This is a genomic window from Paenibacillus glycanilyticus, from assembly GCF_023715145.1.
Classification (GTDB): Bacteria; Bacillota; Bacilli; order Paenibacillales; family Paenibacillaceae; genus Pristimantibacillus; species Pristimantibacillus glycanilyticus_A.
This window is the reverse complement of the sequence record NZ_JAMBNP010000004.1, coordinates 400988-458658: the sequence shown is the minus strand read 5'-3', so window position 1 is coordinate 458658 and position 57671 is coordinate 400988. Positions and strand designations below refer to the sequence as shown.

Annotated in this window: 44 protein-coding genes, 2 pseudogenes and 3 riboswitches (1 of these 49 cut by a window edge); of the genes and pseudogenes, 35 read left to right on the top strand and 11 right to left on the bottom strand. The window is 51.3% G+C overall.

Translation table 11 applies throughout. The features are described 5' to 3' along the window. Positions 1–240 precede the first annotated feature (240 nt). A riboswitch (guanidine-I (ykkC/yxkD leader) is annotated at positions 241–345 on the top strand. Between the two features lie 60 nt (positions 346–405). From M3194_RS14540 to M3194_RS14510, 7 genes are all read left to right on the top strand, one after another. Continuing rightward, positions 406–1758: an APC family permease gene (locus tag M3194_RS14540; RefSeq protein WP_251654790.1), complete on the top strand. Its 1353-nt coding sequence runs from the start codon at positions 406–408 to the stop codon at positions 1756–1758. Positions 1759–1868: 110 nt separating this feature from the next. After that, positions 1869–1991: riboswitch (guanidine-I (ykkC/yxkD leader) on the top strand. 58 nt (positions 1992–2049) lie between these two features. Continuing rightward, positions 2050–2769, top strand: coding sequence for an urea amidolyase associated protein UAAP1 (locus M3194_RS14535; RefSeq protein ID WP_251654789.1), 720 nt, complete (start codon positions 2050–2052; stop codon positions 2767–2769). 188 nt (positions 2770–2957) lie between these two features. Next, positions 2958–3608, top strand: a complete 651-nt coding sequence (locus M3194_RS14530) for an urea amidolyase associated protein UAAP2 (RefSeq protein WP_251654788.1) — start codon at positions 2958–2960, stop codon at positions 3606–3608. 28 nt (positions 3609–3636) lie between these two features. Then, positions 3637–7284 (top strand): urea carboxylase, encoded by a 3648-nt coding sequence (gene uca / locus M3194_RS14525; RefSeq protein ID WP_251654787.1) that lies wholly within the window; start codon positions 3637–3639, stop codon positions 7282–7284. Then, positions 7281–9047, top strand: coding sequence for an allophanate hydrolase (gene atzF, locus M3194_RS14520; protein ID WP_251654786.1), 1767 nt, complete (start codon positions 7281–7283; stop codon positions 9045–9047). The genes uca and atzF overlap by 4 nt, the downstream gene beginning before the upstream one ends. Before the next feature lie 232 nt (positions 9048–9279). Next, complete coding sequence (locus tag M3194_RS14515) at positions 9280–9795, top strand: DinB family protein (RefSeq protein ID WP_251654785.1); 516 nt, start codon at positions 9280–9282, stop codon at positions 9793–9795. Positions 9796–9802: 7 nt separating this feature from the next. Further along, positions 9803–10264 carry a putative immunity protein gene (locus tag M3194_RS14510; RefSeq protein WP_251654784.1) on the top strand — a complete coding sequence of 154 codons (462 nt, stop codon included), beginning with the start codon at positions 9803–9805 and terminating at the stop codon, positions 10262–10264. On the opposite strand, the gene M3194_RS14505 is transcribed toward M3194_RS14510, so the two are convergent. Together M3194_RS14505 and M3194_RS14500 are read right to left on the bottom strand one after the other, a co-directional pair. Continuing rightward, positions 10253–10618: a VOC family protein gene (locus M3194_RS14505; protein ID WP_251654783.1), complete on the bottom strand. Its 366-nt coding sequence runs from the start codon at positions 10616–10618 to the stop codon at positions 10253–10255. The two genes, M3194_RS14510 and M3194_RS14505, sit on opposite strands and share 12 nt — an antisense overlap. A 16-nt stretch (positions 10619–10634) precedes the next feature. Continuing rightward, a complete protein-coding gene (locus M3194_RS14500; RefSeq protein ID WP_251654782.1) occupies positions 10635–11618 on the bottom strand; it encodes a zinc-binding dehydrogenase in 984 nt (327 codons plus the stop codon). 133 nt (positions 11619–11751) lie between these two features. Here M3194_RS14500 and M3194_RS14495 point away from each other — a divergent pair, with 133 nt between their 5' ends. The 5 genes from M3194_RS14495 (at position 11752) to M3194_RS14475 (ending at position 16741) form a co-directional block, all read left to right on the top strand. Continuing rightward, positions 11752–12477, top strand: coding sequence for an MOSC domain-containing protein (locus tag M3194_RS14495; RefSeq protein ID WP_251654781.1), 726 nt, complete (start codon positions 11752–11754; stop codon positions 12475–12477). Between the two features lie 157 nt (positions 12478–12634). Beyond that, entirely contained in the window at positions 12635–13489 is an 855-nt protein-coding gene (locus M3194_RS14490) for a manganese catalase family protein (protein ID WP_251654780.1), read from the top strand. 79 nt (positions 13490–13568) lie between these two features. Next, positions 13569–15581, top strand: a complete 2013-nt coding sequence (locus tag M3194_RS14485; protein ID WP_251654779.1) for a Na+/H+ antiporter — start codon at positions 13569–13571, stop codon at positions 15579–15581. A gap of 59 nt (positions 15582–15640) precedes the next feature. After that, on the top strand, positions 15641–16198 hold the full coding sequence (locus M3194_RS14480; RefSeq protein WP_251654778.1) for an NADPH-dependent FMN reductase: 558 nt from the start codon (positions 15641–15643) through the stop codon (positions 16196–16198). 3 nt (positions 16199–16201) lie between these two features. Then, on the top strand, positions 16202–16741 hold the full coding sequence (locus tag M3194_RS14475; protein ID WP_251654777.1) for a GNAT family N-acetyltransferase: 540 nt from the start codon (positions 16202–16204) through the stop codon (positions 16739–16741). Positions 16742–16793: 52 nt separating this feature from the next. Here M3194_RS14475 and M3194_RS14470 read toward each other — a convergent pair. Beyond that, positions 16794–17737, bottom strand: a pseudogene (locus M3194_RS14470) (substrate-binding domain-containing protein). A gap of 158 nt (positions 17738–17895) precedes the next feature. Between M3194_RS14470 and modA the strand changes: the two are divergent. The 16 genes from modA (at position 17896) to M3194_RS14390 (ending at position 34426) form a co-directional block, all read left to right on the top strand. Continuing rightward, a complete protein-coding gene (modA, locus tag M3194_RS14465) occupies positions 17896–18705 on the top strand; it encodes a molybdate ABC transporter substrate-binding protein (RefSeq protein WP_251654776.1) in 810 nt (269 codons plus the stop codon). Between the two features lie 51 nt (positions 18706–18756). Further along, a complete protein-coding gene (locus tag M3194_RS14460; RefSeq protein WP_251654775.1) occupies positions 18757–19137 on the top strand; it encodes a hypothetical protein in 381 nt (126 codons plus the stop codon). A gap of 96 nt (positions 19138–19233) precedes the next feature. Further along, the gene (locus M3194_RS14455; RefSeq protein ID WP_251654774.1) at positions 19234–20733 is read left to right on the top strand and encodes a spore germination protein; all 1500 of its coding nucleotides are present in this window, start codon (positions 19234–19236) and stop codon (positions 20731–20733) included. A 10-nt stretch (positions 20734–20743) separates the two neighbouring features. Then, a complete protein-coding gene (locus M3194_RS14450) occupies positions 20744–21835 on the top strand; it encodes a GerAB/ArcD/ProY family transporter (RefSeq protein ID WP_251654773.1) in 1092 nt (363 codons plus the stop codon). Then, the gene (locus M3194_RS14445) at positions 21828–22934 is read left to right on the top strand and encodes a Ger(x)C family spore germination protein (RefSeq protein ID WP_251654772.1); all 1107 of its coding nucleotides are present in this window, start codon (positions 21828–21830) and stop codon (positions 22932–22934) included. The genes M3194_RS14450 and M3194_RS14445 overlap by 8 nt, the downstream gene beginning before the upstream one ends. A gap of 168 nt (positions 22935–23102) precedes the next feature. After that, positions 23103–24299, top strand: a complete 1197-nt coding sequence (locus tag M3194_RS14440; protein ID WP_251654771.1) for an MFS transporter — start codon at positions 23103–23105, stop codon at positions 24297–24299. A gap of 77 nt (positions 24300–24376) precedes the next feature. After that, entirely contained in the window at positions 24377–25174 is a 798-nt protein-coding gene (locus M3194_RS14435; RefSeq protein WP_251654770.1) for a DUF2935 domain-containing protein, read from the top strand. A 145-nt stretch (positions 25175–25319) separates the two neighbouring features. Next, positions 25320–26036, top strand: coding sequence for an AAA family ATPase (locus tag M3194_RS14430; RefSeq protein WP_251654769.1), 717 nt, complete (start codon positions 25320–25322; stop codon positions 26034–26036). 18 nt (positions 26037–26054) lie between these two features. Then, on the top strand, positions 26055–26603 hold the full coding sequence (locus M3194_RS14425; protein ID WP_251654768.1) for a GrpB family protein: 549 nt from the start codon (positions 26055–26057) through the stop codon (positions 26601–26603). Between the two features lie 16 nt (positions 26604–26619). Continuing rightward, complete coding sequence (locus tag M3194_RS14420) at positions 26620–27528, top strand: LysR family transcriptional regulator (protein ID WP_251654767.1); 909 nt, start codon at positions 26620–26622, stop codon at positions 27526–27528. A gap of 101 nt (positions 27529–27629) precedes the next feature. Then, complete coding sequence (metE, locus tag M3194_RS14415; RefSeq protein ID WP_251654766.1) at positions 27630–29918, top strand: 5-methyltetrahydropteroyltriglutamate--homocysteine S-methyltransferase; 2289 nt, start codon at positions 27630–27632, stop codon at positions 29916–29918. A gap of 190 nt (positions 29919–30108) precedes the next feature. Then, positions 30109–30642 (top strand): sigma-70 family RNA polymerase sigma factor, encoded by a 534-nt coding sequence (locus M3194_RS14410; RefSeq protein ID WP_251654765.1) that lies wholly within the window; start codon positions 30109–30111, stop codon positions 30640–30642. A 13-nt stretch (positions 30643–30655) separates the two neighbouring features. Beyond that, entirely contained in the window at positions 30656–31792 is a 1137-nt protein-coding gene (locus M3194_RS14405; protein WP_251654764.1) for a hypothetical protein, read from the top strand. Then, the gene (locus M3194_RS14400) at positions 31789–32751 is read left to right on the top strand and encodes an ABC transporter ATP-binding protein (protein WP_251654763.1); all 963 of its coding nucleotides are present in this window, start codon (positions 31789–31791) and stop codon (positions 32749–32751) included. Before M3194_RS14405 ends, M3194_RS14400 begins: the two co-directional genes overlap by 4 nt. After that, positions 32748–33641, top strand: a complete 894-nt coding sequence (locus tag M3194_RS14395) for an ABC transporter permease subunit (RefSeq protein WP_251654762.1) — start codon at positions 32748–32750, stop codon at positions 33639–33641. Before M3194_RS14400 ends, M3194_RS14395 begins: the two co-directional genes overlap by 4 nt. Before the next feature lie 158 nt (positions 33642–33799). Next, the gene (locus M3194_RS14390; protein WP_251654761.1) at positions 33800–34426 is read left to right on the top strand and encodes a cysteine hydrolase family protein; all 627 of its coding nucleotides are present in this window, start codon (positions 33800–33802) and stop codon (positions 34424–34426) included. A 56-nt stretch (positions 34427–34482) separates the two neighbouring features. Here M3194_RS14390 and M3194_RS14385 read toward each other — a convergent pair. Then, a pseudogene (locus tag M3194_RS14385) lies at positions 34483–35088 on the bottom strand (spore germination protein); the annotation flags it as partial. A gap of 224 nt (positions 35089–35312) precedes the next feature. After that, positions 35313–35506, top strand: a riboswitch (Lysine riboswitch). Positions 35507–35672: 166 nt separating this feature from the next. Here M3194_RS14385 and M3194_RS14380 point away from each other — a divergent pair. Continuing rightward, positions 35673–37064 carry an amino acid permease gene (locus M3194_RS14380; RefSeq protein ID WP_251654906.1) on the top strand — a complete coding sequence of 464 codons (1392 nt, stop codon included), beginning with the start codon at positions 35673–35675 and terminating at the stop codon, positions 37062–37064. A gap of 53 nt (positions 37065–37117) precedes the next feature. On the opposite strand, the gene M3194_RS14375 is transcribed toward M3194_RS14380, so the two are convergent. The 4 genes from M3194_RS14375 to M3194_RS14360 all read right to left on the bottom strand — a co-directional run bounded on the left by M3194_RS14375 (position 37118) and on the right by M3194_RS14360 (position 47886). Further along, positions 37118–38803, bottom strand: coding sequence for a DUF11 domain-containing protein (locus M3194_RS14375; RefSeq protein WP_251654760.1), 1686 nt, complete (start codon positions 38801–38803; stop codon positions 37118–37120). Continuing rightward, positions 38800–45513 carry a DUF7507 domain-containing protein gene (locus tag M3194_RS14370; protein ID WP_251654759.1) on the bottom strand — a complete coding sequence of 2238 codons (6714 nt, stop codon included), beginning with the start codon at positions 45511–45513 and terminating at the stop codon, positions 38800–38802. The genes M3194_RS14375 and M3194_RS14370 overlap by 4 nt, the downstream gene beginning before the upstream one ends. A 147-nt stretch (positions 45514–45660) precedes the next feature. Beyond that, positions 45661–46920 carry an MFS transporter gene (locus M3194_RS14365; protein ID WP_251654905.1) on the bottom strand — a complete coding sequence of 420 codons (1260 nt, stop codon included), beginning with the start codon at positions 46918–46920 and terminating at the stop codon, positions 45661–45663. Positions 46921–47007: 87 nt separating this feature from the next. Further along, positions 47008–47886: an AraC family transcriptional regulator gene (locus M3194_RS14360; RefSeq protein WP_251654758.1), complete on the bottom strand. Its 879-nt coding sequence runs from the start codon at positions 47884–47886 to the stop codon at positions 47008–47010. Positions 47887–48022: 136 nt separating this feature from the next. On the opposite strand from M3194_RS14360, the gene M3194_RS14355 reads away from it, so the two are divergent. From M3194_RS14355 to M3194_RS14335, 5 genes are all read left to right on the top strand, one after another. Further along, complete coding sequence (locus M3194_RS14355) at positions 48023–49318, top strand: Gfo/Idh/MocA family protein (RefSeq protein WP_251654757.1); 1296 nt, start codon at positions 48023–48025, stop codon at positions 49316–49318. 11 nt (positions 49319–49329) lie between these two features. Further along, on the top strand, positions 49330–50781 hold the full coding sequence (gene uxaC, locus M3194_RS14350; RefSeq protein ID WP_251654756.1) for a glucuronate isomerase: 1452 nt from the start codon (positions 49330–49332) through the stop codon (positions 50779–50781). Next, on the top strand, positions 50778–52286 hold the full coding sequence (locus M3194_RS14345) for a tagaturonate reductase (protein WP_251654755.1): 1509 nt from the start codon (positions 50778–50780) through the stop codon (positions 52284–52286). Before uxaC ends, M3194_RS14345 begins: the two co-directional genes overlap by 4 nt. Next, the gene (locus M3194_RS14340) at positions 52283–53821 is read left to right on the top strand and encodes a UxaA family hydrolase (RefSeq protein WP_251654754.1); all 1539 of its coding nucleotides are present in this window, start codon (positions 52283–52285) and stop codon (positions 53819–53821) included. The genes M3194_RS14345 and M3194_RS14340 overlap by 4 nt, the downstream gene beginning before the upstream one ends. A gap of 81 nt (positions 53822–53902) precedes the next feature. Next, complete coding sequence (locus tag M3194_RS14335; protein ID WP_251654753.1) at positions 53903–54211, top strand: hypothetical protein; 309 nt, start codon at positions 53903–53905, stop codon at positions 54209–54211. Positions 54212–54261: 50 nt separating this feature from the next. Here M3194_RS14335 and M3194_RS14330 read toward each other — a convergent pair whose 3' ends face one another. From M3194_RS14330 to M3194_RS14320, 3 genes are all read right to left on the bottom strand, one after another. Beyond that, complete coding sequence (locus tag M3194_RS14330) at positions 54262–55476, bottom strand: CynX/NimT family MFS transporter (RefSeq protein WP_251654752.1); 1215 nt, start codon at positions 55474–55476, stop codon at positions 54262–54264. Further along, entirely contained in the window at positions 55460–56176 is a 717-nt protein-coding gene (locus tag M3194_RS14325) for a FadR/GntR family transcriptional regulator (RefSeq protein WP_251654751.1), read from the bottom strand. Before M3194_RS14325 ends, M3194_RS14330 begins: the two co-directional genes overlap by 17 nt. A gap of 114 nt (positions 56177–56290) precedes the next feature. Continuing rightward, entirely contained in the window at positions 56291–57196 is a 906-nt protein-coding gene (locus tag M3194_RS14320) for a sigma-70 family RNA polymerase sigma factor (protein WP_251654750.1), read from the bottom strand. Positions 57197–57563: 367 nt separating this feature from the next. Here M3194_RS14320 and M3194_RS14315 point away from each other — a divergent pair, with 367 nt between their 5' ends. Beyond that, positions 57564–57671 carry the 5' end (the start) of an MFS transporter gene (locus tag M3194_RS14315; protein WP_251654749.1) on the top strand. It continues 1080 nt past the right edge of the window, so 108 of the gene's 1188 nt are visible here — the first part of the coding sequence; the start codon lies at positions 57564–57566; its stop codon lies beyond the right edge, outside the window.

The following is a 57671-nucleotide window of genomic DNA, read 5'->3' as shown; positions in this document are numbered from 1 at the left end:
CGAATGGCGTGTTGTGTGGAAATGATTGAATGGATAGAGGCTTGCTCTTCCTCCCGGGAGCAAGTCTCTTATTTTTTGCTGTGAATGGTAGTGAAAGTGCTTTAATGTGAACAAATCGAACACAAAAATAAAAAAATTCAAAAAAGCTCTTGAAAACCATGAATTTCATGTTATATTAAATAACATCAAGTTGAAGCGACGCATGTGAGCTTAGATGACCTAAGTTCGAACAACTGAAAAGCAATTGTTCTCTAGGGTTCCGCAGCGGCATCTCCGCTGGCCTGGTCCGAGAGAGGACGCACGGCCGGCCGGCTGTGTCCACGGAGGGAGAAAAGCCCGGGAGGATATGAACAATATCTTCCCGCGGCTTTTTATTTTTGTCCAGATAAAGGGAGGAGTATGGAGATGAAACAAGAAATTACACTGCGCCAATCACTTACGCTCGTTCAAGTTGTTGCTCTTGGGCTTGCCTGGATGACGCCAATGATTTACTTCTCGGTATTCGGAATTGCGTATGATGCTTCGAGCGGCATGATTACGGAAGCTTACTCGCTGTCGATTGTAGCGATCTTCTTCACGGCTTACAGCTACAGCATTATGGCCAAAATCTTCCCGGGATCGGGTTCCTCTTATACGTATGTCAAGAAATCGATGCATCCTATTCCCGGCTTTACGGTAGGCTGGGCGATCCTGCTGGACTACTTGTTCTCCCCGATTATCGCATGTTTGACCTTCGGCATTTATCTGAATGCCCAATTCCCTGCAGTACCGGCTTACGTCTGGATTATTCTGCTGAATGTCATTCTCGCTGTTGTCAATATTGCAGGCATTAAATTCTCCGCAAGCTTAAGCAAGCTGTTCGTTCTCTTCCAAATCGTGTTTATCGCGCTGTTCTGCGGTTATATGTTCAAAGGACTGTCTGGCGTACAGGATGCGGTGCTTCCGTTCACACACATGGATGCGGGGTTATCGACCTTGCTAGCCGGCGCTTCGCTCATCTGCTTCTCATTCCTTGGCTTTGATACGGTCTCGACCTTGTCCGAGGAGACGATTAACGCGAAGAAGACGATCCCTAGAGCCATTATGCTCATCATTCTGATCGCGAGCATTCTCTATATCACCACATCCGTTCTGATCCAGGTGAGATATCCTAACCTGACATTCAACAATATCGACTCGGCTGGCTTTGAGCTGATGAAGCTGGCGGGAGGGGCAACGCTGGGAGCTATTTTTACAACGGTCTTAATTTTTGCAATCTTCACGCAGGGCTTGACTTCCGTTACAAGCGTATCGCGTCTGATGTACGTGCTTGGCCGCGACTCCATCCTGCCGAAAAAGTTCTTTGGCGCTCTTCACCCGAAATACCGCACGCCGGTTAACAATATCGTGCTGGTATCCATCATTTCGCTGCTTGCGCTCGTCATCAGTCTGGATATGGCGGTCAAATTCGTCAGCTTTGGTGCCTTGACTTCCTTTGCGTTTGTTAACATCTCCGTCATTATCGAATGTTACATTAAGCGCAAACAACGTTCCTTGAAGCAAACGTTCCAATACTTGATCTTCCCGCTGATCGGAGCGTCGTTCATTATCTGGTTGATTACGCTGCTGGATTCCCAGGCGCTGCTGCTCGGTTGTATATGGCTTGTCTTTGGCGTAACTTACTACCTGATCCGGACGAGAAAGTCGCGTGAAGCGAGAGAAGCTAACACGAATTCGCTCTTTCCGGCAAATGCGGCCATGGAGTCTGAATTTAAATAATTTTTTTGTGTGATGTATATTGACACGGAAAAACAATCCACTTATACTTGGGCTATGTTAGCAATCATTACATCTGAATAAGAGTTCTGGCAGGTTACATCACCCAGAACGACAATGCTGTCTAGGGTTCCGTTGACGAGTGTAAAGTCAAGGCTGGTCCGAGAGACGGCGTATGGCAGAAGCTTGAAAGAGCAGGCCGCCATATGACACGGAAGGATAAAAGCCTGGGAGATCATTCTCCCGGGCTTTTTTTATTCTAAGAATTTATAAGTTTCTTAAGGGGGATTTGCGATGAGCAGCATCTGGAAAACATCGGTTCGCGCGGGGGAGAAGTGGTCGGGAGTCGTAAGACGCGGCAGACTAATCCGGTTCACCGCACTGGAAGCAGGAGCAAACCTGTCGATTATGCTTTTTAACGCGAAAGACTTAACGGAACGCTACAATATGCCGGATTCGCTGAAGGCGCAATATACCGCGCATCTGACAAGAGGCAATACGCTGATGAGCGATAACGGCCGGGTGCTCGCGAGCATCGCGGAGGACAGCCTGGGCTGGCATGATACGATCAGCGGCTACACGACAAGAGCTCACACTGACCGCAAGTACGGGAAAACGACCTATCAGGAGCTTCGCAATGAATGGCTTCGTTCGGGTCAGGAGAATTTCGCGGTCGAGCTGACGCGCAATGGGCTTGGCGTAAGAGACTTGTCGCCGGTCGTAAATCTGTTCTCCAAGGTGTACGTGGACCGTGAAGGCCAAATGCATTATGAGGTTGATCATTGCCCTGCTGGCGCTTCGGTCGTACTTCGTACGGAGATGGACGTATTGATCGTGTTGTCCAACACGCCAAACCCCCTGGATCCGCGAAGCGAGTATCCATCGGTTCCCGTAAGCATGGAGGTAACGGAAGCAGAGGCGGTAAGCGACGAGGATTATTGCTTGAACTACAGATCGGAAAACCGCAGAGCCTTTGAGAATACATGGAGCTATCATCAATTGCTCGAGCTGTAATCGTCGGAATATTACGAACATTCAACATATATGGCATCACAATTCATTGAACAGATGCTTACGAAGAATGAATTGTTTCACAATTCATTAAGCGAATGCTTACGAAGTATAAATCGCTTCGCAATTTATTAAGTGAATGCTTACGAAGCATGAATTGTTTCACAATTCATTTGAGGAGGATACAACCCATGGGAAGCTTTAACCGAGTAGAAAGCGCGCGCTTGCCTGAGACAGCGATCTATAATGAAGTGATTTTGGCAGGGGATGGCTGGATGTATGACCTAGAGCCCGGTCAGGTGCTCCGCATTGTGGATCTGGAAGGAAATCAAGCGGCGGATACGCTGTTCTTCGATGCCGATAACCCGGAGGACCATTACAGCGCAGTCGCTACCATAACGAATCAACAGAACATCTACTTAACAACAGGCTCGGTGCTGCTCGCCGAATCGGGCAAGGAACTGGTGAAGATCGTCGCCGATACTTGCGGCCGTCACGATACCGTAGGCGGTTCCTGTTCCGCTCAAAGCAACACCGTTCGCTACGCGCACGAGAAGCTGCACATGCATAACTGCCGGGACACGTTTATGCTGCAGCTGGCTCAGCGGGGCGAGCCATACGGCAAGAGAGACCTGGCTCCCAACGTGAACTTCTTCATGAATGTACCGGTTACTCCTGAAGGCGGACTGAAGTTTGACGACGGCGTCTCTTCGCCCGGTGCGTATGTCGAGATGCAATCTGTTGGCCGTACGGCAGTTCTCATCAGTAATTGTCCACAGCTTAACAATCCTTGCAACGCCTATAATCCGACGCCGGTTCGCGTCCTGATCTGGAACAGCTAGACATTCGGGGAGAAGAGGAGAGGTCATTATGTTCACAAAAGTACTGATTGCCAACCGGGGAGCTATCGCTGTCCGCATAGAAAGAACCCTGCGCAAGATGGGAATTGCCTCCGTTGCTGTATATACGAAAGCGGATCAGGACAGTCTTCATGTCGATCAAGCAGATGAAGCGGTGCTTCTGGGCGAAGGACCGGCTAAGGAAAGCTACCTGAACGCGGAACTTATCCTTCAGATTGCCAAAGACACCGGCGCGGAAGCGATTCACCCGGGTTACGGCTTCTTGAGCGAAAATGCCGACTTTGCCCGTGCATGCCGCGAGAACGGCATTGCCTTCATCGGACCAACTCCGGAGCAAATGGAAGCCTTTGGCCTCAAGCATTCCGCACGCGAGCTTGCGGAAAGAGCGAATGTTCCGCTTCTGCCGGGTACGCCTCTTTTAACCGAGCTGGACGAAGCGGTATCTCATGCTGCGGAGATTGGTTATCCTGTTATTCTGAAAAGCACGGCTGGCGGCGGCGGGATCGGCATGCGGGTCTGCGCGGACGAAGAAGCGCTGCGCGCTGCCTTTGACAGCGTACGCCATCTTGCTGAAGCGAATTTCAAAAACGGCGGCATGTTTCTGGAGAAATACATCGCCAAAGCCCGCCACGTTGAAGTGCAGATTTTCGGCAACGGATTTGGCGAAGTTGTAGCTCTTGGCGAACGCGACTGCTCCGTTCAACGACGCAATCAAAAGGTCGTTGAGGAGAGTCCCGCACCTCAATTCCCGGCTGAAGTCCGGACAGAAATTCTTGCCTGCGCGAAGCGTCTTGCCGCAGTTGCTGGTTACCGCAGCGCGGGAACGGTGGAGTTCCTGTACGATCCTTCCAGCTGCAAATTCTACTTCCTTGAAGTAAATACGCGTCTGCAAGTAGAACACGGGGTTACGGAGGAAGTGCTTGGCCTTGATCTCGTGGAATGGATGGTGAAGGAGGCAGCCGGCGAGCTGCGCGGCCTCGAATCCTTGGTTCCGGAGTCCAAAGGACATAGTATTCAAGCTCGTATTTACGCGGAGGACTGCCTGCAGCAATTCCGTCCAAGCGCAGGTCAGCTGGATCAGGCTTTATTCTCGCGCGAGGCGCGTACTGAAACCTGGGTACGCGACGGGATTACGATCACAACCCTTTACGATCCGATGCTGGCTAAAGTTATCGTGCATGGCGACAACAGGGAGGATGCGATCGCTAAGCTGAAGCAGGCATTAAGCGAGACGCGTTTTTATGGCATTACAACGAACCTTCAATACGTACAGGCGCTTCTGGATGAGAACCAATTCGCATCGGGAGACGTATTTACGCAGATGCTGAACGGCTTTGCGCCTTCAGAATCCGCGCTCGAGGTTCTCGATGGCGGCATTCAGACGACGGTTCAAGACTATCCGGGACGGGTTGGACATTGGGATGTAGGCGTGCCGCCATGCGGACCAATGGATCCGCTCGCTTTCCGAATCGGCAATAAGCTGCTTGGCAACGCCGATCAGGCAAGCGGTCTTGAGCTGACGCTGCGCGGCGGTTCCTATAAATTCCGGGACAGCATGCTGTTCTGCGTAACCGGCGCTGACATGAAGCCGGCTTTGGATGACGCTGCCGTTCCGATGTATACGCCGATTAAAGCGGTGCGCGGTCAAGTACTGAGCTTTGGGGAATCGGAGGCCGGTCTTCGAACGTACCTTCTTATTGAAGGCGGATTCGATATGCCGCTTATTCTCGGGAGTGCCGCAACCTTTACGCTTGGAGGCTTTGGCGGACATGGGGGCCGCGCTCTTCGCACCGGAGACGTGCTTGGGGTCAACCGTCATCACGGGGCGGATTTGATTAACGTGCAGCCTTCGCTGCCAAGTCAGCTCCAGCCCGCCATATCCCGCGAATGGACCATTGGCGTCATTCCGGGACCGCATTGCACAAGCGAATTCCTGAAGCCGGAATATTTGGGACAGCTGGCGAATACAAGCTTCGAGGTGCATTTCAACAGCTCAAGAACCGGCGTACGCCTGATTGGCCCGGCGCCTCTGTGGGAGAGAGAAGACGGTGGTGAAGCTGGGCTTCATCCTTCCAACATTCATGATAACGCCTATGCGGTCGGAACGCTCGATCTGACCGGCGACATGCCGATTCTGCTTGGTCCGGACGGCCCATCCCTTGGCGGTTTTGTCTGTCCGGTAACTACGGCTTCGGCTGAGTTCTGGAAGCTGGGCCAGCTGCATCCCGGCGACAAAGTCCGCTTCCAGCTTGTCACGCTGGAGGAGGCTGATGAGCTTCGCAAGCAGCAGGAAGCGATGCTGGTTGCCATTGAAGAGGGCAGAGCCGAAGAGCTTCATGCAGTTGGCTTGCCGGAGCTTCACGATTCCTTCTCGCCGGAATATCCGGTGTTGTACCGTGTGGAAGAAGGCAAGAAATTCCCCATTACAATCCGCTGCAGCGGCGACGAGAATCTGCTTGTCGAATACGGCTCTCTGGAGCTGGATCTGCTTCTCCGTTTCCAGGTGCATGCACTTATTGAAGCTATCCGCGACAACGGGGTTATTCCGGTACTTGATCTTACGCCAGGCGTCCGTTCCGTGCAGGTGCATATTGATGCCAAACGGATGAGTGTCCTTGAGGCAGCCAAGCAGCTGCTTGCCATCGACAGCAGCCTGCCGCCGCTGGAATCGATCCGCGTGCCGTCTCGAATTGTCCGTCTTCCGTTATCCTGGGATGACCCGGCTACCCAGCTGGCCATCGACCGTTACCAGCAGAATGTTCGTCCGGATGCGCCTTGGTGCCCGAGCAACCTGGAGTTTATCCGGCGCGTAAACGGATTGGAAAGCATGGATGATGTAAAGCGCATTGTTTTTGACGCAAGCTATCTCGTTCTTGGTCTTGGCGATGTATACCTGGGTGCGCCGCTTGCTACTCCAATAGATCCGCGCCACCGGCTTGTGACAACGAAGTACAACCCGGCACGGACATGGACACCGGAAAACGCCGTAGGAATCGGCGGAGCCTACATGTGCGTATACGGCATGGAAGGTCCCGGCGGCTATCAGTTTGTTGGCCGTACGATTCAAATGTGGAATAAGCTCCGTTCAACGGAAAGCTTCAAGGCCGGCAAGCCATGGCTGCTCCGTTTCTTTGACCAGATTCAATTCTATCCGGTATCTGCGGAAGAGCTGCTCCAGCTTCGGGAAGATTTCCCGCGCGGTCGCTTTGAAGCAGAGATTACGGAGACGACCTTTGATCTTGGCGAGTACTTGCGGTTCCTCGAATCCACTGAGGAGAGCGCAGGTCAATTCCGCAGCCAGCAGCAGCAGGCGTTTAATGAAGAGCGCGATCGCTGGAAGGAGCTTGGACTTGCGGAGTACGTATCGGAGCAGGATTCATCCAAGCCCGTAAACGATGAAGAGCTGCCGACTGGCGTGGATGCCATGACTTGCTCGATGCCGGGCAGTGTCTGGAAGGTGCTCGTAAATCCTGGCGATTCGATTAAAAAAGGCGATTCTCTTATTATCGTGGAATCGATGAAGATGGAATTCTCCCAAAGCGCTCCGTTTGACGGGGTTGTACATTCCGTTCATGTCAAACCGGGCGACGGCGTAAACGCCGGTCAATTGATAATAGGAATTGCGAAATTATCGGAAAGAGAGCTGAGCCGCGTATGAGTGAACTCCAATGGCCAATGACCATCTCTTCGCTGCGCGAAGGATACTTAAACGGCACCTTGACGCCCGAGCATGTGATTCAAGTGATTATCGAACGCGCGGAGTCCGATAAAGAGAAGCATATTTGGATTACGGCGCCATCGCTTTCTTTCATCCAGCGTTATCTGGATCGCCTCAATCAGCTTGATCGAGCGGAATTGCCATTGTGGGGAATTCCGTTCGCGGTCAAGGATAATATCGACGTTGCCTGCATGCCAACAACAGCGGGCTGCGAGGAGTTCTCCTATTTGCCGGCTGAGCATGCGGCAGTGGTTGAACGTCTTGTCGAGGCGGGGGCGATCCCCGTCGGGAAGTCGAATCTCGACCAATTCGCAACGGGCCTGGTCGGGACCAGAAGTCCATACGGCGAGACGCATAACGCGCTTCGTCCCGAGCTGATCAGCGGCGGTTCCAGCTCCGGCTCGGCCGTTGCGGTTGCTCTCGGACATGCGGTATTTTCGCTCGGAACGGATACAGCCGGCTCGGGCAGGGTGCCTGCTGCCCTTCATAATCTGGTTGGTCTTAAACCAAGCGTAGGCGCATGGCCAAGCAAAGGGGTTGTGCCGGCATGCGAGAGTCTGGACTGCGTAACGGTATTTGCCCATAATCTGGAGGATGCCATCCTTGTTGACCAAGCCGTTCGCGGCATTCAGCCGGATGATCCCTGGTCCAAGGAGATCAGCGCGGGAGAGCGAAAGCTGCCTGCAAAATTGCTGCTTCCCGAAGGTCCGCTGACTTTCTACGGACCATTTGCGGATGGGTATCGGAAAGCCTGGGAGAAGTCGGTAAGGCAATTGGAGGCAATGAAGCTTCCTGTGCAATATGTTTCCATAGATTTGTTCCAGTCCGCAGCCGCCCTATTATATGAAGGACCGTGGGTAGCGGAGCGCTGGTCAGCGTTAGGCTCCTTTATTGAGGCCAATCCTGGCGCGACTTTCCCGGTTACCGAGAAGGTGCTTCGAAACGCGACCAAACCGGAGTTTGATGCCGCGTCCGTGTTCACCGCTCTTCATAAGCTGCAAGGCTACAAGCTGGAGGCTAAGAAGCTGTTCCGGGATGCCGTGCTTGTCATGCCTACAGCAGGAGGAACCTGGACGCGCGAACAGGTGGCCAAAGACCCGGTTGCAACAAACAGCGCGATGGGGCTCTATACGAATCATTGCAACCTGCTAGATTTAAGCGCGCTGGCTGTTCCGTCCGGTGAAGCGGCGGCGGATTTGCCGTTTGGCATAACGCTGTTTGCCGGATCCGGCGAAGAAGGCATGCTGTTCGAGCTGGCCGAGACCATCCGCGCGGCACGGGAACAAGAACGAGAGCCTTCCACTCTTGTTGCCGTATGCGGGCTTCATATGCGAGGACTGCCGCTCGAACGCCAGATGCTGGAGCATGGCGCAGTCTTCGTTCGGGAAGATCGGACTTCTCCTGCCTACAAGCTGATGAAGCTGCAGACCGTTCCGCCCAAGCCAGGGCTTCTTAAGCTTCCTCAAGGCGGAGCTTCCATTGAAGTGGAGGTTTGGGAGATGCCGCTTGCGGCATTCGGATCGTTTACGGCGGCTATTCCGGCTCCCCTAGGAATTGGGAAGGTTGAGTTGGCAGACGGAACGATAGTTCCCGGTTTCATATGCGAAGCGTACGGAACTGTTGGAGCAGAAGATATTACCTCCTACGGAGGCTGGAGGAAAGCACTTGCCGCAGCGGTTGATTCCGCAAAAGCGGTGCTATAATCCGGATTAAAAGCAACAAATTCCGAAGCCTGCTATTTTAATAGCGAGACGCACTTTTCCTTGAGGGAAAGTGCGTCTTTTCTTATTCCAGGAAGAGATGAATGCACTTTGGAATCGGGATTGGAGGAACGGCATATTTTTAATAACAAACAGCCTATCGAACTTGGAGATGATCCTTACGGATAAACGATATATAATGGAATTAGAAGATAACGTTATAAAGAGGTGGCCAATGAAAGGGCTGGACGTTATAAATACTTATCAAGACCGGCTTGATTCCTATTCCGTCGAACAGCTGCGTTACCGGATAAAGCCGGAATCCTGGTCTATTGGCCAGGTCTATTCTCACATTGTGGACGTGGCACTAGAGTACTTGGACAATATGCAGCAATGCTTGGTGTCTGACTGTGCGCAGCCGCTCGGAAAAACAACGGCAGGTGAGGAGCTGTTCCGTGCCAACGCCTTTCCGCCAATAAAGATCAAGCTGCCGGAGGGCATGGAATACAGTCCGGACGATAGCAAGACCAATGCGGAGCATCAGGAGCATCTGAATCATTTAATAGAGAAAATGAGAGATTGGGATAAGCAGATTCCTCTTCTTGATCCCCAATCCAAAGTGAGACATGGCGGATTTGGCTGGCTGAACGCCAGTGAGTGGTTTGAGCTGATTGATATGCATACTCGACATCATTTGCGTCAAATAAAGGAGATCGAAGGACAATGGAACAAAATGACTCTCGACAGGTAAACGATATATGAAGGGGCTGATTGGTCAGGACAGACGTATTGCCGACCTGGTCAAGCAAGTGGATCATCGCGTATTGGCCCTATGGGCTGCCGATTGCGCGGAGCGAGTCCGGCACTGCTTTGAAGTAATCCTGACTCAGGATAATAGGATGAAGGAAGCTATTGTTGCGGCCCGCGCCTGGTCGAAGGGGGAAATGCCCATGTCGGCCGCGCGCAAAGCAGCGTTTGCCGCACATGCCGCAGCACGAGATGTCATCGCGGCAAGCAGCGCAGCCTCACGCGCCGCCCGGGCAGCCGGGCATGCGGCAGCAACGGCCCATGTGGCCAGTCATGCTGTGCACGCGGCGGCTTATGCGGCTACGGCGATCCGGGATTTTACAGAAAAGACGGAGGCCGTTATTGCCGCAGACCGCGAGCGGGAGTGGCAGTATAAACGGTTGGTCGAGCTGCTGGAGCAATTACAACGATGATATTCCGTGCTTCTTAATCTCTATCCGATTGCCGTCCGGGTCCAATAAGATACCAATAATTCCCCAGCTATGAGTTGAAACCTCTATTGTTACGTGACGATTTCTTAGCTCTTGTACGGTTTGCTCGAAATCTTCGACGTCAAGGCGGAGAACGGTCGGATTCTGAGAACGGGACTTTGCGGCAGGGGAGGCCGCACCGCCTTTCTCTACCATCAGGTAGCTGTTCCCGAACTGAAACACGGTAAGCTCCGGTTGTTGTTCACGGACAGGCAATCCTAGTTGATGCGTGTAGAAATCGAGAGCAGCGGGATAATTCTCTACAAATAAAATCAAGCCGGATTCTTTAATGTTCACGAGTTGCCCTCCTGTCTTAAAGAACGGCTACAATCTTGCCGCGGACATGTCTTTGGGACAGGCGTGCAAGCTCGGCCGGCACTTCCTCCAGGCTGATTGTTTTTTCGATCATGGCATCTATCCTCTTGTCGACAAGGAGCTGCATGAACTCCTCGGTCATCAAGGCCAGCTCTTCCTCCGCGCGGATGTCTCCCGACAAATGAGCGCCGCTGAGCATCATTTTATGAACGGTGAACGTTTTATGGGAAGGCTGGAAGTCGGCCACGGTTACCGGAGCGCCGGCTATACAGGCTAATTGTCCGCCAAAAGCAAGCATGGAGAGATCAGTCTGGGCAGTAGCGCGGTTAATCGAATTTAAAATGTAATCTGCGCCAAGTCCATCGGTTGCTTCCTTTACCCGGGCAGCTACATCCTCCGTATTGTAATCAATAACAACGTCGGCGCCTAACTGCTCGACATAGTTCCTGCTTGCTTCGGAAGCCGTCGTCAGAATAGGAGATGCTCCAAGCAGCTTCGCAAGCTGAATGGCATAACCGCCAACGCCGCCGGCACCGGCATGAATCAGGATGGAACGTCCGGCTTTGACGTTTAATTTCTCGATTAACGCTTGATAGGCGGTTAGTCCGGCGCATGGGAAGGCGGCCGCTTCCTCGAAAGAGAGCCCTTCCGGCATACGGCCAGCGGTGCGTGCCGTTGTAATGCCGTATTCGGCATAGGTACCTGGCTTCATGAAGCTCCCGTGATAGGCGACGCGGTCACCAACCTCCCATTTCGTAACGCCTTCGCCTACAGCGTCTACGATTCCAGCTGCATCCAGACCCGGAATAAAAGGATACTGCCATGCCGGATGGCCGTTTGCAGCCATTTTGTAATCTGCCGGATTAAGGCTTATCGCTTTGATCTGAACGCGGATTTCTCCAGGACCCGGCTGTGGAACCGGCATTTCTGCCAGCGTAAATATATCTGGAGCCCCTGGGGCATTGATGATAATGGCTTTCATAATGATCCCTCCGAATAGAAATAGAATTAGACTTCCATTATAACGCCGGATGATTAAATAATAACCATTTTTTGTTTTGCTGCAACTTCAATTAGAATGGATCTATTAAATACCAAAAAATCAACAAAGGAGCATGAACGTGCAGATTGGCGAGATTCAGGACATATACCGGTATCCGGTAAAATCATTTGCGGGAGAGAAGCTTGAGGAATGCGTGATTGAACCCTATGGTTTGCTCGGAGATCGGTTTGTCACCTTCTACGATGAGACCAAGAAGGATTGGTATAAATACATAACGGCTCGAAACCTCCCTAATATGCTGAATTATCAAGCGACTTATAATAACGGCGAGATTCGAGTGAAGGCACCGGGCGGCCAAGAGTACAACTGGGATACGCTATTATTAGAAGAAATTCAGAGCCAGACGAAAACGCGCCTGACGATGTCCGACGTGAAGGAGCCGCATCCGGAGCATCCGCAGCTGCTCTCCGTTGACGGTGCAAGCATTCTGATCATTACCGATGGTTCCTTGAACAAGCTGCAGGAAACATGGGGGAAGGAGCTTGATGAACGGCGCTTCCGGGCGAATTTTGTTGTGAAGGTTAGTGATGATGCCATCACGGAGGGGGAATGGCTCGGACGCAAGCTGAAGATAGGGGACGTAGAGCTGCAGGTGGACAGCTTCTGTCAGCGCTGCGTTCTGATTACGATGGACCCGGACACGCAGGTAAAGGATCCATCCTTGCTCAGAAAAGTGAATGAAGAGTTCAACCTGCAGTTTGGCGTGTATGCTTCCGTCGTGAAGACCGGTACAATCAAACAGGGCGATAAGGTTCTTCTGGCTGCAGAAGAAGCGTAGGGAAAAGAAAAGAAACCGCGGGCAACCGCGGTTTCTTTTCTTTTTGTCCATTATTTGTACGTTTATCACGTGCACAACCATAATCATTGCCACAGAATGAAATACTCTCCTGCGGCACATGCTATTAGCGCTTAAGCCAACATAAGGGGGATAAACCGTGTATTTCTACAAGCAAGATTTGATTAATATGATAGTGCCCGATAAGCCGGATCCTGCAGCGGCAAAGGTGCTTCAGGAAGCGCTTGGCGGTCATTACGGCGAAATGCGCACGATGATGCAGTATTTTTTCCAAAGCACGAATTTTAGAGGGAAAGCAACGCAATACCGCGATCTGATCAGAGGCGTGTTCCTGGAGGAAATCAGCCATGTCGAGCTTGTGCAGACCACGATAAATCAGCTGCTGACTGGTTCAGGGGAAGAAATTCCGGGTAATGCTGGAGTAGATGGGGCTCCGCTTGACGAAGCGCTTAAACATGCGAATCCGCATCACTTTATTGTAGGCGCGCAAGCCTCTCTGCCGGTTGACGCCGGAGGCAACCCCTGGATGGGCAACTGGGTCTACAACCACGGCAATCTGATTGCGGATCTTCTGGATAATTTGCTGCTCGAATCGACGGGGGTATTGCAGAAGTCCCGCATCTACGAGATGAGCTCCAATAAAGCGTTCAGGGAGACGATCGCTTTCCTGATTGTACGGGATAATGCCCATCAGAATGCCTTCGCAAAGGCGCTTGAAACACTTGGCGTAAGCTGGGGCAATCTGTTCCCTGTACCGAATTACGACATCAACAAATATCCGGAATGCCGGAAATACGTGGATATGGGCTTCCACAATGCACAGTTCAACTTCCGGTTAGACGATACACGAATTGCCGAAGTATACAGCGGCAAGTCGCCTAGCCGCAACGGCGGAGACCTGCAGGTGATTCCGCCTCCGGAAGGCTACCCGGTGCCGTATAATCCGGAGCTGCCAAACGAGCACGCTCCCGGCTTGACGGATATGGGAAGATAAACGCTTAAGGAAAACAAAAAGGGATCTCACGCATCGGGCGTCTGATCCCTTTTGTATAGAAAAGAATGGAGGTAACCGCTTGGAAATCTTTATTATCGTGCTTGTTATGCTTGTCCTGATTGGCGTCTCAAATGTGATCTATCGCTATATTCCATTCGTTCCGGTTCCTCTTATCCAAATTGCGCTGGGGGCGGTCATTGCCGTTATTCCATTCGGGGTTCATCTGCATCTGGAGCCTGAACTATTCTTCATCCTGTTTATCGCTCCGCTCTTGTACAATGACGGTAAAAATACGCCGCGCGACGAGCTTTGGCGCCTGCGCGCGCCTATTTTGCTCCTGTCTGTAGGTCTGGTCTTCGTGACGGTCTTTGTCATCGGTTATACCATTCACTGGATGATTCCTTCCATTCCGCTTGCCGCAGCCTTTGGCCTTGCAGCGATCCTGTCGCCAACGGACGCGGTTGCCGTAGGTGCGTTAGCCGGTCGGATTCAACTGCCCAAGAGCCTGATGCGATTGCTGGAAGGCGAAGCCTTAATGAATGATGCATCTGGTCTTGTAGCGTTCAAATTTGCGACCGCGGCCGCTTTGACCGGCATTTTTTCCTGGCATAAGGCCACCTTCAGCTTTATTGTCATCGCTGTTGGCGGGCTGCTGGTAGGCGCAGTGCTGGCTTTTCTAATTATCGGCATCCGTCAACTGCTCCGGAGGGCGGGGCTTGAGGATGAGACGATGCATATGCTGCTCCAGCTTGTAACGCCGTTCCTTCTCTATCTAGTAGCTGAAGAGCTTGGGGTATCCGGCATTCTGGCGGCGGTAGCCGGCGGGATTGTACATGCCATAGAGGATGATAAGGTGGATCACAGCATGCCAAGGCTGAAGTCGGTATCCGTGAATACTTGGTCGGTTATTCTGTTTATACTGAACGGGCTTGTTTTCGTTATCCTGGGCATTCAAATCCCCGAGGTCACTTCGGTGATTTTCAAGGATCCCGGATTTAATAATGTCGTTGTAATCGGTTATGCGATCATTATATTTGTTCTTTTGCTCGTGCTTCGCTTTGTATGGACCTTTTTGTTTACCTGGTTTGGCAAAGATAAGCTCAGCTTCAAGGTGCTTATTCTTACGACGATCTCCGGCGTGAGAGGCGCGGTTACGCTTGCCGGTGCCTTTTCGGTTCCTTTGCTGCTTAACAACGGGAACCCGTTCCCGCAGAGGAATCTCATTATTTTCCTGGCTGCTTTTATTATTCTGCTGTCGCTGTTGACGGCGAGCATTCTGTTGCCGATCATCGCGAAGAAACGAATAATTGCGGATGAATCCGAGAAAGCCCATGAAGAACGGGAATGGCAAATGAAAGTGATGGGGGCTGCGATCCATCATCTGGAGCATGTGAGCCATGAAGCCAATGAGGAGGCGATCGAGTCCGTTATAGCCGAATACCGCAGGATGATTCTGCAAATGGAGATGATCGAGAATCAGAACCGTCCGCTTCCTAATCGTCGTCAGAAGGAGCTTGAGATGCGGATTATAGCGCTTGATATCGAGCGGAAATATGTGGATGAGCAATTAGAGAAGGGGGCAATCAGCGAGAAGCACGCGAATTTCTATTTCAAAATGCTTGATCAGATTGAGATGATACTCGCTAACCGTCTTCATCTGTGGAAGATGGTCCTCAAGGGATTATGGAATAAAATTAAGGCGAGCTTCAGCGGCAGCGGTTATAAGCTGGCTTTCACGGAAGCTGATATTAATGCGCTTCGGGGACTTAGGCTGCAATGCTCGGAAGCCGTGCTGGAAGAGATGGATGCCAGATGCGAGCCGGAAGCGAAGGACGATCCAACGGAATGCGTAACCGCTTATTATCATCAGATTATTAGCAGGATGAAGGAAATGCCGGTACATTCGAAGAATAAAACGGATGATTTTAATGAAGCGCGGAAAGAGCTGCATTGGAGCGCGATTCAAGCCGAGCGTGACGAGGTTCAGTCCCTTTACGAGAAAGGAACCATAGACCGAGAGCTTGCATCGATCCTGCGCCGGCATATCCGCGACCGCGAGGCCGCTATGTACGAGGAGGATGAAATCGGTTAATCTTAAGTGGTGCGTATATTTGCACCGTACAAGTAACCGAGAAGGAGAGATTTATCATCATGACGCAATCCTATCATATTGTTGGCCTGACGGGCAGCCTGCGCAAAGCCTCCATGAATAAGACTTTATTAAAAAATGCGGCGTTGTTCCTACCGGAAACCTATACATACACCTACGCCGATCTAGGAGACCTGCCGCTTTATAATCAGGATCTGGAGGAGGAACTGCCGGAATCCGTAAAGCAATTCGCCGAGCTCTGCAGCTCCGCTGACGGCTTTCTGATTAGTACACCGGAATATAACGGCTTGATTACAGGCGTTCTGAAAAATGCGCTAGACTGGGTATCCCGGAAAAGCATCGGGGCTCCGCTTGCCGGTAAGCCTGTTGCCGTTATGGGAGCTACTATGGGGCCGGGCGGTACCGCTCGTGCGCAAACCAACATGCGCCAATTGATCTTCGCGCTTGATATGGATCCGGTTAACCGTCCGGAGCTTAAGCTCTCCCAAGCGCACATGAAGTTTGATGATGAGGGAAGATTAAACGACTTTGCTATCTTGCAAGTCCTTCAGCAGCTGATGGACAAGTTTGTCCATAAGGTAGAGCGGTCGAAGGAATAAGCCATGCAAAGCAGCCGGATTGAATTAAGAACAATCGGACCGGGCGATGCCAGAGCGCTGCTTGAGCTTAGACTGCGAAATCGTGCGTTCTTCCAGCCGTTTGAACCGGTTCGGGACGAGAAGCATTATACAATCGAAGAGCAAGCGAAGGAGCTTGCCAACGGCGAAGCTGCTGCGGAGCAGGGACAGGCTTACATTTACGGGATATTCTTACCGGAGTTCGATGAATTGATTGGCAGGATCGCTCTGACCGGAGTGTCCAAAGGCGCGTTCCAGAACGCGTATCTCGGTTACTTCATTGATGAGGCTCATAACGGACAGGGATACGCGACCGCGGCAGTGTCGTTGATCGTTCGCAAGGCGTTTGACGAGCTGAACCTGCACCGCATTCAAGCAGGCGTTATGCCAAGAAATGAACGCTCGGTCCGCGTGCTGCAAAAGGCGGGCTTCCGGCAGGAAGGCTTAGCGCAGCGCTATTTGAAGATTAACGGGATTTGGGAAGACCATCTGTTATTCGCGATTACGAGCGAAGACGAGAAATAAAAAGAACGGCCTTGGTGCTTAGTGCTTATGCTCCAAGGCCGTTCTTCGTTATTCAGGTTTCGTACAAAATCTGGCCTGTTAGAGACAGATCATAGCCGGAAATCGATCGAAGCTCCTTGTGGAAGGAGGTAGAGTTTAAAATGTTCATCACGGCTGAGATCCATGCCGAATTCTCGGGTTTGTTCAGCAGAACAAGATCATATTGCTCTTGAATAAGAGGGATAAAATCGACATTGCCCACGATAACGGCAGCTTTCTCGATGCCAACCCCCACATCGGCCTCTCCGGAAGCTACCTTGCCGGCAACGCCGATATGATTGCTTTCCTCAAGCTCATACCCTGACAATTCAACCGGTTGTATGCCGTGCAGACGCAGCTGTTCATCCAGCAGAACGCGGGCACCGGAGCCTCTCTCGCGGTTGACCAGCTTTAAGCCCGGCGTCCAAGATCTGCCCAGCTTCCGAGCTTGTGGGGATTTCCTTTCGCGACGTACAGACCCGCACGCCGTTTGAGCAGATTCACGACTTTATAGGAAGAACCAATTAAGAGTCTTCGGATATAAGGGAGATTATAGTCTCCCGAGTCGCCATCCAGCAGATGCGTGCTGACAATATCCGATTCCCCTTTATACATGGAGAACAGGCTGTCCAGACTGCCTACATAAGAACGCAACGGACGAACGCCGGGGACATGCTTTTCCAGATGCGTAGCTAATAGATCAAGGCTGACATCCTGCCCCGTAATGACTATCGGACGGCTGCTGCTGGGCGGATAAGAGGGAACGGACGGGATAATCGCGGCAGACGGCTCGGTTAATTTTGGAGTGCTTTTCGTGCTCTGCTTATAGGCCTCCAAGTCGGAGGAATCCACCCGCATTTGCTTGCCTACACGGTAGGATTGGAGCTCGCCTTTCTTGATCAGATCATACACGGTAAGCTTGGATACTTTAAGAATATGGGCGATCTCTTCAGTCGTATAGGATATATCGTCGGCCATTAGACAAGTCACCTTCTATTCAACGGTTTGACCATATTGTAACATATCAGGGTAGCTTCCGATTGTTGAATCAGCAGATTTATATTGGAATGGTAAATGATATGTGATATAAAGTGGTTATAAATAGATATAATTAGATGTGTTTTGGAGGGGATAGGATGAGGAGAAAAGGAGTAAGCAGTCTAGTTTTGTTAAGTCTAGTTATCATGATGGTGATCATGGCAGCATGCGGCAATGCCAACAACAAAGGCAATGGAGAAGCACAAGCTCAGGTTGCGCTGACCATATCCGCAGCGGCCAGCCTGACGGATGCGCTTAACGACATTCAGAAAACGTACGAGGACAAAAATCCGAACGTAAAGCTGAATTTCAACTTTGGCGCTTCCGGTGCGTTGCAGCAGCAGATTGAACAAGGAGCACCTGCTGATCTGTTCCTGTCCGCTGCCGTGAAGAACCTGCAGGCGCTTGTCGATAAGCAGCTGATCGATACGGGCAAACAAACCAATCTGTTGAGCAATGAGCTTGTTGTGGTGGTGCCTGACGATAGCGGGGCAGCTCTGGCAAGCGAAGCGGATTTGACCAAAGCCGAAATTAAGCATGTTGCCATCGGCATTCCGGAAAGCGTACCGGCAGGCAATTATGCCGAAGAATCATTAACGAACGCGAAGCTGTGGGATACGCTGCAAGCCAAAGCCGTGCAAGGCAAAGACGTTCGGCAAGTGCTTCAATACGTGGAAACAGGCAATGCGGATGCGGGATTTGTCTACAAGACGGATGCTTTGACCTCGGACAAAGTGAAGATTGCGTTTACCGTAGACCCGCAAACCTATACGCCTATTCAATATCCAATCGGGATCGTGAAGGCAACAAAGCATAATAAGGAAGCGGAGGACTTCTACGACTATCTCCAATCACAGGAAGCTATCGACATATTCGTGAAATACGGATTCTCGGTGCCGGCCAAATAGGAATATCGTATACATAATAAACTGTTAAATAGGAGAGAGAAGGAGGAAACTATGCGCAAATCTTATCTGATCGTTATTATCCTTTTTATAATGGCTGTTATGGTCCTGGCGCGTCACAACGAGAATGGCTTCCGAATTACCGTACACAATAAACTCGATCAATCGATTCCGGAGCTGGTTATGACCTTCCCTCACGGTACGAAGACATTCCGCATGGAAGCCGATTCCGTTCGTACCATCCATGTGGATCCCAAGAATTTCGGGGAAGGGTCCATTAACCTCATTTACGAAGGGGAGCAGGGTCAACAGGAAATTATGGTGATCGGTTATATAGAAGAAGGTTATGAGGGGAAAGCAGATGTCAGCATAGACTCCGTATCGGAGCAAGGCGAATTGCAGGTTAAGGTTCAGCAAGACGTGAATCTATATTAAGTCGAAGCCGCGATCAATGATCGCGGTTTTTTTTGGTTAATTTTAAGGAAGATTATGCAAAATAAGAACTATCCTATCCTTACCAGAGGTGTGCAAATGACATTTTCTCAAGTATTGCGAACCATGATGATCAAGGATTCGAGGAAGAATCCCGGTAAGGAAGAGCAGCTTCCTCCGCCTGAACAGGAGCCTCAGGAGCCGACACTTGAGCACATGCTAGAGGAGTTTCGGGACTGCAGCGATATTACACATTCAGCGTTTCCCAAGCATCGGATCGATCTCATCTACTTCGATCAAATGATCGATAAGGAAAAGCTAAGCCGGCATATCTTAAGTCCTTTGCTTAGCGGTGATGCGGAAGAAGTAGCGAAGATGCTGCAGCATTTGGAGCCTTTCAAAATTACAAAAAGCAAGGATCTGGTATTAGAAATATTATCTGGCGGCGTTGCGGTGTTTGACGGGAAGAATGCTTATGCTTTTAATGCCTATAGTCCGGAGAATCGGTCGATCAGCCAGTCCGAGACAGAGACGGTTATTACGGGACCGCATGATGCCTTCACCGAGCAAGTAAACACTAGTCTCGCCATGATCCGCTCCAGATTGAAGAGCTCCCATCTGAAAGTGATGAAGCTGTCAGTTGGCGAGGTCACCAAAACGGACGTTTATCTGCTCTATGTGAAGGATCTCGCAAATATGCACTTTGTCGAAGAGGCGAAGAAGCGGATCGAGAAGATAGAAGTAGATGCCATGCTTGACACAAATATGCTGATTCAGTACATGGATGATAACAAACTATCGATCTTTCCGCAGTTTCTGACTTCCGAGCGGCCGGATGCGATAGTATCCAAGCTGGTAGCGGGGCGTGTGGCCGGTATTGTGGACGGAAGCCCATCCGCATTCACCTTGCCCACCTCGTTTTTTGAGTTTTTCTCTTCTTCCGACGATTATTATCAGCGTTGGATACTGGGCAGCGCAATCCGATTGCTTCGTTTCGTTGCCTTCGTCATTACAATCAGCTTTACGGCTTTATACGTATCGGTCACCACATTTCATTACGAGATGATTCCGGAGAACCTGCTGATGACCTTAACCGAATCCAGAAGCAGGGTGCCGTTTCCCCCTTTATATGAAGCTCTTCTCATGGAAGTGACCATCGAGCTGCTGCGTGAAGCGGGAGCCAGACTTCCGACCAAAATCGGTCAAACAATCGGTATCGTAGGCGGTATCGTTATTGGGCAAGCCGCCGTACAGGCGGGATTAACGAGCAATATCCTCATCATTGCGGTAGCTTCCTCGGCTATTGCTTCCTTCGTTATCCCAAGCTATGTGATGAGCGCTTCCATTCGTTTAATACGATTTGGTCTTATCTTATTGACCGGCTTACTAGGCAATTTGGGGTTGGTATTTGGTATCGCGGCAATCGTCATCCATTTAAGCGGTCTTACAAGCATGGGAACGTCTTATTTGAATCCCGTAGCTCCGTTTGAACCAAAGGATTGGAAGGATATCTTCATTCGCTCTCCTTTCCAGTCTTTGCGCGAGAGACCTACTCAAAGCAGTTCGCCCAACAAGGTACGCAATAGAACCAAGGAGTGAAATGATCCCTATGGAGAAAAAGGAAAAGCTGTCCCCATTCCATACCACGATCTTGGTATTTATGATCCAGAGCGGAGTCATGGCCTTAATCCTTCCCCAGTTGCTGGCTGAAACCTTTGGAACTAACGGCTGGATTACGGTATTGGGATTCGGATTTGTTGCGTCCATAAATATCTTTCTCATTGCGGCCGTGTACAAGCTCGGGAAGGGACGCTCCATCTTTCAAATTCTCGAACAGTCCATTCCGAAATTCATGCTTATCCCTTTTTATCTGGCGCTGGCGCTTGTCTGGACTTTGCTTGGCTGCATGGCGGGGAAAGAGTATATCTTAATTTTTCAGATGTACGCATTTCCTACGACAAATCCGATGGAATTCAAGCTAATTATGGATTTGCTTGTTTTTTGGCTGTTGACTAAAGGGCTGTACAACATCACAAAGGCTTCAACGATTTTCTTCTGGTTGTTCAGCTGGCTGGTGCTGCTGCTCTTCTTTTTCTATGCCGATTTCAGCTGGACGCGGCTAACCCCGTTTTTGTTCAAGGAAGGACATTTCACCTATCTGGAAAGCCTGGATATTTATTCTTCGTTTCTAGGATATGAGATTGTCATTCTGTTGTTTGCCTATACAAACCAAAAAACCAAACTTATCAAATCCACCTTGCTTGGGAATCTCATCACGACCGTTATGTATTGTTATTTGGCCTTAATCACTTTTGGAGTATACAGTTTAGGACAGCTAAAGAACAAAGCGTTTCCCGTGCTTGAAATGATGGCTTATATCCGGTTTCCTTTCATCGAGAGGATGGAAAATTTGCTCTACGGATTTATCCTGTTTACCGTTCTGTTCTCGATTCTTATGTATGAATGGTGCGCACTGGAAATGCTGAAGCAGGTATTTCCCAAGCTGAAAGCCAACTTCCTTGCGTTTATGCTTATCCTGTCCTGTTTCATCGTAGCGTATATCCCGGAGACGCTTAATGAGGTAGGGGACTGGCTCAGCACGTTAAGCATGATTGAATGCGGAATAGCGTTCGGATTACCTTTTCTCCTGCTTATTGTGCTTATGTTTCAAAAAATGGGGAGCAGGACCGCTCATGAATAGAATGCTGAGTTTGTTACTGGCCTTGATGTTGCTAGCTGTCCTTCCCGGCTGCGATTACCGCATATTGGAGCGCATCGGCTATACTTATGCAGCCAGCTACGATACGGCACCCGGGAATCAAGTCGAGATTGGCATAAGTATTCCCAGAGCCGATCCAACGGTAAAGCTTCAAAGAGAGCTGCATTCCGCGATTGGAAAAAGCTCCAAGGACGCCAGAGTGAAGTTCTCCAACGAGACGGACCTGCTGCTTGTAAACGGCCAAATCCGTGTGCTTTTATATTCGGAAGATCTGGCGCGCAAAGATTTGGCGAATGAAATTAACAGCATCTTGAGGGATACTTCGATATCTCCGTTAGTAAGAATTTCCTTAGTCAACGGCAATGCAAAAGATTTGCTGTTCAAAAATTACAAGCAGCATTTATCGACGGACAAATATATAAACCGGTTATTAGAGAAATCCAGCGTCAATAATCGCATTCCGAAGACGACGCTTTACGAATTTGAACGCGATTATTATGAGGACGGAGTGGATCCGGTTGCTCCCATCCTGAAGGAGGAAGACGAAGACATTACCCTTGACGGTATCGGGTTATTCCGGGGTTATCAGTATATCGCGAAAATTCCTAATAAGGATGCTTTGCTGTTCTCCATATTGCGGGGCAGAATTAAGAAGGGGGACATGGCCCTTGATTTGGCTGAGCATGAGAACGGATCTGCCGAGGAGTATATTATGTTTACTTCTGTGATCAGCAACCGGAAGATGCATGTCAAACATCGAAGCGGCGAACCGATTCATGTTACCTTGGAAGCGAATTTTAAAGGCTCTGTCCATGAATATATCGGTAATTTGAAACTAAGCAAAGATGCGGACAGGCATCAGGTAGAGAAGAGAGTGTCCGAACTTCTAACTTCGCGGGCGAACCGGCTTGTCAAGCAATTGCAGAGATACAATGTCGACAGCCTCGGAATCGGGATTCATGTGCGCAACAGCATGTCCCACAAAGAATGGAAGGCTTTGGACTGGAGTAAAGAATATCCGCGCGTCAAGGTTGATTGCCAGCTAAAATTTAAAGCTAAGGACTATGGGAAGATCAGGTAAGAGCAGTTGGTCGGAATAAGTTAAAAACATAGATAAAAATAAGACCGCATAAGGCGAAAGTCTGTTATGGGCTTGTTACATTTTTTCCTGTTCATAATTCAGAAGGAAGTGGCGTACTCTAACTTTCAGTGTGTAATGTAATCCCGACTGATTTACTTGGAGGAAGTCATGGAGAACAAGAAGCAAAGAGATCTCGCTTCAATTGCGACAATACCGCTTACGATGACTTTGGCCAATTCGATCCTTATCCCCGTTCTTCCTTCCATGCAAAAGGCAATGGGGATAAGCGCTCTTCAATCCAGCTTGTTAATTACGTCGTACGCCGTTATTGCCATTTTGTTTATTCCTATCACGGGATATTTGTCCGACCGTATCGGCAGGAAAAAGGTGATCTTGCCGGGGCTGCTCCTTGTGGCGGCATCCGGTGCTTTTTGCGGCTGGGCCGCCGTCGCATTCGATAAGCCTTATGCCTTGATTATGACTGGCCGTTTGTTTCAAGGCCTGGGCGCGGCAGCATGTTTCCCGGTTGTATTGCCGCTAGTCGGCGATTTATTCAAGAAGGAAGAGGATGTCAGCAGCGGGCTTGGCATCGTCGAAACAGCCAATACCTTCGGTAAAGTGCTTGCTCCAATCCTTGGCTCCGCGTTAGCGATGTGGACCTGGTATATGCCCTTCTGGTTTATTCCGGTCTTTAGCCTTATTTCTTTCCTTCTTGTTGCGATCTGGGTGAAGGCTCCCAAGGATAAGAAAACAGCCGTTCCCTTCAAGCAATTTGTGCATTCCGTTGGTTCGCTGCTTCGCGAGAAGGGAAGATGGATTTGGGGCGTGTATATATCGGGCGGCATCAACATGTTTGCGATATTTGCCTCTTTATTCTATTTGTCGGAAACGCTGGAGGAGCGGGGGAGTCACGGCATAATCAAGGGCTGCCTTGTTTCCATTCCGCTGGCTGCCCTATGTACAACTTCATGGGCAATCGGCAAATGGATCGGCCAGAATAAAAAGCTGATGAAATGGATCTCCGTGATCGGATTTCTTGAGGCTTCAGGTTGCCTTCTGTTCCTGGCTATCGGAGGAAGAGATACGCTGTGGATTATTATTACCCTTCTGTTTGCAGGATCCGTTGGTCTTGGGGCTGCGCTGCCAACGCTGGACGCATTGCTGACGGAAGGAATTGAGAAGGAGCAGCGAGGCACCGTCACTTCCTTCTACAGCAGCATCCGGTTTCTTGGAGTTGCGGCAGGTCCTCCGTTGGCAGCCTTGCTAATCGAGCAGTCCAAGTCCTCCTTGTTCTGGCTGTTAACGGCCTGCTGCTTGGCTGCCGCTCTCATTGCCATGTTCACGATCAAGCCGAAGAGCAGTTAGTATCCGCTGCATCGTTATATATCCGCGGATTCCGTCATACCCTCTAAAGAAATGGAGCATGAGGGAGGGATCCTCGATTGGCACAGTCTGAATGGTATGAGCATCGCTTCTGGCTGCAAATTTTAGGTGATCATGCCCGGTTTATTTTTAATACTTTATCGCCGGTTGAGTCTAACGATATCAAGCTTGCCAGCTACTACATTACTGCTTTTGACCAGCTGTTAGAATATGCCAGGCAGTCTTCGTCGGAGGCGGATTGTCACTTTATTAGTAAACAGGCTTGTGAATTAACGACGGAGTTCCGGGCCTTCAAGCTTGGCATTCTCGAGAGAATGCTTCTTGGCAAAGTGATGATTATGCTCACGCCCACCTTTATCAATCATATGGTCAACGAGCTTGAGGAATATTTGCGGATTCTGAATGACTTGGTTGCAGGCAAGCCGGTTCCCGCGTTTGATGCGCTGCATCATGATTTTTTATGGCTGCCGGATGCTGCAGGGCATGCGGCTGCTATCGGAAGCGATCTGGATTTTGTGGAGAAGCGGTTCATAAAGCGTTCAGAGCAGTTCGAGGAGCATTTCAACCAATTGTATTTAAAAAGCGTTGAGCTGGCCGGCTATATGAGGACGGAGCTTCGAGACTTCCCGGCGTTCCGCAGGCTTCACAAGGAAATAGACGTGGAGATGAAGCTGTTTACGGGGTTCCTTAAAGAGCTTGAAGACCTGGAATTATCGGATGAGGTGCTGGATCGGATCAGCCCTTTGATGCCTGATCATATGATGAGGGAAGAATGCTATTATCTGACAAAGCTGGCCCAGCTGGGTCTCGTGCCGAATCCGAATTGCCAGGCGGATAAACCGAGAATTCAGCCCTAATAACGATCCAATGACTATCTCCTGTTGAGGTAGTCATTTTTCATGTGCGGTGCACCGTGGCAATCCGGCGTTAGAGGTTGCTGATCTTGCTGAGGACGGCGATAATGAAATTAGATTTGAATAGAGTAATGGGAGTTGACCGTTGATGTTTCTAAGAAGCGCGGAGATCAGACGGGATGAACATACGGATGAGAGGGAATACCCTTTTTCGATTCCGGCGATAAAAGCGATAGACAAGCTGCAATTCCGCTCAAATGTTACGTTTCTGGTAGGAGAAAACGGTTCGGGCAAGTCTACGCTGCTCGAGGCTATCGCTTATCAGTGCGGCTTTCATACGGCTGGCGGCGGCAGGAATAATGAATATGAGGTGGATTCCTCCGCCGCGATATTGGGAAATGCCATCAGGCTATCCTGGATGCCGAAGATAACGAACGGATTTTTCCTGCGGGCGGAAACTTTTTATCACTTCGCTTCCCATATCGATACGCTTGAGCCTAGTGTGTTAAATCATTACGGAGGTCGTTCCTTGCATCAGCAATCCCATGGAGAAGCCTTCTTGTCCTTGTTCAAGCACCGGTTTGGCAGAAAAGCCATCTATCTGCTTGACGAGCCCGAGGCTGCGTTATCTCCCGCCAGGCAGCTCGCCTTAATGCGCGTCATTAAAGATTTGTCCGATGAAGCGCAGTTTATCATCGCAACCCATTCTCCGATTCTGCTCGGATATCCGGATGCGCAGATTTTGAACTTTGACGAGCAGCCTGTAGAAGAGATCCGGTATGAGGATACCCTGCATTACATCGTTACGCGAAGATTTCTGGAGAACCGGAAGACCGTGCTTGCTGAATTGTTTGAGGATGAATAAGAGCGGAAAGGAGTAACCATGATGGAGGATCAATGGACGATAGCGAAATATAACCCGCAGTGGAGAACGCTGTTTCTGGAGACAGCCGCAAGGCTAAGAGCATCCCTCGGAGATATCGCCCTTCGAATTGATCATATTGGATCGACGTCCATTAGAGGGCTAGATGCGAAGCCGGTTATCGACATTCAGATTTCGGTATCTCGATTAGAAGATTTGCCGAGGTTTAAATCCGGAATGGAGCAGCTCGGGTTTGTGTTCAGAGAGGAGAATCCCGACCGGACGAAGCGATATTTCCGGGAAGCCCCCGGTACCCGCAGAACCCATATTCATGTGAGACAGGCAGGGAGCTTCTCCGAGCAGGTAAATCTGCTGTTCCGGGATTATCTGCGGCAGCATCCGGAGGATTGCCTGCGTTATTCGAGCGAGAAGCGCCGGCTAATGAAGCTGTACAAGCATGATCGAATCAGATATGTCGAAGGAAAAGGCCCTATCGTATGGGATATTATCCATAAGGCGCATCTCTGGTCACAAGACATCGGCTGGTCGCCGGGAATAACGGATGCTTAGATAAGGAGGAACGGCATTGACCTTACAGCAATTAAAATACATTATTGAGGTCGCGAATCGCGGCTCTATTAACGAAGCTGCAAAGAGACTGTTCATCTCGCAGCCAACGCTTTCCAATGCCATCAAGGACCTGGAAGACGAGCTGCAGCTTGCGATATTCGAGCGTTCGAACAAAGGGATTTCCCTCTCGAAGGAAGGCGTGGAGTTCCTCAGTTACGCCCGTCAGGTAGTGGAACAGGCGGAGCTGCTGGAGAGCCGGTATTTGAACGCGAAGCCGTCTCCGCAGCATTTCTCCGTATCAACGCAGCACTATGCCTTTGCGGTTAATGCCTTCGTAAGCCTGGTACAGGAATTCGGGCAGGAGGAGTATGAGCTGTCTCTGCGCGAGACGAAGACCTACGAGATTATCGAGGATGTGAAAAGCCTGCGAAGCGAGATTGGCATCCTGTATCTCAATGAGTTCAACGGGAAAGTGATCAACAAGCTGCTGAAGGACTCGAACCTGCAGTTTACGAGCTTGTTCACGGCAAACCCGCATATCTTCATCAGTATCAAGAACCCGCTCGCCAAGCAGGCTAAGGTAACCATTGACCAGCTGGACGAGTTTCCGTATCTGTCCTTTGACCAGGGGGAGTACAACTCTTTCCACTTCGCTGAGGAAATTCTGAGCACGTTATCGCATAAGAAGAGCATTCGGGTAAACGATCGGGCAACCTTGTTTAATCTTCTGATTGGTCTTAACGGGTATACGATTTCGACCGGCGTGCTAAGCGCGGATCTGAACGGCAACGAGATTATTCCCGTCCCGCTAGATACGGAAGAAACCATTAACGTCGGCTGGATCGCCCACCGGAGCACGGCGTTATCCAAGCTTGGAGCGGCTTATATCGAAGCGTTGCATAAAGCGATTGCTCCAGCTCTCTGATATAGCTTTTGGCTATAGCTGGATATAGTATTTTACAGTTACACTATAACTCTTGAACCATGTTATCTTTCTTGTAACAAATGTTGAGGAGTTGTTGCAAGATGGCAAAGAGCAGTGTATTGGGGTACCCTCGAATCGGTGAGAACCGCGAATGGAAGAAAGCGCTGGAAGCATTCTGGGCAGGCAAGCTGGGGGAAAAGGAGCTTCATAACCAGCTCAGGCAAATCCGTCTTCAACATCTCAGCAAGCAGCAGGAGAAGGGCATCGACTTCATTCCGGTTAATGACTTCAGCTATTATGATCAAGTGCTTGATACTGCCGCAATGTTCGGAATCATTCCGAGGCGGTTTAATTATAGCGGAGGTGTCGTGCCTCTGTCCGTCTACTATGGAGTTGCCCGCGGTACCAAGGACGCGGCGGCAAGCGAGATGACGAAATGGTTCAACACGAATTACCACTATATCGTGCCGGAGCTGTACGGTGCGGAGCCCGTTCTCACGGAGAATAAACCGCTTATTGCTTACCGCGAAGCAAAAGAAAAGCTCGGCATTGAGGGTAAACCGGTCATTCTTGGTCCGTTCACCTTCCTCAAGCTATCGAAGGGTTATGGCAGATCCGAGATCGACACTTGGCTCTCGATTCTGATTAAGCTGTATGCGCAGGTGCTTCGGGAGCTGCAGGAGGAAGGCGTTCAGTGGGTTCAAATCGATGAGCCGATTCTCGTGACAAAGCTCAGCAACGATGATGTAGCCCGGCTGAAATCCATCTACGGCAAGCTGGCGGAAGCCGCTCCGCAGCTGAATATTATGCTGCAGACTTACTTCGAATCCGTGGATCCATTCAAGGAAATCGTGAACCTGCCCGTGCAGGGGATTGGTCTCGACTTTGTTCATGGGCTGCGCGGCAATCTGTCCGCCATTCGCGAATTCGGCTTCCCGGCTGACAAGGTGCTTGGAGCCGGCGTTATCGATGGCCGCGGCATCTGGAAAGCGCCGCTAGCGGATAAGCTTGAGCTCTTGAACGAGCTGCAAACGCTGGTGTCAACGGATAAGCTGCTTGTTCAGACCTCCTGCAGCCTGCTGCACGTACCGGTAACGACAAAGCCGGAGACCATGCTGTTCCCGGAGCTGAGGAACGTGCTTGCCTTTGCGGACGAGAAGCTGGATGAATTGGCTCTGTTAACGGAGGCTTTAAATAAAGGAGAAGCTTCGGTTACCGATGCTCTTGAGGCCAATAAGCTTGATCTTAAAGCTCTGGAGCAATCCGTATTCCGGAACCGTGCCGACGTTCATTCTGCCGTCGCGCGCATTCAAACGCAAGTGCCGGTCAGAAAATCTCCGTTTGCGGAGCGGAATTCCGCCCAGCAGAAGAAATGGCAGCTGCCCCTCTTCCCGACAACAACAATCGGAAGCTTCCCGCAATCAACGGAGGTTCGCAAGGCGCGCCAATCATGGCGCAAAGGGGAATGGAATAACGAGCGGTACTCCAGCTTCATTCAAGAGCAGATCGACAGCTGGATCAGCTATCAAGAGGAAATCGGCCTCGACGTTCTTGTTCATGGCGAGTTTGAACGGACGGACATGGTTGAGTTCTTCGGCGAGAAGCTCGAGGGCTTTGCCTTCACCCAGAACGGCTGGGTACAATCTTATGGCTCCCGCTGCGTCAAACCTCCGGTTATCTTTGGCGACGTAGCCTTCAAGGAAGCGATGACGGTTGAAGAGACGGTCTATGCGCAATCCAAAACCAAGCTTCCGGTGAAAGGCATGCTTACCGGTCCAATCACCATTATGAACTGGTCCTTCGTTCGCGATGATTTGGCACGCGAGCAGATAGCATACCAGCTGGCTTACGCGCTGCGTCAGGAGGTTGAAGCTCTCGAGAATGCGGGAATCGGCATGATTCAGGTCGATGAGCCTGCCGTACGCGAGGGTCTGCCTCTGAAGCAAGAGGAGCAGAGGGCGTATTTGGACTGGTCGGTCAAAGCATTCCGCGTGACCACCTGCACCGTTCAGGATACGACGCAAATTCATACGCATATGTGCTATTGCGAATTCCATGACATGATTGATTCGATTGAAGAGATGGACGCGGACGTAATCTCGATCGAGACCTCCCGCAGTCACGGCGAGCTGATTCACAGCTTTGAAGTCAATACCTACAAGCATGGCATTGGTCTAGGCGTATACGATATTCATAGCCCGCGTGTACCGGATGTGGAGGAAATGACAACCATGATTGACCGCGCGCTTCAAGTGCTCGATCCTAAGCTGTTCTGGATTAACCCGGATTGCGGATTAAAGACGCGCGGCAAAGAAGAAACCATCGCGTCCCTTCGCAACATGGTGGAAGCAACAAAGCTTGCCCGCGAGAAGCATGCCGTCAACGTGTAATCTAAATATAGAGACTGCGCCAGAATCATCTCCGATGACTTCCGGCGCAGTCTTTTTTAGCGTTTTTTTTGGCATTCTATTAATATCTGAGTTTAAGGTGTTACAAAATAGACGGGATATCCGTCTAATTAATGTCAACGTTAAGCCCGGGCAAGCGTAGTGGCAATGAATAATAGGGAGGCAAAGGACAATGGACATTCAAGATCCGGCGCCGGATTTGTTTAAACTTATATTCCATAAGCATTATCCGTCCGTAATTCGAAAGCTGACAGCACTGCTGCGCGATAAGGCAGCCGCCGAAGATTTGGCTCAGGAGGTATTCCTGAAATTATATAAGAATCCGCCATCAACGCCGGAAGCAGTTGGGGCATGGCTGCATCGCGTGCTTACGAGAAGCGCATACGATTACTTGGATCAGAAGGCGAGGGAGCGTTCGCTTATGCAGCGGCAGGAGCGGCAGCTGATGGCAGAGCCCCAGTCCCATCAATCCGGCGAACAAGCCGTAATCAAGCAGGGCGACGAGGAGCAGGTGCATGGCTGGTTGAACTCCCTGTCGGAACGGGACAGAGAGATGCTGCTCCTCAGGTATTCCGGCTACAGCTATTCCGAGATCGCGCAGGAGCTGCAGGTACAGCAGCCTCAGGTAGGCACTCTGCTTAAACGGGCGGGGGAAAGATTGCGCAAGCAAGCTTTGAAACACGAAAAACAATGGTCTCATGAATAAGGAGATGAAGCAGATGACCAATCATCCGATCGATGAGGATACAAATGCCGCTTGGAATAAGCTGGCGCTTAAGCTTAAAGAGCAAGAAGGTTCTCCAGTCTGGAAGGCATGGAGTCATGAAGGAGTCACGGCCGAGGATACGATGCATAAGCCGTCTGGCGTGGCGCATGCAGCAGAAGAGGAACTCAAAGCCAATTCGGAGAAAGTGGTTGAGGAGAAGCCGGAACGCCGCGAAGCCAAGCCGGGTCAACCGACTTACCGCCGCTGGCTGAAGAAGCATGCCAAGAAGACCGGCGTTGCTGCCGCAGCCGTAGTGATCTGCGCGGCTATCGCGTTACCATCCACGAATGAGGCTCTGGCTTCTATATTGGGCAATTTCAAGATGAATCAGGTGGCCGTCGTTCAAGAGGATGATTACAACACCGCATTGGAGAGCTTCTTTGGAACGGAGGTGTCGGGAGAATCCAGCAATAAATTCGGACAATTCGAACGCGCGGTTATTGGAGAAGGCTCTTCGGATTTAACGGCGGCCCAAGCCTTCGAGAAGTACGGGATTAAGGTGCCTGAAGAGCTCAAATCACCGTTTGGCAAGCAAACCGATCTTCATATTAACGGACAGCAAGGACAAGCGATTACGTTCCGGCTGGATGTGGATGCGGTAAACGGCGTCATGAAAAAGCTTGGTGCCGAGCAATTGCTGCCTGCGTCGGTTGACGGCAAGCCGATTACGCTGCGAATGGGGCAAGGCGTGAACGCCGACTACCGTTATCTGGACTCGGATGAAAGAGAGCGGTATATCGGAATCAATATCAGCCCGGTTCCGGTTCTTGAAATGGATCCCTCGATCGATGCAGAAGACGCATACGAAGCCTTGATCCGTTTCCCTATTCTGCCGACTAGCCTCAAGAACGTATTGATGCAAAGCACGCGGATTAGCGAAGGAGAAGTACCGTTCCCGATTATTACGGATGGACATGTGACGAAGACGGTGCTTGCGGGTACCGATGTCTACTTCGAAAACAGCGATAGCTGGGGCGGCGGCTGGAGAGTAACCTGGCTGGATAATGGCTTGGTCCATTATGTATCCTTGTATGACGCAAAAACCCGTGAAGAGGCGGAACAGATTGTGAAGGAATGGATTGCCCAATGAGTTATGCGATCGAAACATTCGGTATAACGAAAAACTACGGAAACGGACGTGGCTGTCATGATGTTACGCTCCGCATTCCTGCCGGGGAAGCCTTTGGCTTCCTTGGCCCTAACGGGGCCGGCAAGAGCACGATTGTCAAAATGCTGGTTGGCTTAACGACCCCAACAGACGGGAAAGCGTTATTGTTCGGTCATCCTGCGGGATCCGTGGAAGCCAGACGGCGCATTGGCTATTTACCTGAATTATTCCGTTATCCGGGATGGTTAAGCGGGGAAGAGGCCATGCATTTCCATGCCAAGCTATGCGGGATGAAGGGTGCGGACGCGAAACGCCGGATCGACCGGCTGCTCGATGAAGTTGGAATCGGAAAGAGGGGAAGTGACCGGATTAAAGGTTATTCCAAGGGGATGCAGCAACGGCTGGGTCTCGCTTGCGCCCTTCTGACCGATCCGGATATCGTATTTTTGGACGAGCCCGCGTCTGCTCTGGATCCCGTAGGCCGCCATGAAGTGCGCGAGCTGCTGCAGCGGCTTCGCAAGGAAGGCAAAACGATTTTCCTGAACTCGCATCTGTTAGAGGATGTCGAGTTTTTATGCGATCATGTGGCCTTATTGAACAATGGCCGAATAATGGCTGACGGTCGCGTGTCGGATGTGCTCCGGGCTTCTTCAAGCTGGCGGTTCCGGGTAGGCGGCATGACTCCCGAGCTGCTGGATTGGCTTCGCGAAACGATGATTGTTCCGGTTGACCTCGTTCCTTGGGAAGGCGAAGAAGCGCTGGCATGGGGAGAGCATTGGCTGGAGGCCGAGCTTGAAGGCGACGAGCAGGTTGGTTATATGAACCGTCTGCTTATTGAACATGGCGTGACTTTATACGAGACGCAGAAAGTGAAGTCAAGCCTGGACGAATGGTTTTTGCAGGCAGTATCGGGTTTGGAGCATAGGGGGGAAAACCGATGATTGCCGTATGGATGCTGACCTGGAAAGAACTCTTGCGCAAGAAAGTAACCTTAATGACATTGCTGCTTACGGTTTTGTTTTGGATCGCTTTTTATTTTATAGCTAAAAGCGCCGGTGCCACTGCCGCACAATCGGAATCCGGCATCATAAGCTTAAACGATTTAGTCGAACGATTCAGAGGAAGCGCTATATTGCTATGGATTGGCTTCTTCTTCGGAGCCTTCGCGACTGGTTTTCTGTCGATCTTCAGCTCGGTTGCCGCCGTTGCCGGAGAAGCCGAGCATGGCGTCCTGCAGTCGGTGCTGGCAAGACCAATACCGCGCACGCACTGGTACTTGGGCCGTTGGTTAGGATTTGTTACCTTTTGTCTTGCTTATGCTCTCCTATTATTTGTGTCGATCCTAATAATCGTTATTTACGCGACGGGCGTTCACCCCGACTGGTCCGGGTTGGTTCCGGCGTTCATGCTGTTCATCAGTCCGGTTCTGATCATGGTTACGCTGACGATGCTTGCGTCATGCTGGCTTGCGCCGCTTGGCAACGGAGTGGCAATGGTGATGCTGTTTGGGATGGGATGGCTTGGGACAATGCTTGACAAGGTCATTGCCGCGCGGATGTTCACAACCGATGACGCGAGCACAACATCGGATACGCTCGAGATTGTGTCGGGGTTAATTCGGCTTATTATTCCAACGGATGCGCTGCAGCAGCGAATGTTATCCGAATTGTTCCGGGTGGACGAATTAGGCGAGACCTTCTCCTCCAGAGATTCGTTGGGTTATTTTTCTGTTGTTAATCCGCCATCGGATGCTTTTTTATACTACACGGCCGTTTATTTTTTGATTTTCCTAGCCGCAGGTTTGTTTGCAATTAGACGGAAGGACTTTTGAATAATGCCGAAAATCATAACAACGCCAATAGGGCAGCCGAGATCGATTTCGGCTGCCCTATTCATGCATCGGATCAGGAACGAGGAAACGATTAAATCCATGGGCTGCAGGGAAAGTTAAACCGAATAAACGGAAAGGAATGCATTCGAATAACTAACATGAACGATAAGACAGGATTGTTATTGGTTGACCCTTATAATGATTTTCTGGCAGAGGAAGGCAAGCTATATCCCCGAACGAAAGAAGTATCGGAATCCGTGAACACCATTCAAAATTTAAAAGCGGTCGTTGAAGGGGCCCGTACAGCCGGCATTCGCATTTTTTATGTGCCTCATCACAGATCCGAGCCAAATGATTACGATTCGTGGAGGCATCCGACGCCTTATCAGTTGAAGGGAAAGCATGGCCAAGTGTTCGCAAAGGACTCATGGGGAGGAGAATTCCATCCGGATTTTCAACCTCGCTTAGGAGATGTCATCATTAAAGAGCACTGGGCAAGCAGCGGATTCGCGAACACGGATTTGGATCATCAGCTCAAGATGCACGGCGTGCAGAATATCATCGTGGTCGGAATGCTAGCCAATACCTGCATCGAGGCAACCGCCCGATTCGGCATGGAGCTTGGCTACCATGTAACGCTGGTCAAGGATGCGACCTCGGCTTTTACAAAAGAAGCGATGCATGCGGCTCATGAAATTAACGGCCCCACCTATGCGCATGCGATTCTCACTACGGCTGAGCTGCTCCCCGAGCTGAAAGCCCATGCCCTTAGATGGCAAAATTAAGGTCCCCTTCAAGGGGACTTTAATTTTGTCTGGAGCGCTTCAACCGGATTCGCGCGGTTCCGATCATCCATAGGAGCAACGGAATAACGACCAGGAAAATCGGAAAAGCGATGTTTTTCCAGAAATAGGGGAATTGCAGCTGGGACTCGTCCGAGCTTGACGGATAGAATGCAACGGCGAAGATGAGAATGAAGAATACGAAAGGTAATGCCCATGTTGTAACGAGGGATGACGAAGGAAGCAATCCCGGTAATCGTGACAATAATAACCATCGGCGCGGACACGATTCCCGCGGTAACCGCAGCTTCCCCGATGACGAGGGCCCCAACGATGCTGACGGCGGATCCGACGGCTTTCGGCAGGCGTACGCCGGCTTCGCGCAAGCCTTCGAACAGAAATTCCATCAGCAGGGCTTCGATGACGGCGGGAAACGGAACGCCTTCACGCGCTGACGTAATACTAAGCAAAAAATTCGTCGGAAGCAGCTGCGGATGAAACGTCGTGATCGCGACATACAAGGCAGCTTGAAATGCGGTCCAGAACGTGATCGGAAGGAGCAGTGCTTGTGGCGTTCCGTCCGTCAGAATCGCGATTTTCCCTTCCATTAAGTTGGCCGCCACGATGTCCGGGCGTTCGGTATTCATAAGCTGAGGGAAGGGGGTTCATTTTTTTATATTATCCATGTTGAAGGAATTTTTATGCAGATCATATGATTTCTTGTAGGCTTCATTGAAATTATGTAAACCAGCATAGAAGTTGATCGGGGGTAGCCATTTGCTTTTGTTCAAAGCAAAAAAACTGGTTTCTTTATCCATTGATTTTTTGCAAACAGGTCATTAATATAGAACAATGTCAGTCAAATTAAATAGTAAATCCTCATCCAATTCGATGAGGTAGAGGTCGCGATGTTGAAGAGTACATCGGGGGAGGTCCAGTAAAGACCAGTGATCCCGGGAGAAAGGCATCATCGCCGAAGTCGTCTTGGTATACTGACCATGACAGGCTGGGGCCGTATCCGAAGAGGAACGGAACTGTCATATTGCTTGCAAATCAACGGCAATATGTTGTGCTATCTTGATAGTTGGAAAGTGAGGAAGATAAGGCGGTCTTTCTTGTTTGATGAAGAAAGGCGGCTTTTTTGCGTTTTAAGGCTGCTATTTATTGGGACACTAATAGAGAAATAGATAAGGGAGAGTATTACCTCGTGAATGAGAACAAGTTACGCAGAGGCCTGAAATCAAGGCATATGGCGATGATTTCTCTTGGCGGCTCGATTGGAACGGGACTGTTCCTGGCGAGCGGCGGAGCGATTCATGACGCCGGTCCGGGCGGCGCGCTGCTCGGATATTTCATTATTGGTATTATGGTGTATTTCCTGGTGACAAGCCTTGGCGAAATGGCAACCTACATGCCGGTATCCGGTACATTCAGTACTTATGCAACAAGATTTGTAGATCCATCGTTTGGCTTTGCTCTCGGATGGAACTATTGGTATAACTGGGCGATTACCATTGCGGCTGAGCTGTCCGCCGCTACATTAATTATTAAATTCTGGCTTCCGGACAGTCCTTCCTTCCTGTGGAGTGCCTTGTTCCTTGCCTTGATGGTTGGACTAAACCTATTGTCCGTCAAAGGCTACGGGGAATCGGAATATTGGTTTGCCATGATCAAGATTATTACCGTTATAGTGTTTATCGGAATTGGCCTTTTGATGATCGTTGGGATCTGGAAGGGCGACGCCATTGGCTTCAGCAACTTTACGGCCGGCGATGCGCCAATCTCGGGCGGCTGGCTTGCCGTTCTCGGTATCTGCATGGCTGCCGGCTTCTCGTTCCAGGGCACTGAGCTTGTTGGCATAGCTGCAGGGGAGTCCGAGAATCCGAGGGAAAATGTCCCCCGTGCGATTCGCAGCGTCTTCTGGCGTATTCTGTTGTTCTACATTCTGGCGATCTTTGTGGTGGGAATGCTTATTCCGTTCACGACGGACACGCTTGCGGAAGGCAGCGTAGCGGCAAGTCCGTTTACGATTATTTTCGAAAAAGCAGGTCTTAGCGTAGCCGCATCCGTCATGAACGCCGTTATCTTAAGCTCGGTACTGTCGGCAGGCAACTCGGGCATGTACGCTTCAACTCGCATGCTCTGGGTACTGGCGAGAGAAGGGAAAGCTCCGAAAATCTTCGCAAAGCTTAATAAACGCGGAATTCCGGTGTACGCTTTGCTTGCAACCGCGGCCATTGGCATGCTGGCCTTCCTTGCTTCCTTCTTCGGCGACGGACAAGTCTATATCTGGCTGCTGAATGCATCCGGCATGTCCGGCTTTATCGCGTGGCTTGGCATCGCGGTCAGCCATTACCGCTTCCGCAAAGCTTATATAGCGCAAGGCCATAAGGTGGAAGACCTGCCATACCGGTCGCTGTGGTATCCGTTTGGTCCAATCCTCGCTGGCGTAATGTGCATGGTCGTTATTATCGGCCAGAGCTTCAGCGCCTTCTCGGATGGCAAGGTAGACTGGATGTTTATGCTTGCTTCATATATCGGAATTCCGTTCTTCCTGGCGATTTGGCTGGGTTACAAGTGGAAGTACAAAACAAAGCTGTTGAAGCTTGAAGAATGCAAGGTAGAGCCTTCAGTGGAATAAGAAAATAACAAAAAAGCAGAGGCGGCAGCCTCTGCTTTTTTGTTATTCAATTGCTATTCCATATTCTGATCAATCGGCAGGATCAATTCATTCGACTGGCTTTCGCCGGAACAGGTGCCGTCTTCATAATTGTAGCTATAGCGGGCGGTGTAACGAGTGGCTAGCTGGGTGAGCGATTCATTCGCAATCTCCTCGGAATCGGATACGTAAATCCAATAGCTGACCTTAACGGTTGACCCCGGGGCAAGAAGACCAAGGGGTATCCCGTCCGCCAGCGGGAAGGAAGGTACCTGAATATCGTTAAGCTGCGGGTCCAGCAAGTGAAAGCCGCTCGGATAACCGGTACGGAACAGCGTAATTTCAGAAGCAGCGAGATTCCCAGTATTTTGTATGAAAATGGTGAAGAAGACAGATCGCTCTACCTCGTAATACTTCGGCTTGGCGTTTGCGAGCACCGTAATGACCGGAGCAAAAATTTCGGTCACTACCGGATTGGACATCACGTTCTGCTTAACGAGCCGGCCATCCGTCAGCCTGTACGTATAGATCGCTTCCACTTGATTCAGAATGTTCGGATTACCGGCATATCCCGTCTGAACCTGTACTTGATAAGCGATAACGGTGGTAGAACCGGCTATCAAGGTGCCAAGCGGAATGCCGGCCGCAAGGGAAGCGCCCTTACGGGAAATACCATCGATCGTCACGCTGTCCGGCAGGAATGACGTGCCTTGCGGAACAAGACGGGACAAATAGGCATCTACGGCAAAGCTGTTGGCATTGATGACGGTGACGGTATAAGTCAAGGCTGAACGGGTTGATGTCCGGGTATGATCAACGGCCAGCGTAACGGTCAAGGTTGGATTCGTTACGCTTAGGATCAGCAAATTAGCAAGAGTACGGTATACGGTCCCGTTAACGGTATATTCGATTACCGCCTGGAACGGAATCTGGGTTTCGGCAGGCATTTGGGCAAGCCGGATTGCGACGCGCACGGTAACGACAGTGCCAGGCGCCAGGTATCCGATATAGATGCCCGCAGCGGGATCAATCCAGGGGACCAGCACGCCATCAATGACCACACTTCCCGGAATAAACTCAAACCCTTCCGGAAGAGGAAGATAAACGATAACGTTTTCCATCGGCAGCACGCCATCGTTGCGAAGGATCAGATCATAGAAGATGACATCTCCTAGGAACGTTACCGGTGAACTTAAGCTTGCATGGGCTTCCAGCAGAAAAGGAGCGACTTCTAGCGTCACTTTATTCGACATAACCGAATCCGTCACGATTCTTCCTTCCAATGTGGTAAAGGCATAGGCGAGCTCAGCTTCATTCTGGAATAGATGCGATTCGGGTATGGCGATGACAATCGCTTGGAAGACGACTTGCATGGAGCCTCCGACAGGGAGAGTCCCAAGCGGCACTCCCCTGAGCGGCGAAGCCCCGGGCAAGGGCGATCCATTCAGCAGAATACTATTCGGAATAAAAGACATGCCGGCCGGCAAGGAATCGATCAGCCTCATTTCGGCTGATCGATTCCCCGTATTGGAGATCTGTATCGTGAAGGTTACGGTTTGATTCCGAATGAGCTTCATGGGAGCGGCTGTCTTATTGGCAGTTATAATCGGACCGACCAAAGGAGTCAGCACCGTATTGGAATAAGCGACATTATCATAAGCCCCGCTTCTGAACCGGACAAGAGTCTGGTTCAGAAGCTTGAAGTCATTAGGAGGGGTCATATGGTGACCACCTGTACATTAAAGGTTACCGTTGCGGAAGCTCCTGCTGCAATCGTGCCGATGGAGATGCCCGTATTCGGATTGCCCGCAGGCACGGGTACACTATTCACGGTTACGCTGCCAGCCACAAACACCGTGCCTGTTGGAACAGGGTCGACCAGTATCACATTGTTGACCGGGCTGATTCCGTTATTTGTAACCACGATTACATACGTAATGACATCTCCTACTACGGCGTCGATCGCAGTGGTGCTCTTTACGACGGTAACATCCGGAGAGGATACAGGGATAGACAAGGTATTGGAATTGACGGAGCCGGTAATCGTTCTGCCGTCCGGCGCCGTGTAGGAATAGCTGCCGGTTGCCGTATTCACGAGCTGCTGGGATGGCGGCAGGGTTTGGATAATGACTTCATACGAGACGGATACAATGATCAGTTGGCCCGGATTAACTGTGCCTACCGGGAACCCGGCAGCCGGATTAGCTCCAGGCTGAGGCACGCCGTTCACCTGTACGCTGTTTGGAACAAAGGCGCCGCCGGAGGGAACCGGGTCGGTCAACGTAACTTGAGCCGGCAGGTTGCCGGTATTGGTAATATGCAAATCGTAAGTGACGGTATCGCCAACCGTTGCATTTGTCGTATTGGCTGTTTTCTGAATCGAAATAATCGCCTGATAGACCGGCAGGATAACGGTATTCGAGAATGTCGACCCGGAGAAGGCACCTGACGTAAAGGTAGCGCTGGCTTGGTTGCTAAGCTGTGCTGGCGTTGGCAAAGAGATGATCGTCAAATTGAAAGTAACCGTTGAGGTGACGCCAGGAGCAATCGCTCCGATCGAAATACCCGCGGCGGGGTTAGCGCCAGGCTGAGGAAGACCATCCACCGTAACGCTGTTCGCGACGAGTACGGCCCCAGCCGGGATGGAATCAGCAACAACGACATTGTTAATTGGAGCAATGCCGTTGTTGCTTACTCCAATCGCGTAAGTTACGGTGTCTCCTACTACGGCGGTTGGCACGGATACCGATTTGGCTACCGCCACGTTAGGCGCGGATACCTGGATGACAAGCGTATTGGAAGTGATGGAGCCATTCAAGGTACGGCCGTCTGGCAACGTATACGAATAAGTGGCGGAAGCCTGATTCACAAGCTGTTGACCGGCCGGCAAGGACTGAATGATCACGGAGAATGAGACGGTTGCCGACGTTGTGATATTGCCAAGCGGAATACCGGTTGATGGGTCGGCGCCAGGTATTGGCTGACTATTGACGATAACGCTGTTAGGAACAAAGACGGTGCTGGCCGGTATTGTGTCCGTTAAGGTGATGTCAGCGCCATAGTTGCCCGTATTTGAGATCGCCACCGTATAAGTTACGGTATCACCGACTGTAGCATTAATCGTGCTTCCTGTTTTTACAGCGGATAAAATAGGCTGATAGACCGGCGTTGTGACCGTATTGGAGAACGTTACCCCCGAGAAAGCACCGGATGTAAAAGTAACGGAGGACTGGTTATTCAGCTCGGCCGGAGTAGGCAGGGAAGTTACAAGGACATTAAAGACTATGGTTATTGATGCTCCGGGGGTTATGGCGTCAATAATAACGCCGGTTGCCGGACTTGCCGCCGGTCTTGGGACACCGTCAACGGTTAGAGATCCTGTTACAAAGCTGGAGCCAGCCGGAATCGGATCCGTGAACAAGACATTGGATATCGTCGCAATCCCGCTGTTCGTGATGGTGGTGGAATAAGTGACTGTATCGCCGATTGATACAGCCGTTGAAGGCGTGCTTTTTACTACGGTTGCATTTGGTGCCGAGACAGGGAAGGTTACCGTATTGGAGACGGCTGTTTGGTTAAATACCCTGCCATCCGGAAGGGTGTATGAGCTGTTTGCCGTGCCTGTGTTTGACAATTGCTGAGGCGTTGGCAGGGAATCGATAAGAACCGAGAATATGATGCCTGACGTGGTGCCTGCGGCTACGGAGCCAACAGGGATACCCGTTACCGGATCAACGCCAGGGACGGGAGCTCCGTTAACGATAACGCTGTTAGGCACAAAGGAGGTACCGGCGGGAATATTATCGGTTATCGTAACCGTAGACGGATAATTGCCGGCGTTCGATACAAGCAAGGTGTACGTAACCGTCTGGCCAACCGCGGCATTCGAAGTGCTGGCGCTTTTCGCCACCGAAATGACCGGCTGATAGACCGGAGTAGACACGTTGTTGGAGAAGGCCGTTCCCGAGAAGGCACCCGACGTAAAGGTAACCGAAGCCGTATTGTTCAGTACGGCAGGGTCGGGAACCGTATTGACACTGTTGTTGAAGGATATCGTTACTGTGCCGCCAGGAGGAATAGAGCCAACGGCAATACCGCCTATTGGACTTGCGCCGGGCACCGGCGCTCCATTAACCGTAACCGTGCCGGGGATAAAAGAGGTACCGGGGGGAGCCGGATCCGTAAACTGCACATTGTTAATCGTCTCAATCCCGTTATTGGTTATAACAGCCGTATAGATGATGGTGTCGCCAATTGTTACGGCCGAATAGTTTGCGCTTAACGCAACCGCGACATTAGGCGCGGATACGGGAAAGCTGACCGTATTGGAATTGACGGAGCCGGTGAGCGTGCGGCCATCCGGCGGCGTATACGAATAGGATGCGGTGCCTGTATTAATCAGTACCTGCGGAGTTGGAAGGGAAGTGACGACAACCCCAAAGGTGACCGTCGTGGTTGCCCCAGGCGCGACGGATCCGATATCGATGCCTGTAACCGGGGATATGCCCGGAAAAGGCACGCCGTTTACGATTACACTGTTTTCCGTAAAGGTTGCACCGGTAGGAATGTTGTCCGTTACGACTGTCGCCGCTGCCAAATTGCCCGTATTGAAGATCGTTAACGTATAAATAATGGAATCGCCAAGCGTAGCATTGCTGCTGCTTGCGCTTTTGGTAACGGCGATTTGCGGCTGGGTAACCGGCGTGACCGTTGTGTTGGAGGCAGATGTCGCCGAGAAGGTGCCGGATGTAAAGCTGGCCGTTGACTGGTTCGTAATGTCTGTAGGGATTGCCATCGTTATGATCACCTCGAATGTTACGGTAACCGAAGCTCCTGGTGCCAGGCTACCGAGAGATATGCCGGCTTCCGGGGAGGCTGCCGGCAGGGAAACATTTTGAACCAACACGCTTCCGGGTACAAACGCCGCATTGGATTGAAGCTGGTCTCGCAGGACAATGTTGTTAACCGCCGCAATCCCGTTATTGGTCAGAACAGACGTATAGGTCATGGAATCCCCGGTAACCGCGACGGTTCGGCTGACGCTCTTCACAAGAGTGACATTCGGGAGAGCAACCTGAACGGTAACCGTATTGGAGACGGCCGAGCGGTTAATGACGTTCCCATTGGCAAGTGTGAAGGTATAGGCAGCCGTTGCCTGATTGACCAGCTGCCTGCTGGCAGGATAGGATACGATATTCACGACATAGCTGACCGTGGCTGAACCGCCTGCAGGGATATTCCCGACCGGGATTCCGGTTACGGGACTGACGTCCGGGGAAGGCACGCCATTGATCAATACGCTGTTATCTATAAACACGCTTCCGCTCGGAACCGTATCCGTTAAGGTAACGGCCGCAGCGGCATTGCCTGTATTGGTCAGTGTGAAGCTGTAGGAGAACGTGTCGCCGACTGTCGCATTGGCGGTGCTGGCCGATTTGTTTACTACGACAACGGCCTCCGATACCGGCGTCGTAACGGTATTGGAAGTTGAACTGCCGGTGAACGCTCCCGAAGTGAACGCAACGCTAGCCGCGTTGCTAAGATTGCCGGAAGAAGGCAGAGAAGTGACGCGTATCTGAAAAGCCACGGTTACCGTAGCCCCGGCGTTAATCGTGCCAAGCGAGATGCCTGCATTCGGGTTTGCCAATGCGGAAGGCGTTCCGTTAATCGTCACGCTGCCCGCAACAAATGCCGCCCCTTGAGGAATGGGATCAGACAATACTACGTTAGTAACCGGCGCAATTCCGTTGTTGGTCACGGGCACGGTATAAATTAATAGATCCTGTACGGCTGCCGCCGTAACACTGGTTGTTTTGGATACCGTGACATTTGGCGAGGAAGCGGTTATGGATACGGTATTCGAGCTGCTGCTGCCGTTTAAGGTTCTGCCGCTCGGCAAGGTATACGAATAGTTGGAAGTTGCCTGATCCATTAGTGCCGGCGGGGAAGGCAAGGTGTTCAGCAGCGTCTGGAACGTTACGGTAGTCTGGCCGTTAGGCGCCAAGCTGCCTATCGCTATTCCGGTTAACGGTGAGGAGGCCGGGCTAGGCGTAGCGTTAATGGTAACGGAGCCTGGAATAAAGCTCGAGCCCGTCGGAATGTTATCCAGCAAGGTGACGGTTGCCGCCAGATTGCCGGTATTTCGGGCCAGGATGGTGTACGTGATCGTATCGCCTACTGTCGCTGCCGTAACATTCGCGGATTTGGTCAGCGGAATGACAGGTTGATAGACTGGAGTAGTGGTACTATTGGATGCAGCGGTTCCGGAGAATGTCCCGACCGTATAGGAAACATTGGACCGATTGATGAGTTGTGCGCTGGCTGGCAATGAAATGACGGATGCCTGCAACGTGACGGTAACCGCGCTGTTCGCGGCAACGGTACCAGCGGGAATCCCCGTTGCCGGATTCGCCGTAGTATTTGGCGTGCCGCCGATGGTTACGCTGCCCGGTACGAAGGTTGTTCCCGCTGGCAGCACATCCGTTAACGTCACATTCGTAACGGCTTCGGTACCATTGTTCGTAATGACCGACGTATAAGTGAGCGTCTCGCCTACGGCTACGTCCGTTACATTCACGGACTTGGCGAGCGTTACATTCGGAAGTGAGACGGGAAGCGTCAGCGTGTTGGATGCTGCCGAACCGTTTATCGTCCGGCCATCCGGAGGCGTGAACGTATACGTCGCCGTGCCTTGATCGACGAATTGAGGCGGCGAAGGCAGGGAATTGACCTGCACGTCAAAAGTGACCGTTGAGGTTGCTCCTGCCGCAACGGACCCGATCGCAACGCCAGCAGGCGGATTGGCTCCCGGGATTACATTTCCGTTCACCCGGAACGTTCCGGGGATGAAGGAACTTCCCGTTGGAATATTGTCTGCCAGTGTCACATTAGCGGCTCGATTACCGGTATTGGCCACTAATAGGGTATAGGTCACCGTACTGCCAACGGTAGCTGTCGTCCGGTTAGAGCTTTTGGATATCCCGATAATCGGGGAATACACCGGCGTAGATACGGTATTGGAAGGAATGACGCCGGTAATATTCTGACCGCCGGCAACCATCTGGAACGTAAAGGCAGCCTTCGCGCTGTTGGGCAGCAAGAATGTGCTTGGCAGAGAGCTGACGACTGCCCGGTAGGTTACGACAACAGAGCTGTTCAGATTCAGAGCTCCCAAGGGAGCGCCCGCCAGAATATCGTAGGTCGGCCGCGGAATCCCGCCAACCGTTACACTGCCGCTGACAAATGTAAGGCCAGCTGGCAGAGCATCGGTAAGAACGACGCTAGCCGCATTGGCCGTGCCCGTGTTGCTGACCGTTACCGTGTACGTAATCGTATCGCCAACTACCGCGCCGGAAACGCTTGCTCCTTTCGTGACGTTAATGGTCGGCGAGTTAATGTTAATTTGAATGGCATTGGCATTTACGACATACGCATCGCCGGATGTAGTCAGTATAAGCACGGCTGAGGACTGGTTATTGATAAGGCGTGCGGAGACATCGACATTCGTAATATCCCAGCCTTGCCGTCCGGCTGAAATGTTGGAGCCCGGGGCTCCGTTGGTCTGATTGCGGTTGCCGAAGGTTCCTGTCGTATTCAGCGCACCCGCGTCATTATTGATCTGCGAAGCGAAGAAGTTGTTGGCAAAGTTATTCGTTCCGGACAAGGCTGCGGCAGTACCGCTGGTTGGGCCAAATAAAGCCTGGTCGCCCGTCCGGTTCGCGTCGCCTTCCTGCGCGCTGAATAATGCTCTTCCTCCGAGAGTGCCGGAGATTGGCGTTGCAAATCCGGTTAAAGTTGTTGATACTGGACCGGAGTCGGCCTGCACAAGCACGGCACCGGCACGAAGCGACATGTTGCGGAAGGGAAGCGATGGGTTCTGATAAATGACGCCTAGCGTCCACCCGCAATGATTAGCGGTTGAATCGCCTGGAATAACAATGGTGCCAACCACGTTTCCCGTTGCATACGTACCCGCTCCGCCTTGCGTAATTAGAGACGTTACATTGTTCGACCGTACATAAGCAAAGGCTCCGTTGCCCAAATTGACTTGATTGCTTGTCGCAGCATCCACCGAGACAGTGAATGTGCCGGCCGGTGTCGTAAAGGTAACCGGATTATTAATGAACGCGCTGAGATCCGTCGTTCCATTAATATAGGAGCCGCCCCAGATCAACTCTGCGTACAGAATGGTACTGCCCGCCGGCAAAGTCAAGATCGCCGATGAGCTGTTGCTTGCAAAGGCGCTTGTCGTACCGGCCGGATATGTACCAAAGACAGAGGCGGTATTGATGGTCGAAAACGCGCCTATGCTATCCTGAGTTCCCGGTACGCCAGCCGTATCGGAACGGCTTAAGCCAAGCGTATTCCCGGTAAAGGTAATCGCTCCGGTTGCATTAAATGTGGCACGAGTGACAAGAGGAATCGGTATCACCCCCTCAGGTTCGCATGAATCTGTTTCAATGAGGGCAGAAACAGCTGTTTTATGACTACCTTCCATACATATGTACGTTATCCCGGGTTAAAAACTTCTCTTTGCCATTAAGGCATAAGGAAGCAAAAAGGCTTGAACCAATGAGGTTCAAGCCTTTTGTTGCGCGGAACTGACCGGTCTGGACTGCGAGGAGCCGGCTGCCGCCTGGTTTTCTCTATTAACCGCCGCATGGATGATGAACGAGATAACGGATATCGCCGCCGTAATGACGGCAAGCCATGCTACGGGCGTTAAACCGCCGCCATCGTACAATCCGCCCATCATATAAGGACCGATTACCCGCCCGGCGGAACCAATTCCGCCGGTCAGACCCAGATAGAACGGGGCATGCTTGCCGCCATTCTCGCTCAGGAAGGCTGGGATGGCCGGAGCAATCAGCATCTCGCCAAGAGTCGTCAGAATCATGCCCAGCACCATTCCCGGGAAGCTGTGCATAGCGAGAATAACGGCGTACCCGCACAGATACAGAACGGCGCTAGCCGTTAATTGAGCTTTAATGGAGCTTGCCGCAACCCGTTTGATCAGATTGGTGACCGGCTGGGCAACAAAGATCAGAATGCCGTTAAGCGTCCAGAGATAGCCAAACATTTGCTTCGACATTCCGTGCTCAATAATAAAGGGAGAGACGCCCGTGTTCCAGATACTGTTGCCCAGATTAATGAGCATGCCTCCAAGCGCCATGAATAAATAGAGCCGAACGTCGGTGATCAACAGCCAGAGGCTTGTCCCGTTCGAAGATTTCTTCTTCAGCATAAGCGCCGGTTCATGCTCTCCGCTGCCGGTTCCGATCCGCTGCAGATAGAAGAGGAAGAACAAGGCGAACACGCCGGATGTAACGCCGTTTAATACAAAGCTGAGCGAATAGGAGACATCGGCCAGAAAGCCGCTGAGCGCAGTGCCAACCGCAACTCCGATATTGTTGGCGATGTACACAACGTTGAACAGCTCGCCTCGCTGATCGGCAAACCGGAAGCCGATGAAAGCTTGGATAGCCGGCATCGATAAGGCGTTAAACAGCCCGATCAAGCCCATCATAACGATAAATACCGTCCAGGCATGACTGAGCGCCGGCAGTAGCAGCAGCCCCATCGCATTTAAGGCCAAGGCGCCGATGATGAGCTTTTTTACGCCAACCCGGTGATAAAGCGCACCTCCGAGCAGTTGTCCCGCGATTCCGCCTATCGACTGCACGAGGATGACCAGACCGGCATCGGACATGCTGCGTCCAAGCTGTTCGAAGACAAACATCGTAACGAGCGGCCACATTAGGGCGCTCCCAATTGCGTTTATCAAGCTGGCGATTAGGAAAACTTTAATTTCTTTCGGGTATTGCGATAGTGTTCTCATGGTCGTTACAGGCTCCTGAATATTAAACATGATGTAAGCCCCTATTATACCTTAAGCGGGGTTCAAAAGACGAAGGATATTTTTTCTCTATTTGTTTGATCCCTTTTGTCCGTATTGGTTGCGGTAATCCCGGGGCGAGAGCCGGACATGGGTCTTGAATACGCGCTCGAATTGGGACAAGCTTTCGAAACCGACGTCGGCGGCGATCTCGGTAATGCGCTCATCCGTTTCCTTAAGCTGCTGCTGTGCTTCCTTCACGCGGGTGATGCCGATATATTCCGTTAAGCCAAAGCCGGTAAACTTCTTGAATGTACGGCTAAGATAGCTGGTGCTCAAATGAAACTGCCGGCTTAAGCTCTCGAGCGTTAGCGGCTCCCTGAAATGCCCGGCGATATAGCTTGCGATCTCCATCGCTTTGGCGGCAGCCGGAGAGGGAGGAGCAGGACCGTCGATTGACTCCGGCTTTATGTGGATCGCATGGCGCGCAGCGAACAAGAGAGCTTCCGCCGCTGCATGGCGAATCGGCATTTCATGTCCCGGCGGACGCTCCTGCACTTCCTGCAGCAGACCGTAGAGGAGCTGCTCGAACCGAAGTCGTTCGGTATGAGCGAGACGCAATACCCGGCGTGATCCAAGGAATGGCGACAGCAGCAGCTCAGCTTCTTCCTTTGGGTACCGTTCGAAATACCGTTCATTGTAATAAAGCACGATCCGTGCATGGTTAGGAACGCCCGTATCGGATGTTTTATGCAGCTCGTTGCCCGGTATCAGCACCAAATCGCCGGCTTTTATCTGATAGGTACGGTCTTTAATGAAATATTGCCGCTCTCCGCTAAACAAATAGTAGAGTTCGTATTGCCCGTGGATATGCTCAACCGACATGGTGAAATGTCCCTTGCGCTTGTTGTACTCCAAGAAAAATAAATCGTCTGCGTCTCCATAGAACAATTCGTTGCTTAACTGCATGATGAATGACCCCTAACATGACAAAATATGCGGTATAGATTTAATTCTAGCATATATTGCGGAGCTATTGAGCAGATATTGCTGTACATTTTGAATATAAGAAATCACATTTAAGCCAATGAGGAGATGTCCATTCATGTCGAACAAGAAAACGTATGTGCAGGTCGGAACCGGAGGCCGCGCGGAATTCTTCTACGGGGCAATTGCCACGAGATACCGCGAAACATCGGAGCTGCTTGCTTTTTGCGATATTAACCAGACCCGCATGGATTATGCCAACAAGCTGCTGCAAGAGAAATATGATTATCCGGCAGTCAAGACCTATAAGAGCAATGAATTCGAGCAAATGATTGAAAAGATCAAGCCGCAATTCGTTATTGTGACGACAGTTGACCGTACGCATCATCAATATATTATCCGCGCTTTGGAGCTAGGCTGCGATGTTATTACGGAGAAGCCGATGACGGTGGACGAGGAGAAATGCCAGGGGATTCTGGATGCCGTAGAACGGACAGGACGCCAGGTGCGTGTAACGTTCAACTACCGCTATGCTCCGCATCATACGAAAGCCCGCGAGTTAATTGAAAGCGGTACCATTGGCGACGTGACATCGGTGCATTTCGAGTGGCTGCTCAATACCCAGCACGGCGCGGACTACTTCCGCAGATGGCATCGGGACAAGCGCAACAGCGGCGGACTTCTTGTGCACAAATCGACGCATCACTTCGACCTCGTTAACTTCTGGATCGGCTCTGAGCCCGATACCGTGTTTGCGATGGGCGATCTGCTCTTCTACGGCCGGGAAAATGCCGAGAAACGCGGCGTAACGAAGTTCTATGAACGCGCTACCGGCAATCCCAACGCGAAGGATGATCCTTTTGCGCTGCCGCTGGATAATAATGAGCATCTAAAGGCGATGTATTACGATGCGGAGAAAGAAGACGGCTACCGCCGAGACCAAAGCGTATTCGGCGACGGAATCTCGATCGAGGATACGATGAGCGTTATGGTGCGCTACAAGAACAAGGCGTTGCTGACTTATTCGCTTAACGCTTACCTGCCTTGGGAAGGTTACCGGATTGCGTTCAACGGTACGAAAGGCCGGATCGAAATGACGGTTGTTGAGCAGTCCTATGTCAACTCCGGCGGCGATAAGGCACTTGAAGGCGCCGTTCAAGGCGTGAACATCATCGTATTCCCGATGTTCGGCGAAGCTTACACAGCCGACTTCGAAGAAGGCGAAGGCGGACACGGCGGCGGAGATCCGGTTCTTCTGAACGATATCTTTGGCGTGCCGGTAGAAGACCGCTTCAAACGGGCAGCTAACCATATCGACGGAGCCCGTTCGATTCTGACAGGCATTGCCGCTAACAAATCGATCCGTACGGGCCAATCGGTAAAAGTAGACGACCTTGTACGATTTTACGAATAGGAGTGAGCCGGATGAAGCCGTTTATGAATGATCAATTTCTATTGAACAGCGACACCGCTGTCCAGTTATTCGAGCAGTTCGCAAAGCCGATGCCGATTATCGATTATCATTGCCATCTGGATCCGAAGGCGATTTACGAGAACAAGCCCTTTCGCAATCTGACGGAGGTTTGGCTGTACGGGGACCACTACAAATGGCGCGCAATGCGGGCTAACGGAATTGCCGAGGAATACGTAACGGGGGGCGAAGGGGTCAGCGACTATGACCGGTTCCTCGCTTATGCCCGGACCGTTCCGATGGCGATTGGCAATCCGCTCTATCATTGGTCTCATCTGGAGCTGAAGCGTTTGTTCGGCATTGAAGAGATTATTAACGAGAAGAATGCTCCGATCATCTGGGAGAAAGCAAATCAAGTGTTTGAAGGCAAGGGAGTAACCCCGCAGGATTTGGTTCACGTATCGAATGTTCGAGTCATATGCACAACGGATGATCCCGTGGATTCTCTTGAATATCATAGTAAGCTGATGGACGAGGACCGTCACGGCTTCCAGGTGCGGCCTTCCTTCCGCCCCGACAAAGCGCTCGAGATTAACCGTTCGACTTTCCTGCCGTGGATTAACCGTCTGGAGGTAGCTTGCGGGTATGAAGTGTCGGATTACAGCCTTCTGCTGAGAGCCCTAAAGGATAGAGTGGCGTTCTTCCATCAAACCGGCTGCCTGTTGTCCGATCACGCGATAGATAACGTTATGTACGCGGATGCAACCGCCGAGCAAGCGGCAGCGATTTATGCGAAAGCGCTCCGCGGCGAAGCGGTAAGCCAAGAGGAAGAAGCACAGTACAAGACTTTTACCTTGGTATACTTGTCCCGGCTCTATGCCGAGCATGGATGGGCGATGCAGCTCCATATTCATGCGCACCGAAATAACAATACGGCGATGATGAAACGGCTTGGTCCTGATACGGGTTACGATTCCATCAACGCCGGACAGCTGGCCGGTCCCCTTGTCAGACTGCTCGACAGGATGGAGGAAAACGGCGGTCTGCCGCGTACGATCCTGTATTCCTTGAACGCTTCGGATAACGATGTCCTTGCGACGATTATCGGAAGCTTCCAGGACGGAACGATCCCAGGAAAGATCCAGCTGGGCTCCGCATGGTGGTTCAACGATACCATCGACGGCATGCTCGCCCAGATGAAGTCGCTTGCGAATATGGGGCTGATCAGCCGGTTCGTCGGTATGCTGACCGACTCGCGAAGCTTCCTGTCTTATCCGCGGCATGAGTATTTCCGCCGGATTCTGTGCAATTTGCTTGGCGACTGGGTGGAATCCGGTCAAGTGCCCGCAGATATGGAGCTTCTTGGTTCTATTGTCGAAGGGATCTGCTATCGCAATGCCGAGCAATATTTCCGCTTTGGATCGGAAACGGCCGGCATTCAAGTAAAGGCGGTGGCTGCGCAATGAGTCGTTTAATGAATGACCTGCCGCAGCTGAATTACGCCAGTCTTGGGGAAGGAGAGGCATCGTCCTATGACAGGATGAAGTCTTATCCCGTTAAGGTGCTTCAAATTGGAGAAGGCAATTTCCTTCGCGGATTTGTGGATTGGATGATTCACCGGTGCAACGAGCAGGGGCTCTTCAAGGGCAGTATTGCCGTATCCCAGCCGCGGCCAACCGGCGCGCCGAAGCTTCAAGAGCTTAAGGAGCAGGACGGACTTTATTATCAGTGGATCAGAGGTTTGCATGAAGGCGAGCTCATGGATAACCGCGAGCTGATTTCCGTCTTCTCCTCCTTTATTGATCCCTATCGGGAATGGGACCGGTTTCTTGGCATGGCTGCCAATCCGGACCTGGAGCTGGTCGTATCCAACACAACGGAAGCCGGGCTCGTCTATCAGTCTTCCGAATGGGCGCCGGATCAACCGATTGTATCCTATCCGGGTAAGCTGACGCTGCTGATGTACCGTCGGTTTGAGCATTTTGCGGGAGATCCGGAGAAAGGACTTCTGCTTCTGCCTTGCGAGCTCGTAGAGCGCAATGGGGATAAGCTTCGGGATATTGTCATGCGGCATGCGGAGGATTGGAAGCTGCCGGAAGCGTTCCTGGTTTGGATAAGGGAGCATAACCGGTTCCTGAACTCGCTGGTTGACCGGATTGTTACCGGATTCCCCGCGGAAGAGGCGCAAGACCGATATGCGGAATGGGGAGTGAAGGACCGTCTCCTTAACGCGGCAGAGCCTTATCATATTTGGGCGATTGAGGGCGAAGAAGAGCTAGACGAGCGGCTTCCGTTCGTAAAGGCCGGATTAAATGTGGTATGGACGGATGATCTTACGTCCTATCAGCTTCGCAAGGTTCGGATTCTTAACGGCGCACATACCTGGATGGCCGCTTACGGGCTGCTGAACGGATTAAACGAAGTGAGAGAGGTCGTCGAGCATCCGGTTTACGGAGAGCACCTGCTAAGCGTGGTTTACAATGAGCTTGTTCCGTCGGTGCCTCTTCCGGAAGCCGAGATGAAGGGATATGCCAAGCAGGTTCTGGAGCGCTTCGCGAATCCTTATGTCCGGCACAAATTAACGGACATCGCGATGAATAGCATCTCCAAATTCAAGGTCAGGCTGCTGCCGACATTATCAGCTTACGCCGAGCAAACGGGCGGCCTGCCGCCGTTTATTGTAAAAGCATTTGCTTCCTTGCTTAAGCTGTACCGCGTTAAACAAACGGAAGAAGGCGCATATGCCGGAAGCCGGCTAGACGGCAGCTCGCTGCTTATCCGCGATGACGCGGCTGCTCTAGCCGACTTGGCCACGCTTTGGAATAAAGCGGATAACGGTGAGATCGGCGTAAGAGAGCTTTTGTCGGATATCCTTGGACGCACAGCGTGGTGGGGCAGCGATTTGAACGAAATCAAAGGACTGCTTGATTTGCTGGCGAATGAATTTGCGCATTTGGAGGAACAGGCATGAGAAATACAACGATAACAAACGCAACGCTCCTTCATCCCAAGGATGATGTGGTGATCGCCCTGCGCGATATCGAGCCGGGCGAGATCGTCAGATGGCCTGCAGCGGATGGAAGCGAGCAATCGGTATCCGTGACCGAAGCGATTCCCCGCGGACATAAAATCATTATCCAACCTGTAGCCGAAGGTGTGCATGTTCACAAGTTTGGCTACTCGATTGGGGTTGCCAAAGAGGACATTCCTTCCGGCCGCTGGGTTCATACGCATAATCTCCGTACCGGATTGGGAGAAGTGCTGGAATATGAATTTAAGCCCAAGCAGGATTCGGCTCCAGAGCCGGCAGCAGCCGCGAGCTCAACGGCGCCAAAGACTTTCAAAGGCTACGTGCGTGAAGACGGCGAGGTGGGAATCCGCAATGAAATCTGGATTATTAATACGGTTGGCTGCATTAATAAGACCTGCGAGACTCTCGCGAAGCTCGCCGGACGGCAATTCGAAGGGCAGGGCATTGACGGCGTGTACCATTTCCCGCATCCATATGGCTGCTCCCAGCTTGGGGATGACCTGACTGCGACGCAGAAGCTGCTCTCCGCGCTTGTTCGGCACGGCAATGCGGCAGGGGTGCTGGTCATTGGCCTTGGCTGCGAGAATAACCAGATTGACGACTTCAAGAAAGCGATTGGAGATTATAATCCGGACCGTGTGAAATTCCTGAAGTCCCAAGAGGTTGAAGACGAGCTGGAAGAAGGCCTGAAACTGATTGAAGAGCTGGTCGAATACGCAGGCAGGTTCAAACGCCGGGAGCTGCCGCTCGCGAAGCTGCGCATCGGATTGAAATGCGGGGGTTCTGACGGCTTCTCCGGCATTACCGCTAACCCGCTTGTAGGACGCATAGCGGATGCGATTACGGCTGCAGGGGGCACGGCGCTGCTCACCGAAGTGCCGGAAATGTTCGGCGCCGAGACGATTCTGATGGACCGTGCCGCTAATGAACAAGTCTTCCATGAAATCGTGAATCTCGTTAATGATTTCAAAGGATACTTCATCCGCCATGGCCAGGAGATCTACGAGAATCCGTCACCGGGCAACAAGGACGGGGGCATTACCACGCTTGAGGAAAAGTCGCTTGGCTGCACGCAAAAGGGCGGTCATGCGATCGTAACGGACGTTTTGCCATATGGCGAGCCTTCAAGAAAGCCGGGCTTAAACCTCGTGCAGGCGCCGGGTAATGATCTCGTGTCCGTGACGGCTTTATCGGCTGCGGGCGCGCATGTCGTCCTGTTCACGACAGGGCGCGGTACGCCGTTTGGCGGACCTGTTCCAACCGTGAAGATAGCCACGAATACGCAGCTGGCAGAACGCAAGAAGAACTGGATCGATTTCAATGCCGGTCAGCTGATCGAAGGCAAGCGAATGGACGAACTGCAGGAGGAGCTGCTCGAGCAGATCGTTGAGCTCGCTTCGGGCGACAGGGAGACCAATAACGAGCGTAACGGCTTCCGTGAAATTGCGATTTTTAAAGACGGCGTTATTCTATAGATTGAATTTTCCGTTTTGAAGGCTGGTCCTAAGTCATGTATACTAATAGGCACTTACTTTATTTCAGGGAGGCCTATTCCGATGAGCCAGCGTTACCGCATTACTAGATCTTTGAAAGAAACAGGCAATGTGCAAGACCTCACATTAGAAGAATGCAAGCAGCTATTTGAGTCCAAGCCGGATTTCGAATACACCTCCGTATTTACGGTGAAGGGACCCGAAAGCACGATGTCCATCGAAGGAGATTTCTTCATGTGGAACTTTGGGGATGCCAAGATCCCATTCCGCCTGTATAGCGGAGATCTGTACGTATCAGGCAGCAATGAGGCTGTCATTCCGAAGATGCTGGAGATCGCAAGCGAGCTTGAAGCGGATATTGTCGAGGGATAAGCCTAACGAAAAGCGGCTGTATCAGGTTAAACCTGATACAGCCGCTTTTGTTATTCGCCTACATAACGGTTGCGCGCGGCACCCATGCCAAAGACAAAGATCAGAACGCTTGCAGCGATCAGCATGACGATCGATATCGTCCAATGATGGGTGAGGTCATGAATGAGACCAAAGACGAGCGGGCCAATAGCAGCCAGCAAATATCCGAACGACTGCGCCATGCCGGACAGCCGGGCAGCGGCCTGAGTTGAACGTGTGCGAAGCGTGAAGAACAGCATCGCCAGACTGAAGGAGCCTGCGCCTGCGATACCAATCAATACGGACCATAGAGGAACAAGGGAGTTGCCGTCCGCAAGCAGTCCGCCAATACCAACGATATACAGCAAGGTCGTCATAACGACAAGCATACGCTGATTCTTCATCCGGCTTGCAACAATCGGAATAACGAAGGTAAACGGAAGCATGGAGAACTGGATAAGCGACAGCATCCAGCCTGCCGTGTCGCTTGTCATTCCCCGGCTGCTCAAGATCTCCGGAAGCCAGGCCACCAGATTGTAAAAGATAAACGATTGAAGTCCCATAAAGGAAGTAACTTGCCACGCAAGAGGAGAGCGGGACAGCTTGGTTTCGGACGCTGCTGTATGGGCTTGAGATACGGCGGCAGCCGCTTGTTTGGTTTGGCGCATTCTTGGCAGCCAGCAAATGATTCCGACGGCTGTCAGAACAAGCCAGCTGCTAAGGGCGCCTTGCCAGCCAAAGCCGGCATCTCTGGCGAGCGGTACGCTGATCCCAGAGGCAAGCGCTCCGCATATATTCATCGCTACCGAATAGATACCGGTCATTAAGCCAATTTTGCTTGAGAAATCTCTTTTTACGAGACTTGGAAGCAATACATTGCAAACGGCAATCGCTAAGCCAATCAACATGGTTCCGCCAAACAGCGTTACGCTGCTGGAGACGGAACGGCATAACGTGCCGATCCCGATAAAGATAAGAGCATACAGGATGACACGCTCAACGCTATATCGGCGGGCAAGCCGGGCGGCGAAGGGGGACATGAAGGTAAAAGCGAGCAGCGGAACCGTAGTCAGCAGTCCTGCGACGGAATTGGAAATGCCTGTTGACTCGCGGATATAACTGACAAGCGGACCAACCGAAGTGATTGGTGCTCTAAGATTCGCGGCTACAAAAATAAGGCTTAAGACAAGCAGAAGACCAGATGCCTGCTTGATGTCTTGTTTCGCTAGTTTATTGATCTGTTCCATGTGGGGTGTGACCTCCGGCGATGTCTTCGTTATGAAAATGTTCTTGTGTTTCCCGTATATAGTGCTGAACCATCTCTACGGCTTTGCCGCTGTCTCCAATAGTGATCGCTTCTAGCAGCTGCGCATGGTTCTGATGGAAGGGCAGGAAGTCGGACTGGTCAAACATCTCGATAAGAATGGGCTGCAAGCTGTCCGATATGTAATCGTACAGCTCGATGAGCAGCCCGTTCCGGGAAGCGGAGAGAACGGCCTGATGGAACTCTACATCCCACTGCGCATAGGCAAGAGCATTCTCGTCATGAATAGCCAGCTTGCTTTGCTCGAGGCAATAAGCCATTCGTTCCAAGTCCGCTTCGTCCCGGCGCTGTGCGGCGAGACTTGCAGCTTCCTTCTCCAAGGCATGCCTGACTTCGAGAGTCTCAAGCCAATTGGAGCGTAAGATCCGCTTCTTCAGCACGGGGCCAAGCGCACTGGAGGAACACACATAAGTACCGTCGCCTTGTCTTGTTTTTAATAAACCGGCATGGGTTAACGCGCGAATCGCTTCCCGCAACGTGTTGCGGCTGACCTGAAGCTGCTCCATCAGTTCAGGCTCCGGCGGGACTTTCGTGCCAACAGCCCATGCTCCGGAAGCAATCAAGCCTTCAATCTGCTCGGCCACCTGCTCGACAAGGGTTAACCGTTTTGTTTGCTTTAGCATAATGATGCTCCTTTCCAATCGTCCAAACGTAGGATGTTTGGTTATTTTAACGCAGGATGAGCAACAATGCAATAAAAAAGACCATTTCTCGCTATTGAGAAATGGTCTTCGCGGTTATTGAATCCTTGTAAGCTTCTCCGGATTGGTTACGGAATACATGGAACGAATTTTACCCGTTTGTTCGTCAGGCTCGAAGAGATACACGGTAACAGCTTTATCCTGTACGACCTGCATCAAGCCTTTTTGCCCGCTGATGGATACCGTACGCCAGTCGCCTGCGAGTGCGCCTTTGCGAGCAATGCCTTCCAGGAAGGCGATAACCCGGTGAGGACCAATAATAGGGTTAAATGCCGAACGAACAATACCCCCTCCGTCAGTGATCAGAACGGCATCATCGGTGAGCAGATGAATGAAGCTTTCCAGACGGCCGGTGTAGATGGCTTCGGAGAAGGATTGCACGAAGCGGGTCATCGACTCGTCAAGCATGGCTTTGCTGTCCGTATCCTGGGCAGAAGAGTGGCCGATCTTGGCCGATGCACGGCTGAAGATTTTCCGGCAGGCTGCTTCCGATTTGTCCAGCATGGCAGCAATTTCGGCGTATTCGTAACCGAAGGATTCACGCAATACAAATACGGCGCGCTCGGGCGGCGTACAGGTCTGCAGTAAAACAAGAAGGGCATAGCCCAGTTGTTCATGCTGAATAACATTATCCAGCGGCGATGCTTCCGGAAGTCCATCCATGACGGGCTCTGGCAGCCACTGCCCGGGGTAGCTTTCGCGCTTCCGCGGAGCCGACTTCATCACGTTTAAGACGCGATTGGTCAGCAGCTTGACCAGGTAGGCTTTCGGGTAAGAGATGTCGATCCCCTCCAGCTTACTGACGGTAACGAACACATCCTGGACCGCATCTTCCGCTTCACTCATGGAACCAAGCATCCGGTAAGCAATTGAGGTGAGCAGCGGTTTATACTCCCGGTATAGTTGTTCAATATCCAACGCTGTATCGTTTGCCGTCAACACACATCGACCTCCAAATATTTACTAAAATTGATCATACCGCAACGCACAACAAGAAACCACCCTCATTCACGAGGAGTGGTTTCTTTGGCCGTTTAAAGACTTAATTGTCGTAGCAGCCGGGGAACATGCCCGTTGCGATCGCAATGATTAATCGCATTTGTCAGTTTCTTTATCTCAGACAACGAAGGGCCGGAATTTGTGACAGGCGGGGCAAAAGTATTTTGTTTTAAAAAAAAACGGATTGACGTACGTCAAAATCCGCATTACACTAACACCAGCTATTTAGTAAATTACTAAATAAGTAAACAAGTGAATGATTCTGCAGAGTCATTCCTACAAATCTTTTAGAAAGCTGGAGGTATTCAGCATGTTCTCCAATCGTTATGTCCGTACCATTATTTGTTCGCGGATGCTGCTGCAGCTGGGCATATGGATCCGAAACTACGCGGTTTTGCTGTATGTAACGGATTTGACC

What these genes read in the sequence shown, in the direction of transcription:
- M3194_RS14540 (WP_251654790.1), top strand. Translation starts at nt 406, where the DNA reads ATGAAACAAGAAATTACACTGCGCCAATCACTTACGCTCGTTCAAGTT.
- M3194_RS14535 (WP_251654789.1), top strand. Translation starts at nt 2,050, where the DNA reads ATGAGCAGCATCTGGAAAACATCGGTTCGCGCGGGGGAGAAGTGGTCG.
- M3194_RS14530 (WP_251654788.1), top strand. Translation starts at nt 2,958, where the DNA reads ATGGGAAGCTTTAACCGAGTAGAAAGCGCGCGCTTGCCTGAGACAGCG.
- uca (WP_251654787.1), top strand. Translation starts at nt 3,637, where the DNA reads ATGTTCACAAAAGTACTGATTGCCAACCGGGGAGCTATCGCTGTCCGC.
- atzF (WP_251654786.1), top strand. Translation starts at nt 7,281, where the DNA reads ATGAGTGAACTCCAATGGCCAATGACCATCTCTTCGCTGCGCGAAGGA.
- M3194_RS14515 (WP_251654785.1), top strand. Translation starts at nt 9,280, where the DNA reads ATGAAAGGGCTGGACGTTATAAATACTTATCAAGACCGGCTTGATTCC.
- M3194_RS14510 (WP_251654784.1), top strand. Translation starts at nt 9,803, where the DNA reads ATGAAGGGGCTGATTGGTCAGGACAGACGTATTGCCGACCTGGTCAAG.
- M3194_RS14500 (WP_251654782.1), bottom strand. Translation starts at nt 11,618, where the DNA reads ATGAAAGCCATTATCATCAATGCCCCAGGGGCTCCAGATATATTTACG.
- M3194_RS14495 (WP_251654781.1), top strand. Translation starts at nt 11,752, where the DNA reads ATGAACGTGCAGATTGGCGAGATTCAGGACATATACCGGTATCCGGTA.
- M3194_RS14480 (WP_251654778.1), top strand. Translation starts at nt 15,641, where the DNA reads ATGACGCAATCCTATCATATTGTTGGCCTGACGGGCAGCCTGCGCAAA.
- M3194_RS14475 (WP_251654777.1), top strand. Translation starts at nt 16,202, where the DNA reads ATGCAAAGCAGCCGGATTGAATTAAGAACAATCGGACCGGGCGATGCC.
- modA (WP_251654776.1), top strand. Translation starts at nt 17,896, where the DNA reads ATGAGGAGAAAAGGAGTAAGCAGTCTAGTTTTGTTAAGTCTAGTTATC.
- M3194_RS14460 (WP_251654775.1), top strand. Translation starts at nt 18,757, where the DNA reads ATGCGCAAATCTTATCTGATCGTTATTATCCTTTTTATAATGGCTGTT.
- M3194_RS14455 (WP_251654774.1), top strand. Translation starts at nt 19,234, where the DNA reads ATGACATTTTCTCAAGTATTGCGAACCATGATGATCAAGGATTCGAGG.
- M3194_RS14450 (WP_251654773.1), top strand. Translation starts at nt 20,744, where the DNA reads ATGGAGAAAAAGGAAAAGCTGTCCCCATTCCATACCACGATCTTGGTA.
- M3194_RS14445 (WP_251654772.1), top strand. Translation starts at nt 21,828, where the DNA reads ATGAATAGAATGCTGAGTTTGTTACTGGCCTTGATGTTGCTAGCTGTC.
- M3194_RS14440 (WP_251654771.1), top strand. Translation starts at nt 23,103, where the DNA reads ATGGAGAACAAGAAGCAAAGAGATCTCGCTTCAATTGCGACAATACCG.
- M3194_RS14430 (WP_251654769.1), top strand. Translation starts at nt 25,320, where the DNA reads ATGTTTCTAAGAAGCGCGGAGATCAGACGGGATGAACATACGGATGAG.
- M3194_RS14425 (WP_251654768.1), top strand. Translation starts at nt 26,055, where the DNA reads ATGATGGAGGATCAATGGACGATAGCGAAATATAACCCGCAGTGGAGA.
- metE (WP_251654766.1), top strand. Translation starts at nt 27,630, where the DNA reads ATGGCAAAGAGCAGTGTATTGGGGTACCCTCGAATCGGTGAGAACCGC.
- M3194_RS14410 (WP_251654765.1), top strand. Translation starts at nt 30,109, where the DNA reads ATGGACATTCAAGATCCGGCGCCGGATTTGTTTAAACTTATATTCCAT.
- M3194_RS14405 (WP_251654764.1), top strand. Translation starts at nt 30,656, where the DNA reads ATGACCAATCATCCGATCGATGAGGATACAAATGCCGCTTGGAATAAG.
- M3194_RS14400 (WP_251654763.1), top strand. Translation starts at nt 31,789, where the DNA reads ATGAGTTATGCGATCGAAACATTCGGTATAACGAAAAACTACGGAAAC.
- M3194_RS14395 (WP_251654762.1), top strand. Translation starts at nt 32,748, where the DNA reads ATGATTGCCGTATGGATGCTGACCTGGAAAGAACTCTTGCGCAAGAAA.
- M3194_RS14390 (WP_251654761.1), top strand. Translation starts at nt 33,800, where the DNA reads ATGAACGATAAGACAGGATTGTTATTGGTTGACCCTTATAATGATTTT.
- M3194_RS14380 (WP_251654906.1), top strand. Translation starts at nt 35,673, where the DNA reads ATGGCGATGATTTCTCTTGGCGGCTCGATTGGAACGGGACTGTTCCTG.
- M3194_RS14375 (WP_251654760.1), bottom strand. Translation starts at nt 38,803, where the DNA reads ATGACCCCTCCTAATGACTTCAAGCTTCTGAACCAGACTCTTGTCCGG.
- M3194_RS14365 (WP_251654905.1), bottom strand. Translation starts at nt 46,920, where the DNA reads ATGAGAACACTATCGCAATACCCGAAAGAAATTAAAGTTTTCCTAATC.
- M3194_RS14360 (WP_251654758.1), bottom strand. Translation starts at nt 47,886, where the DNA reads ATGCAGTTAAGCAACGAATTGTTCTATGGAGACGCAGACGATTTATTT.
- M3194_RS14355 (WP_251654757.1), top strand. Translation starts at nt 48,023, where the DNA reads ATGTCGAACAAGAAAACGTATGTGCAGGTCGGAACCGGAGGCCGCGCG.
- uxaC (WP_251654756.1), top strand. Translation starts at nt 49,330, where the DNA reads ATGAAGCCGTTTATGAATGATCAATTTCTATTGAACAGCGACACCGCT.
- M3194_RS14345 (WP_251654755.1), top strand. Translation starts at nt 50,778, where the DNA reads ATGAGTCGTTTAATGAATGACCTGCCGCAGCTGAATTACGCCAGTCTT.
- M3194_RS14340 (WP_251654754.1), top strand. Translation starts at nt 52,283, where the DNA reads ATGAGAAATACAACGATAACAAACGCAACGCTCCTTCATCCCAAGGAT.
- M3194_RS14335 (WP_251654753.1), top strand. Translation starts at nt 53,903, where the DNA reads ATGAGCCAGCGTTACCGCATTACTAGATCTTTGAAAGAAACAGGCAAT.
- M3194_RS14330 (WP_251654752.1), bottom strand. Translation starts at nt 55,476, where the DNA reads ATGGAACAGATCAATAAACTAGCGAAACAAGACATCAAGCAGGCATCT.
- M3194_RS14325 (WP_251654751.1), bottom strand. Translation starts at nt 56,176, where the DNA reads ATGCTAAAGCAAACAAAACGGTTAACCCTTGTCGAGCAGGTGGCCGAG.